The organism is Dickeya sp. CFBP 2040, assembly GCF_012273755.1.
Taxonomy (GTDB): Bacteria; Pseudomonadota; Gammaproteobacteria; order Enterobacterales; family Enterobacteriaceae; genus Dickeya; species Dickeya poaceiphila.
The window spans coordinates 1-57,228 of the sequence record NZ_JAAVXH010000014.1; the positions used below are offsets into that span (position 1 = coordinate 1).

Below are 57,228 nucleotides of genomic sequence, written 5' to 3' on the forward strand. Positions count from 1 at the left end.
TGTTCTTTACACTGGCTTGACAGAAAAAGGAAAAGTTGTAAGTATTTCGCGGGCAATAGGAATCCGGTGCATACGACCAATATGCACCGGTTTATGAGTCTCAACTTCTTCACTGTGTGTACTTGTCAACGGACACAGATCCAAGGTCGGGCCCATTTTACTGCCCGTTATGAGCGGATACTCGTAACGAACAGGCTCTGAAGAATGGTGCCCGGACTCGGAATCGAACCAAGGACACGGGGATTTTCAATCCCCTGCTCTACCGACTGAGCTATCCGGGCAACGGGGCGCATTAAACCGTATATCGCGCAGAGCGTCAACGAGTTTCTGTCACAATCGCTGCGGTTGGTCTATTTTCAGTCAGTTGCCTCTGTTCTCAGTCAGTTTTACGCCGCCATAATGGCAGCAGCAGACCCGATGGCGCGCGGTATTGCGCCGATAAATACTGTCACATTCGTTTTCTTGAATTCGGTGAAAAATAATGCCACCATTGCGCGGTTTTTAGCTTACCTTTCACCTGCGGTTATTTAGAGGATTGCGGATATGTTGGATTCAATGCCCATGGTACAAGCACCGTGCGCCGGATCTCTGCTGTTGTCGCCGCATTCTGAACGCTCTGCGTTAACCCCGTCCCTGTTTTTCCGATTATCCCTTGCCACCATGCGGTGAGGCGTGCTGACGCCCCCTGTTAGGCATGATTAAAAATAGAGCCAGTTGGTCTCTGATTTTACTGATGTCTATCGGACGGTGCTGGTCCCAGATGATGCGATGTTTGCCTGTGCCGCTGGCGTGGGTCATACGCTTGTTGTGGTTAACTGGCACGCTGTTCGTCATTTTGGGCAGTAGTTGATGGGGTACGTTACGCTTAAAACGTAGTGTTATCTCTGCGCGGTGTCTTTCAGGCACGTACACTCATTCTTAACCGTTTGGGTTTGGTTACATGAAACAGTTAAAAATTGCGGCTAATGCGGCGGTTGCCTCCCGTCTAATCACCTTGCGTCCGGTTGTGGCGCTCAATCAGACCGATTTTACCGACATCGCAGCTGTGGTGGTATCGGTTGAGGAGGCGCGCAGCGGCATCCTGTCGGTGATGCATCATTCCGGCTTCGGTATTCCGGCATTCGTGGTGCGCGAGCCGTGGCATAACGGTCAGGAAGTGCTGCCGCCGGGCAGTGAGTGGTTGAGCCTGGATAAGGCCGGAGAACATGCGCTTCAACTGGAAAAAGTGGCGGCGGAGTATCAGGCTCGTTTGTTGCCGCCGTTTTTCGACACGCTGTCTAAGTATGTCGGTATGCGCAATACCACATTTGCCTGCCCAGGACATCAGGGCGGTGCATTTTTCCGCAAGCATCCGGCAGGCCGTCAGTTTTTCGAATTTTATGGCGAAAATATGTTCCGGTCCGACATCTGCAACGCAGATGTAAAGCTGGGTGATTTGTTGATCCATGAAGGTGCCGCCAAAAAGGCGCAGAAATTTGCTGCGACCGTGTTCAATGCCGATAAAACCTACTTTGTGTTGAACGGTACGTCGGCGGCGAACAAAGTGGTGACCAATGCGTTGCTGACGCGCGGCGATCTGGTGTTGTTTGATCGCAACAACCACAAATCTAATCACCATGGCGCGCTGATTCAGGCTGGCGCGACGCCGGTTTATCTGGAAACCGCCCGTAACCCGTTCGGTTTTATCGGTGGGGTGGATGCGCGCTGTTTTGATGAAGCCTATCTGCGTGAGCTGATACGTGAAGTCGCCCCGGAACGTGCTGATGAGGCCAGGCCGTTCCGTCTGGCGGTAATTCAACTGGGGACTTATGACGGCACTATCTACAACGCCCGGCAGGTGGTTGATAGCATCGGCCAGTTGTGCGACTACATTTTGTTTGATTCTGCCTGGGTGGGATATGAGCAGTTCATCCCGATGATGAAGCAGTGCTCGCCGTTGTTGCTGGACTTAAACGAGAACGACCCAGGGATTTTTGTCACTCAGTCGGTGCATAAGCAGCAAGCTGGTTTCTCGCAAACCTCGCAAATTCATAAGAAAGATAACCATATTCGTGGGCAAAAGCGCTTCTGCCCACACAAACGCCTTAACAACGCATTCATGTTGCACGCGTCCACCAGCCCGTTTTACCCGTTGTTTGCGGCGCTGGACGTCAACGCCAAAATGCACGAAGGGCCGAGCGGTCGCCGGCTGTGGATGGAGTGCGTCAGGCTGGGGATTGAAGCGCGCAAGCAACTGCTGGAGCGCTGTACGCTGATCAAGCCGTTTGTGCCGCCGATGGTGGGGGGAAAACGCTGGCAGGATCACGACACCGAGGTGATGGCCCACGATGTGCGCTTTTTCAACTTCGAACCAGGCGATAACTGGCATTCCTTCGAAGGCTACGCGCAGGAGCAGTATTTTGTCGATCCATGCAAACTGTTGCTGACTACACCGGGAATTGATGCGGTAACCGGCGCTTATACCGAATTCGGTATTCCGGCGACCATTCTGGCCAACTACCTGCGCGAACATGGCATCATTCCAGAGAAATGCGATCTGAACTCAATTTTGTTCCTGCTAACGCCAGCGGAAGATAGTGTGAAGATGGAGCAACTGGTAGCGGCGCTGGTTCAGTTTGAACAACTGATTAAGCAGGATGCGCCGTTAAGCGAAGTGTTACCGAGCCTGTATCACAAGTATGAACAGCGTTATACCGGCTATACGTTGCGGCGTTTGTGTCAGGAAATGCATGATTTTTACGTCAGCCACGACGTGAAGCGGCTGCAAAAAGAGATGTTCCGTAAAGCGTCTTTCCCGCAGGCAGTGGTGCTGCCGCAGGATGCGCATACCGCGTATATCCGTGGCGAGGTGGATCTGGTGCCGTTGGCGCAAGCGCAGGGGAGAATCGCTGCTGAAGGCGCATTGCCTTACCCGCCGGGCGTGCTGTGCGTGGTGCCGGGCGAAGTGTGGGGGGGAGCGGTGCTGCATTATTTCCAGGCGTTGGAAGCCGGTATCAACCTGATGCCGGGTTTTGCGCCGGAACTGCAAGGTGTCTACAGTGTAGCGCAGGAAGACGGCAGCAAATGCCTGTGTGCAAATGTGATTGCTTGCTAATGGGTTTGTGCTGAGCCACCAAAGAGAAAACCGGGGATGTCGAAACATCCCCGGTTTTTTTACAGCGTTTCAGTGATCTCAGTCATCAGGCCGCAGTTTTTTCATGCTCTGCTTTTAGCCGGTTAACGTCTTCTTTCTGTTTACGCAACCCATACCAGCCCACAATCAGCAGAACAGCCAGCACCGGGATGGTGGCAATAGTCCAGGTGCCGTTCGGGTAATCCAGCGCCATCAATACCAATACGCTTAGCAGAAACGCCAATGTCAACCAGGAAGAAAACGGCGCCAGCGGCATACGGAAGGCGACCGGGCTGGCTTTGCCCTGACGAATAGCCTGACGCAGTTTCATCTGACAGATGATGATAAAGGCCCAGGAGCTGATAATGCCGAGCGAGGCCACATTCAGTACGATTTCAAACACCTGCGACGGAACGATATAGTTCAGGAATACGCCGATCACATGAATGCAGACGGTGACCAAAATCCCGGCATAAGGCACCGATTGGGCGTTCATGTTGCCAAGAAATTTGGGCGCTGATCCCCCCTGAGACAGTGAGCGCAGGATGCGGCCAGTGGAGTACAGCCCGGAGTTAAGGCTGGAGAGCGCCGCCGACAGCACCACAATATTCATGATAGTGCCGATGTAGGGCACGCCCAGCTTGCTGAAGAAGGTGACGAACGGGCTTTGCCCGGCCTGATACGCATTCCACGGCAGCAGACAAACCAGCAGGATGACGGAACCGACGTAAAACAGACCGATACGCCAGATAACGCTGTTGACCGCTTTGGGCAGCGTCTTTTCCGGGTCTTTGCATTCGCCAGCGGCGGTGCCGATAAGCTCTACCCCGGCAAATGCGAAGATAACCCCTTGTATTAGTACTAACGCCGGCAACAGACCGTGTGGAAACAACCCGCCGTTATCGGTAATCAGGTGTAACCCTGGTATGTTGCCATCCAGCGTTTTGCCCGTGCCGAGAAAAATCGTGCCGACTATCAGGAACAGGGAAATGGCCGCCACTTTGATCAATGCGAACCAGAACTCCATCTCGGCGAACCATTTCACGCCAATCATGTTCATAGTGGTGACGATAGCCAGCGCACCCAGTGCGAACATCCATTGAGGAACATCAGCAAAGGTACCCCAGTAATGCATGTAGAGTGCGACGGCGGTGATATCGACGATGCCAGTCATCGCCCAGTTGAGGAAGTACATCCAGCCCGCGACATAAGAGGCTTTTTCGCCTAAAAACTCGCGGGCATAGGAGACGAAGCTACCGCTGGAGGGACGGTGTACGATCAATTCGCCCAGCGCCCGCAGAATGAAGAAAGAGAAGATGCCGCACACCAGATAAACCAGCGCTAACGCCGGGCCGGCCATTTGCAGGCGTGCGCCGGCACCCAGAAATAAGCCAGTGCCAATCGAACCGCCGATGGCGATCATCTGTACCTGGCGGTTACCCATGCTTTTGTGGTAACCCGCTTCGTGTGAATCGAGCCAGCGTCGTTTGGCGTGGTGTTCGGTCTCGTTTTTATGTTGGTTCATTACCCGTTGGATTCCATTGTCTGTCATTCAGGAGCATGAAATAGCTGTTGTGTCACAGCCTGATTCATCGAGTGGATGGTATTTTTCCGGCCCGGCTATCTGTTGTCGGGCTCAAAAACGCCAGCGATGCTACCGTTTCCTGACCGGAGAGGCAAAAATTCTCTGCGCTGATTCAACGTGAGTGTTTTATTTATCTGCTTTGTTTTTCATTTATATCAGAGCAATAAATTATTTTGTTTTTATTTTTAAGTCTTTTGGTCTGAAAAATGGCTTTTTGAATAGTTTTTGCTTATGACTGTAACCAATCGTTTGCATTGGTGAAAGGTTCATCGTTGTTAATGTCGCGGACGTGGTGGCGGCAGGGGGGCACAGCAAGCAGCGCCGACCACCGTGAGGCAGTGGCCTGTGGTGAAACAGGCCATTGCTTGTTTGGGGCAAACAGCCGGGGCAAACGGCAGTCAGCGGCTATAACCGCGATAGTTTTTCTGCGCGGTGTTGACCTTGTACAGATAATGCCGCGATTCAGCAGATGGATGACGCGTGGTCAGCGTTTGGTAGACCTCGCCGGGCGACATCGTATTGATGATGCCAAACGCCCTGTCTTTATCGCTGGAGAAGACCCGCAACACGCTGCCGGCGCCGCCGTTATAAGCGGTGATCATGGCATAGCGTTGTGATGTCGGGTTTTGAATTCCCGACAGGTAGACGTTTTTCAGCATCGACAAATAGGCGGTGCCGGTATCGATGTTGTTCTCCGGGTCAAACAGGTAGCTGCGGCTTGGTTGTCCCCATTTGCCTTTCATTTTGAACACGTCGCGGCCAGCACTGTGCTGCACCACCTGCATCAGTCCCAGCGCGTCAGAACGGCTGACCGCATACGGGTTAAAACTGGATTCGGTTTGCATGATGGCCAGAATCAGCGACGCATCGATGCCATAGCGCTCAGATGCCTGACGCACCATCGGCAGATATTTGTGCGCGCGTTGATCCAGGTGGTTAGGCACCAGTTGAATGGTCACTGACCAGATCACGCGCATACCGGAGGTACGGCGTTGCAGTTTGTTTTGCAGCAGATAATCGGCGAAGTTGCCGGCACGGCCTTCCCAGCGGATCGGCTGGCCGGTATTGTCCAGTACCTGGCCGTACAGCAACGGTTCGCGGCTGATCTGAATATCGTTGGCGTCAGAATAGAGGTCGGTGTTGCTGGCGTTGTCACCCATCAGCAGGGTGGTGATGATCGCCTGACGCAGGCTGGCCTGATAGTTAGTTGAAGAAATAGTTTCGATAGTGATGGTACCGGCATCAAAGTTGACGTGACTACGCGTCATATATTGATCAGAGTATTTGACGTAGTCTTTGGGACCGGCGATCAGAACCTCGTTCAATCCCCAGATGTTTTCGATGTTGTTGGCAAATTGCCCCATCAAAATGTCGAAGGCGTTGGTGTCTTTAATAAATGCCTCGTCGTTCTCACGTCCTTTTTTGCTGGAGCAGGAGATCAACAATGGGGCGACAAGCAGCAAAACAAGCAGTTTCTTCATTGTATCAAGCCGTACAGGATCAACGATGCGTCAGGGCCTGACGGCCCTTGTCATTCAAGGTTACAGTCAGTGTTCCGGCGGGGTGTAACCGTCGATATGCACGTCTTTGCCTTCAAACAGGAACTGCACCATCTCCTGTTCCAGCAGTTTGCGATGCTCTACATTCATCATGTTGAGTTTTTTCTCGTTGATAAGCATGGTTTGCTTGGCCTGCCATTTGGCCCAGGCTTCTTTTGAAATTTCGTTATAGATACGTTTGCCCAGCTCGCCGGGATAGAGCTGGAAATCGAGTCCTTCGGCATCACGTTGTAAAAAAGTACAGAAAATGGTTCTGCTCATGCTTATTCCTCATCATGTGCGCAGGCGTCCGCGAAGACCGATTGCGGCTGAGCCAGTTGGCGTAGCAGCCGTTCTACCGGGGCTGCAAGCCCTACGGACGGCGGGTGCGCTAAGTTATACCAGAGACCGGCACCTTCATCCATGCAGGAACCGTTGTCGGCGAAATTCAGCCACATCGGCACAATATCCAGGTGGAAATGGCTAAAGGTATGGCGAAAAGCAATGCCCTGACGCAGGCCCTGGCGCTGGATGCCGCGCTTATCGAGCCATTGCGTCAGGTCATCCAGACTGGAGAACTGCGGAAAACAGTACAGACCGCCCCACAAGCCAACCGCCGGACGTTGCTCCAGCCAGACGGTGTGCTGCTGTTGCAACAACAGGAACCAGGCGTTCCTTTCCGGTAATGTCTGTTTGGGTTTTTTGCCGGGGTATTCGGTCCAACTGTGGTTGGCGTAAGCGATACAGCCGTTACTGAGCGGACAAAGTTCGCATTTCGGGCGACTGCGGGTACAGACCATTGCCCCCAGATCCATCATCGCCTGGTTGAATTTTTCAACGCCGCACGCGGGTGTGACGGTTTCACTGAGTGCCCATAGCTGTTTCTCGACCTCTTTTTTCCCCGGCCAGCCGGCTATCGCATAGCAACGTGCCAGCACCCGTTTGACATTGCCGTCAAGAATCGGGTAGTGCTGGCCGAGCGACAGCGAGAGAATCGCGCCCGCAGTGGAGCGGCCCACGCCGGGCAAATCGGCAATGTCGTCAAAACGGTCAGGAAACTCGCCGCCGTGGCGATTAACGATGGTTTGTGCCGCCTTGTGCAGATTGCGGGCGCGGGCATAATAGCCGAGTCCGGTCCACAGATGCAGCACATCATCTAATGGCGCCGCTGCCAGTTCAGCCACGGTGGGAAAGCGCGCCATAAACCGTTCGAAATAGGGAATGACGGTAGTCACCTGAGTCTGCTGTAACATCACCTCTGACAGCCAGACTTTATAAGGAGTTTTTTCGAGTTGCCAGGGCAGGGTTTTACGGCCATAGCGCTCGTACCACTCCAGTACCTGTTGCGCGAACTGTTGCGCTTGCATCATAGAGGCGTCGTCATCCGGCAGGTAAAAATTTGACAGCGATTGCAGCACAGAGTGAATGTACTGTAAACCGGAACTTTCCGCCTCTGACTACTTGCTAAACAACCGTATCCTTGGATAATGCGCGTTTTCCCAACCCAATCAGACTTACAGAAAGCATTATGATCAATAACGTCATCTCTCCGGAATTCGATGAAAACGGGCGTCCGCTGCGTAGAATCCGCAGCTTTGTGCGCCGCCAGGGCCGCCTGACTAAAGGACAGCAACAGGCGCTGGATGATTTGTGGCCGGTGATGGGCGTGGAATATCAGAATGACATGCTGGATTTTGACCGTTTATTCGGACGCAATGCCCCCGTGGTGCTGGAGATAGGGTTTGGGATGGGGGCGTCTCTGGTGACGATGGCGCAGCAGCACCCTGAACAGAATTTTATGGGGATAGAAGTGCACGTACCTGGCGTCGGGGCCTGTCTGGGAACGGCACAGGAAGCGGGCGTCGATAACCTGCGGGTGATGTGTCATGACGCGGTAGAAGTGCTGGAGCGCATGATTCCCGATGGCTCGCTTGCCATGGTGCAGCTGTTTTTCCCTGATCCATGGCACAAAGTGCGTCACAACAAACGCCGTATTGTGCAGGTGCCGTTTGCCGAGCTGGTTCAGCGTAAGCTGGCGGTCGGCGGTGTGTTCCATATGGCGACCGACTGGGAACCTTATGCGCAGCATATGCTCGAAGTGATGAGTTCGGTCGCAGGTTATCGCAATCTGTCAGACCATAATGATTATGTACCGCGTCCGGCGTCACGGCCATTGACCAAATTTGAGGCCCGTGGTCAGCGGTTGGGTCATGGCGTTTGGGATCTGATGTTTGAGAGGAATTAATAATGGCTAAGAATCGGAGTCGTCGTTTACGTAAGAAACTGCACATTGATGAGTTTCAGGAATTTGGTTTCTCGGTCAGTTGGCGTTTCCCGCAGGGAACCAATGTGCAAGAGATTGACCGTACGCTGGATTTGTTCGTTGATGAAGTGATCGAACCGCATGGTCTGGCGTTTGAAGGCAGTGGCTATCTACAGTGGGAAGGTTTGGTCTGTTTGCAAAAATTGGGCAACTGTACCGACGAACAGCGTGAGCTGGTACGTAGCTGGCTGACAGCACATCAACTGACTGATGTGACCGTTAGCGATCTGTTCGATATTTGGTGGGATCTGCCTGCTACCCTCGGTTAAACCGCGCGTTTTGGTCATCACTGTCGGCTATCGCCAGTGATGACGGCTGTTAGCCTTTGCCGCTGAGTGTTCGGCTGGCGGCAGGCGCTGTTTTTTCAGGAGTCTTTATGTTGCGTAAAATAACTTTAGGCGCATTGATGTTACTGGCCTGGCAAGCACAGGCGGCCTATCAGTGCCCGGTTCAACCCCAGGATGACATCATTATCAGCCCACAGAGTGTGAAAGTGGTCGGCACCAGCGGCAATTTACAGATTTCGCCGCAGGGTGATGTACTGAGCAACGGTAGCGCACTGAATCTCAATGCCGCACAGCGCCAGCAGGCTAAGTCGTATCAGGCTGAATTGCGCCAGCAACTACCGTGGATTGATGAAGGCGCAAAACAGCATCTGGAAAAAGCGCGTCAGGCGCTGGACAAGGTCATTGTGCAGCAGTTGGGCAGCGACAGTAATGTGCGTAACCGGCTTGGCACATTGGATGAGCAGCTAAAACAGCAGATGAACCGGATTATCGAGCATCGCAGTGATGGCCTGACCTTTCATCATCAGGCGATTAAGCAGGTTGAGCAGGATGGGCAGCAGATTGTCGAGCGAACGATGGGCGGTGTCTTGCAAGATAGCCTCAATGAAATGGGTGTCAAACAACTGGGTGGCGGCGGTAATCCGTTGCAGGCGATGATGGGTAATCTGGGCGGTTTGCAACAAGCCATTCAGACTGAGTGGAAAAATCAGGAAGCGGATTTTCAGCGTTTTGGTCACGATGTCTGCAATCGGGTGACTTCACTGGAAAATCAGCGTCAGGTGTTATTGCTGTCAATCAAATAACCTTTATTTAAATAGGGTGAATGCATTATTGTGTATTCGCCTTTTTTATTTTTAGGATTTTTCTTGATTTTAATGAGTTACATTTTTTATAAAAATTAATCTTTTAATCTATTTTTGTTTTATTTTAATTCTATATGTTTCATTTTGATTTTGGTTTTATGTAATTCATTAAACTGTAAATTAAAAGGCTTGTTTTGTTCATTTTCATTGTGTAAAGATAACTTCAAGGAATACTGCTTTTCGTATATGAAATAACATCATGGCGTGAAAGTAAAAATAATGTATTCCTGAATCATGGAAGATACCAAAGATAATTCAGGTTACAGGGAGAAATGCATTGCATTTTGAATGTTGCTGGCGACAGCTGGCGCACCTGCAACTTGCAGTATGACGGATATATCGTATATACCCTAAATAATTCGAGTTTCAGGACAAAACGCGTTGCGTTTTGAACAACGCAGCGCGTTGGCCCTTCAGGGCAAGGCTCATTGAGCCTTGTAACGCGGCAAGGGAAGGAATCCCGATGAGCTTACTCAGGTAAGTGATTCGGGTGACTGAGCGCAGCCAACGCACCTGTAACTTGAAGTATGACGGGTATAAAACGGTATTTCCCACGCAGCATATAAAACGCACCCGTAATGCTTAATTATCGGATCGCGCGATCCGCTTATTGAGGTTTTGTTTTTCTTTATATTTTAGGATGTGTCATATGCGCATGACGTTTAATACGTTAAGGTTTTCTTATGTCAAAAAATCGGTGATGTCTCACCGAATAAAAATAGATTTTTATCACAGCAGGCAACGACTGGATAAAGTGCGATTTAAAAGACGGCTGATTGCCGGCTTGCTGCTGGCTCAATTGGGTTCTGTATTACATCCGGCACTGGCTGCTACCGCTGATGATTTTCGCACGCCTGAATATATGCGTGATGGCGCTGCGCTGGATTCCATTCATGCCGCTGAAGCTTATGCCATGGGATATAGCGGCGCAGATGTGACGGTTGGGATTATTAACCGCGTCGGCGATTTATCCAGTAATGATGAGTTTAATGGAAAAGTGGATGCCGGTTCACACTGGATCAGTGATCCCAGCAGCGCCAGCCCACACGGTTATTGGGTAGCAGGGGTGATTGGCGCGGCCAGGAATGGTGTCGGCGTACAGGGCATTGCCTATAATTCCAATCTGTTAACGCTGGGAACGGATAATTCCATCAGTGACTTATTGCAAGGCATGGTGGATATGACCAATCGCCCGGATGTGAAAATCATCAGCAACAGCTGGGGGTTTCTGTTTTATCCTGACCAGATCTCCTCGTATTCTGCCGCCATGCAGGATTTGCTGTTAAATACGGTGGTTCCCGCTTATGTCAGTGCGGCGAATGTGCTGGCCAGCCAGGGGCAGTTAATGGTGATGTCTGCCGGGAACGAAGGGCATTTGACGCCGACATTGTTTTCCGCATTGCCCACCGTGCTGGATAATAACCATCTTCAGGATAATATCGCCAATACCTGGATTAACGTCATGGCGTTCGATCCGTCTCAGCCCACCAGCAGCGCGGCATTTATCGCTACCTTCAGCAATCTGGCACAGGGCGCGACAGATTACAGCCTGTTGGCGCCGGGCGTCAACATCATTACGCCATCCACCAACAATACCTATTTCCGGGTCAGCGGCACCTCATTTGCTTCACCTTATGTCGCCGGCGTTGGTGCGCTGGTCAGTCAGGCGTTTCCCTACATGAGCGGCAAGCAAATTGCGGATGTACTGCTGTCCACCGCGACGCCGCTTACCGGCAACAATTTGCCTAAAGCGGTGGTGCTGGCTAACGAACAGTATGATGAAAATCAGTCGCTGACCGGTACAGCCGTCAAAGTCTATGCAACCCACACCGGTATTACCTTTACCGATGACGAACTGACCACGTTGATAAGCTCGCTGAAAATTAAAAGCCCATATAACAGTATGACGGACGATCAGGTTCGGGCCGCGATTCTGAGCGCCGCCACTGATCAGAATATTAACGTGATGTCGCAGAGCGACTATCAGGCGTTGTTTGGGCAGGGCGTAGTTAATGCGTTTAAAGCGGTACAAGGCCCCGGCTTGCTGAACGCTAAACGTCTGGTAGACAGCGACCTCAGTAGCGGCACATTTGGTGGAAATTATGCTCTCTATGCTATTGATACCAAAGGTGTAGACAGCACCTGGAGCAACGATATCGGTCAGGTGAAAAATACCGCCAGCGGCAGTGTGTTGTCCGGGCTGGATGTTGGCCTGCGTAAGCAAGGCGCTGGCACGCTATACCTGACGGGGAATGACACCTTTGCCGGCCCGACTGTGGTGGAAGGAGGCAAACTGATTGTTGGCAAGGTCGCCGGCGATGCCGGACAGCTGGCGGGTGACGCCTGGGTGCAGTCCGGCGCTGTGCTGGGTGGGCACGGCACCATCAACGGTTCAGTGGTGGTGCAGAATGGCGGCACACTGTCGCCCGGCAATTCAATCGGAACACTCACGGTTGGCAATGTACGCTTTGACCCCGGTTCCATTTATGAAGTTGAGATAGACCAGCAAGGTAATGCCGACCAACTGGTGGTGGTCAATAATGCTCAACTGGCAGGCACGGTGAAGCTGGTTGGGCAGGGCAGCGGGCATTTGGGGGACCGGTTTGCGCTGGTGAAAGCAGGCACGTTAACCGGTGTGTTCGATAAGCTGGAGTCGGCCAATAATTCGCTGTTTTTGACTGATGCACTGACTTATGGCTCGCAAGGCGCGTTTGTCAACGTGGTGCGTAACAACGTGCGCTTTAGCGACGTGGCGCAAACGGCTAACCAGAGTGCGGTTGCGAATGCTATCGACAACCAGTCGGGTACTGCGGTGCTGAGCGCGGTTGCCGACCAGCAGGATGCCGACAGCGCCCGGCGTGCTTTTGATAATCTGAATGGCGAATTCTACGCCACAGCACGCAATGCGCTGATTCGCAACAGCCGCGCGGTGCGCGATACCCTGAACAGCACCATGATGGGGGCGGGCAAAGGTGCAGAGCCTTGGGTGAGTAGCTGGGGATATGATGGTCAACAAGATGGAGACGGCACACGAGCAGGTATGAAATACAACGGCTACGGTTTGCTGCTTGGCAATGGCCGGCATGTTGGTGAGCAAGGGACGCTGGGGGTTGCCGTTGGCGCGGAAAAAGGTCAGATCACGATGGATGATCGTGCATCACGCGGCGATCTTAACGCCTACCATGCCGGCGTTTACCTGTCTGATCGGGCGATGATGCTCGACTTGAGATCGGGACTCAGTTACAGCTATATCACCCTCGATAGCCAACGCGGCATCAATGTCTCCGGGCTGAATGGTCAGGTGACGGGGGATTATCGCGCCAGTCTGGCACAAGGGTTCGTTGAAGCCAGCCACCATTTTGATTTCTTTGAAACCTTCAGTGTGGAGCCTTATGGTAATGCTGCCTGGATCTGGCTGCAAAATCAAAGCGGACAGGAAGAGGGAAATGGTGCGTCGCTGGCGTTTGAGAAAGACACCACCCGCGCCGCTTTTGCGACCGGCGGTTTGCGTCTGAAAGTTCATCCATTGTCACGCCTGCCGGTATCCTTGTATGGGGATTTCGGCTATCAGCACCGCTTAACCCATGATGATAATCAGGTCCGGCTACGCTTTGTTTCCGGCGGAGATACTTTCACTACCGAAGGTCTGCCGCTGGCGGATAATACCCGACTGATGCGGGCTGGCGTCACGGTGGATTTCTCTCACAGTGCTCACCTGTCGTTGGGATATCAGGGGGATCGCGCCAGCCGGGTTAAGGATGATAGTGCGCAGGCGTTGTTTAGCATGGCGTTCTGATCGTGTGACATCGAGCGTATAACATGGTGAGTACTGCGCCTTCCTTTACCGGGAAGGCGCAGTTCGCGAACATCAGGGGGCGGGAATGGTAAACCGACGATGGATGGCTTCCAGCTCTGTCAACACGTCTTCGTCAAGTGTCAGATTCAGGCTATCCAGATTGGTTTTTAGCTGTTCCAGCGTGGTGGCACCGAGCAGGGTACTGGCGACAAACGGTTGCTGGCGCACAAACGCCAGCGCCATTTGAGCCGGGTCTAACCCGTGCTTTTGCGCCAGTGCGACATATTCGGCAATGGCCTGCTGGGTATGGGGCGCAGAGTAGCGCACAAAGCGGCTAAACAGTGTATTGCGTGCGCCTGCTGGTTTCGCGCCGTTCAGGTATTTTCCCGTCAAGGTGCCAAACGCCAGCGGCGAATAGGCTAGCAGTTCCACTCCTTCATGCTGGCTGATTTCCGCCAGACCGATTTCGAAGCTGCGATTGAGCAGGCTATAAGGGTTCTGAATAGAAACCATGCGCGGCAGGTCGTGCTTTTCCGCCAACTGCAGATAGCGCATCACGCCCCATGGGGTTTCGTTTGATACGCCGATATAGCGGATTTTACCGGCTCGCACTTGCTCGTTCAGCGCCTCCAGCGTTTCCAGCAGCGTGACGGCGGGTTTTTCCTGGCTGTACTGATAACTTAGCTTACCGAAGGTGTTGGTCTGACGCTGCGGCCAGTGCAACTGGTACAGGTCAATGTAGTCAGTGTTCAGACGCTTGAGGCTGTCGTCCAGTGCGGCGCGGATATTTTTGCGATCCAACGCCTGTTGCGGACGCAGGCCGCTGTCGTTGAGACGTACCGGTCCGGCGACTTTGCTGGCGATGATCAGCTTTTCGCGCCCACCGCGGCTTTTCAACCATGAACCAATATAGCTTTCCGTCAGTCCCTGCGTTTCCGGGCGTGGTGGAACCGGGTAGAGTTCGGCGGTATCAATCAGGTTAACACCGGCGGCAATGGCGAGATCTAACTGAGCGTGGGCATCCGCCTCACTGTTTTGTTCGCCGAAGGTCATGGTACCCAGACCCAATGTACTGACTTCCAAACTGCTATGGGGAATACGGTGATAGAGCATTGCAGTTTCCTTTTTATTCTTCTGAGTAACGCGGGTGCGACAACGCCGCAAATTTGACTATAACCAAGCTGTGGCGAGGGGGGAAGGCTCTTTGTGCGGGAAGGCCGGGCATCATGCGGGTAAAAATAGTTTCAGCGACTGACAAAGCAACATGAGGATAATGGCGGGGGCAGACAACATGCTTCTGCGTCTGCCCGGCGAGGGAGAATATGAATAACCGGTTTATCGTTCGATCACCTGAGAAATGTTGTCGTTGTTGATCTGGTGCTGCACGCCATCTTCATCAGTATAACTGAGTAGTCCAGTGGACGGGTCCAACACGGGCTTTCCCTTGGTCAGCAGCATCTGGCCGTCTTTGGTGGCAATAACATAATGACTGGCGCAGCCGGAGAGCAGCATGATAACCGTCAGAGCCATGGCGGTTTTTATCCGGAGTCGCATACTGAATGTACCTGTTGTTTAGCAAAAAAACTGAATGTTTCCCAGTCTAGCAAAGCGCCGTGCGGGTGAAGTTAGGATTTATGGTAAAAAAATGAAAAACCTATGTAAGTATGGTGCGGAAAATGGCGCATTGACCATTTCCCGCACAAGAATTAGTGGCTTTTAGTGGATTTCTTGCCGCGCATCAGGTTCAGTGCTTCCACTGCCATCGAGAAGAACATGGCGAAGTAGATGTAGCCTTTAGGTACATGAATATCAACGCTTTCCAGGATTAGCGTAAAGCCCACCAGAATCAGGAATGACAACGCCAGCATTTTCACCGATGGGTGGCGATCAACAAATTCGCCGATAGGACGGGCTGAAAACATCATAATGCCGACGGCAATGACGACGGCTGCCATCATGATGAACAGGTGGTCAGACAGACCCACGGCGGTGATCACCGAATCCAGGCTGAAGATGATGTCCAGCAGCATGATCTGCACAATAGCGCCAAAGAAGGAATGTACCTGCGAGGTGTGGTCTTCTGCTTCGCCTTCAATCGTTTCGTGGATTTCTTTGCTGGATTTCCAGATCAGGAACAGGCCGCCGAGGAACAGAATCAGGTCACGGGCGGAAATTTCCTGACCGAATACGCTAAACAGCGGATTGGTGAGTTTTATAACCCAGGCGATGGACGCCAGCAGGCCAAGGCGCATCAGCATCGCGCCCATCAGGCCGATACGGCGAGCTTTGTTCTGTTGCTGTTTGGGAAGCTTGGCGACGACCAGCGACAAAAAGATGATGTTGTCGATGCCAAGTACGATTTCCAGTATGGTGAGTGTCCCCAGCGCCAGCCAGGCATTAGGGTCTGCGATCCAATTGAGCATTATCTCAGTGCATCCTTAAACGAAATGTAAATGACTATTATCTACGGCCTGCAGTTGTACAGGCAAGAGGAATTAGGTTGTGCTTGTCCCGGAAGGAATTACAGCAGAAAATGCCTGGCCAGTAGCGGTGTAGTGAAGGTTTTTTTCAGATAAAAACCGCGTGGTAGCGTCAAAATCGGCTGCCCATGTTCGCCAATCGCTTCGGTCAGCGCCCGGCTGTTGGCGGCTTTGGGGCGCAATTGCAACACTTCGCCGTGACGTGCGGTGATGCTTTCTACTTTGCCAAGCACGATCAAATCCATCAGCTCTTCCCAGTCTTGCCGTAACTGCTGCTCTTCTTCCTGGCTGGGACTCCATAACAATGGTGCTCCGATACGGCGTTCCCCCAACGGGATGGGGCGCGAACCTTCCACCGGAATCCACAGTACTCTGGTCAGCTTATGACGTACATGGCTGCTTTCCCAGGTTACGCCGCTGTTTCCGGTGAGCGGCGCTACACAGACGAAGGTCGTTTCCAATGGTCGCCCTTGTTCATCCACTGGAATGGTTTTCAACTCAACCCCGATATTGGGAAAGTCCTGCTCCGGCTTGCTGCCGGCACTGGCACCCAGGAAACGCTCCAGTAGTACGCCGATCCACCCTTTATCTCGCTTAAGGTTGGCGGGCAGCGGTAGTTGGGCGATTCGCGCCAACTCTGCCAGCGAATAACCAGCCAGCGCCTGTGCCCGCAACAGCAAAGCCTGTTCACTGTCCGGCGGCGTCTGATGAGGGGTGGGTGGTTGCGTCTGCATGTATTGCGTATCCGTTACTGATAATCAAGGTGATTAAAAAAAACACAGCCATGGCGGAGGATAACATCAGGCATTCAGTTATTCAGGCAGGAAATAATAATAGCATGATTTTTTTATGATTTTTATCTCGCTCTGCATGGTGAGAAAAACCTCGCCGGTTTTTGTTCATGACAAGACACCGACAATGAACAGGATTTTACACTATGTTATCCACAGTTTTTTGGGATAACAGGGATAACTCAGGATTACTGTTTTGATTTACAGCCTTGACGGACGGTGCTTTTGCTGGTTTTGCTGTTTTTTTGGCTGGTTTTTCGTTATCGCCTGTGGATAAAACCGACGTAGTGCGATCTTTCGCCATCCTGAGAACCCCTGCGGATGTTGTTCATAGAGGGGGTGAGAAAACACGCTGGAAAGTGAGGTAATTAATTGAAATTAAATGGTTATTTTGTTCTTGTCATCACAATTACATAAAAATTGAAATGAGTTTTGCGCACTTTTTCATGATGTTCTTCACAAAGATGTCCACAGAAAAAGTGAATAAACCGGTAAAATTATCAGGTGAATGTTTATAACTTCGCTTTTATCTGTGGGTTAACGACATTTTATCAGCGATAGTCGGGATGACGGAACGATTAACACGTGATGCAATCGTCAGAAACGGTATCAATAAAAAGGGATGTAAAGCGGGAGTTTACCGTCTGTCAGGAGTGTGAAACAATCGAGTCATCTTTGCATTCTAGTTTATCGAGGTAGTCCGGTGATCGATGATGATGGCTACCGCCCGAATGTTGGTATTGTAATTTGTAATCGGCAGGGTCAGGTGTTATGGGCCCGTCGCTACGGCCAGCACTCCTGGCAGTTTCCTCAGGGGGGAATTAATCCCGGAGAAAGCGCGGAACAGGCAATGTACCGCGAACTGTTCGAAGAGGTGGGGCTGCGGAAAAAGGACGTTCGTATCCTGGCTTCCACCCGAAGCTGGTTACGCTATAAATTGCCAAAACGTTTGGTGCGTTGGGATACAAAACCGGTATGTATCGGCCAAAAGCAGAAATGGTTTCTGCTACAGTTAATGTGTAATGAATCTGACATCAACATGCAAAGCAGCGGCACCCCGGAATTCGACGGATGGCGCTGGGTGAGCTACTGGTATCCGGTACGCCAGGTCGTGTCTTTCAAACGTGATGTTTACCGAAAGGTGATGAAGGAGTTTGTCATCGCCGTGATGCAGCTACAGGAGAATTCGGCTACCCGAATGTCATCAGGAATCAGACGAAAACGAGGATAATCCGACACATCATGATGCTCACGCGACTGCGGGAAATTATTGAAAAGGTTGCGACCGCGGCCCGGCTGAGTGATGCGTTGGACATTCTGGTGAATGAAACCTGTCTGGCGATGGATACGGAAGTCTGTTCTATCTATCTGGCGGATCATGATCGTCAATGTTATTACCTGATGGCGACGCGCGGGTTGAAAAAACCACGTGGTCGTACCATTACGCTGGCATTCGGTCAGGGGATTGTCGGCCTGGTAGGCGAACGGGCTGAGCCTATTAATCTGGCGGATGCGCAAAGTCATCCTAGTTTCAAATTCATTCCCGCCGTACGCGAACAACACTTTCGTTCCTTTCTGGGCGTGCCGTTAATCTATAGGCGCCAACTGCTGGGCGTGTTGGTGGTACAGCAACGCGAGCACCGACAGTTCGACAAAAACGAAGAATCGTTCATGGTGACGCTGGCTACCCAGATGGCGGCCATTCTGTCTCAATCACAGATGAAGGCGCTGTTCGGGCAATATCGACAGACGCGTATCAAGGCGATGGCAGCGTCTTCCGGTGTAGCCATTGCTCCCGGCTGGCAGGACCGTAGTCAGCCGTCGCTGGAACTGGTGTTTCCGGCTTCCAGTCTGAACAGTGATAGTGAGCGATCCCGGCTGCTGGTGGCGATGGAAGAAGCTGGCTCGGAGTTTCGCCGTTTCAGCAAGCGTTTCAGCGCCAGTGCCCAGAAAGAAAGCGCGGCGATATTCGATTTTTACTCCCACCTGCTCAATGACGCTCGCCTCAAACGCGAGTTGTTTCAGGAGGTGGATACCGGCAGTGTGGCCGAATGGGCAGTCAAAGTGGTGATCGAACGGTTTGCCGCCCAGTTCGCCAGCCTGCAGGACCCCTACCTGCGTGATCGCTCCAGCGACTTGCGGGCGCTGGGGCAGCGTTTGCTGTTTCATCTTGATGACAATGCTCAAAGCAACGGCCAGTGGCCGGAGCGTTTTATTCTGGTCGCGGACGAATTGACCGCCACGCTGCTGGCGGAGGTGCCGCAAGAGCGTCTGGCGGGTGTCGTTGCCTATGACGGCGCGGCCAATTCCCACGCCGCTATTCTGGTGCGGGCGATGGGCATTCCCACGCTGATGGGCGCTGATATCCAACCTGATCTGTTGCACCAGCGACTGCTGATATTGGACGGCTATCGCGGTGAGCTGCTGGTAGACCCGGAACCCGTGCTGGTGCAGGAGTATCAGCGTCTGCTGAGTGAGGAACACGAGCTTACCCGGCTGGCGGAAGATGACATGGAACGCCCGGCGGTGCTGAAAAGTGGTGAGCGGGTGGATGTGATGCTCAATGCCGGTCTAAGCGCCGAGCATGAGAAACGTTTCATTAATCAGGTAGACGGCGTCGGGCTGTATCGCACTGAAATTCCATTCATGCTGCAAAGCGGTTTCCCCTCGGAAGAGGAACAGATGACGCAATATGAAAGCATGTTGCGGCTTTACCCCACCCGCCCGGTAATGTTGCGTACGCTGGATATCGGTGCGGACAAACAGTTGCCTTATCTGCCGATCAGTGAGGAGAATCCTTGCCTGGGCTGGCGCGGCATTCGCGTCACGCTCGATCAGCCGGAAATCTTCATGATTCAGGTTCGTGCCATGCTGCGCGCCAACGCACATATCGGGAACCTGAGTATTTTATTACCGATGATCAACAGCCTGGATGAGATCGATGAGGCAAAGCGGTTGATCGCACGTGCTACGGTGGAAGTATCGGAAATGCTGGGCTTTGCGCTGCCATGGCCACGCATTGGTATTATGATAGAAGTGCCGTCGGTGTTGTTCCTGTTATCGCATCTGGCTTCTCGCATCGATTTTGTCTCCGTCGGTACCAATGACCTGACCCAGTATCTGCTGGCGGTGGATCGCAATAATCCACATGTTGGAAGCCTTTACGATAACCTGCATCCATCAATGCTACAGGCGCTGAATATGATTATTACTCAGTGCCGTCATTACCAACTGCCGGTTTCGGTGTGCGGCGAAATGGCGGGCGAGCCAATCGGCGCATTGTTGCTCATCGGCTTGGGATACCGCACGCTGAGCATGAATGGACGCAGTGTCGCCCGCATCAAATATTTGTTGCGCCGGATAGGCGAAGAGGAAGCGCGCCAACTGGCGGACAAGGTGCTTAAAGCGCAAACCGCCAGCGAAGTGCGTCAATGGGCGTCGATTTTCATTGAAGAGCGTGGATTAGGCGGCTTGATTCGGGGTGGGCGCTAAACGCAGCGTCGGCCCATTTTCACATACCGGAAATGTTTACAGTTCTTTTATTCCCTCACCGCCAACTGTTTCTGCTGGCTATGCTATCATGCGCAACCGCGGACGGCTGACGGAGTTCCTGCCTTTCTCAGCCCTTTGAATCGCCCTGAATTCAGGGACAAAGCAACGACAATGTGGTGATCGATGACGACGAGCTATCTGGTGTTTCCCCAATTTGATCCGGTGATTTTTTCAATAGGGCCGGTTTCCCTGCACTGGTATGGGTTGATGTATTTAGTCGGGTTTGTGTTTGCCATGTGGCTGGCGGTGCGGCGGGCGAGTAAACCGGGTAGCGGATGGCATAAAGACGAAGTGGAAAACCTGCTTTATTTCGGATTCCTCGGCGTGTTTGTGGGGGGGCGTTTGGGGTACGTGCTGTTTTATGCGTTCCCTCTGTTTCTGGATAACCCGCTCTACCTGTTCCGGGTGTGGGATGGCGGCATGTCCTTCCACGGCGGGTTATTGGGTGTTATTACAGTTATGCTGTGGTTTTCCCATCGCACCAAACGTCATTTCTTCCAGGTATCTGATTTCATTGCTCCGCTGATTCCGTTTGGCCTGGGTGCCGGGCGTCTTGGGAACTTTATCAATGGTGAACTGTGGGGCCGCGTTACGACTGATACGCCATGGGCGATGCTGTTCCCTGGCTCACGCAGCGAAGATATGACGCTGGTCGCCACCAACCCGCAGTGGCAGGCGATTTTCAATCAATACGGCGTGCTGCCTCGTCATCCCTCGCAGTTATATGAACTGGCGCTGGAAGGGGTGGTGCTGTTCATTATTCTGAATGTGTTCATTCGCAAACCGCGCCCGATGGGCAGTGTGTCCGGCCTGTTTTTGATAGGCTACGGTTCGTTCCGCATTATTGTGGAATTCTTCCGTCAGCCGGATGCGCAATTGGGGCTGTTTAGCGGTGTCAGCATGGGGCAAATTCTGTCGATACCAATGGTGTTGGCCGGCATTTTGATGATGGTCTGGGCCTATCGCCGCCAGTCTGCCCGGCAGTGATTGTTGATAAAATTACGTAGATAGAGGTGGTATGAAACAGTATCTGGAACTGATGAAAAAAGTGCTCGAAGAAGGAACTCCCAAGAATGACCGCACGGGCACGGGAACGTTATCGATTTTCGGTCATCAGATGCGTTTCAACCTGCAGGATGGTTTTCCGTTGGTAACGACCAAACGCTGCCATCTGCGTTCCATCATTCATGAACTGCTGTGGTTTCTAAACGGCGACACCAACATCGGTTACCTGCATGACAATAAGGTTTCCATTTGGGATGAATGGGCGGATGAACATGGCGACCTTGGGCCGGTTTACGGCAAACAGTGGCGTGCCTGGGGAGCGGCGGATGGTCGTCAGATAGATCAGTTGCAAACGGTGCTGCAACAATTGAAGCAAGATCCGGATTCCCGCCGCATCATTGTTTCTGCCTGGAATGTGGGCGAGCTGGATAAAATGGCGCTGGCGCCCTGTCACGCTTTTTTCCAGTTTTACGTTGCGAACGGTAAATTGTCCTGCCAGTTGTACCAGCGCTCCTGCGATATTTTCCTTGGTCTGCCGTTTAACATTGCCAGTTATGCACTGCTGGTGCATATGATGGCGCAGCAGTGCGATCTGGATGTCGGAGATTTTGTCTGGACGGGTGGCGATACTCACCTCTACAACAACCATCTTGAACAGACGCGCCAGCAGCTCAGCCGTGAGCCACGTCCTTTGCCCCAGTTGGTGATCAAACGCCGTCCTGAATCGCTGTTTGATTACCGGTTTGAAGATTTCGAGATTGAGGGATATGACCCGCACCCTGCCATCAAGGCTCCGGTAGCCGTCTAAGCCTGTCTTCCTGTTCTGATATCACCGCCCAAAGGCGGATGCCGCGGACAATGGAAATAATCGTTTCCTGTTGCGTCGGGGCCTCCTGCCGATGGGCGGTTTTTCTTATCTCCTGATTTGCGAGCCACCGTGCAATTTGTTTGTAGGTTGCTGTTGCCCGGCATCTTGCCTGCGAGACGTCTCGCAACCGCGCTCTTCAATACTATTCATACTGATACCGCGCTCTAGAATGGCCGTCATGAACATAACTAACGGGCGGCAACAGGGTTTTTCCCTGCTGGAGTTAATCGTGGTGATCGCTATTGTGGCATTGCTGACAGGCGGTGGGTTTTACAACTGGCTGGCTTATCGTCAGGCGCTGATGCTGGAACAACACGCCCGGCATTTGCTGGCGTTCATGGGGCGCATTCAGGCTGGCGTCTACTGGCGCAATCAGACGGAAAGTCTGTGGTTAACGTCGTCAGGCGGCAACTGGTGTATTGGGAGCGGTCCCGAACCGGCTTCCTGTCCACCAGAAAACGCGTTCGTTTTTACCCGCGCTTCGCAGGATGTCGCGCTCGTCGAAACTACCAGCGAGCAGGTGGTGTTTTACGGCTTGCGTAATGCAGCACAGGCCGGGCATCTCACATTGAGTAATTCGGCTGGACGGGTGAGGCTGGTGATATCGGCGCGTGGGCGCTTGCGCCTTTGCAGCGAATCCCGGCCTGTGCAGGGCATCCCGTTATGCTGAACAGAGTAACCGGGAAGGCCATGGGTGGATTTACCCTGCCGGAAGTAATACTGGCGATGGGAATGGGGAGCCTGATTATGCTGGCGGTAGCGCAGCTGCTGCCATTGTTGCGAACTCAGACGCAGGATAGCGCCAGCCTGATACGGTTGGAACATTTGCTGAGTCAGGCGCTGTTCGGCATAGAAAAAGATATTCGGCGCGCCGGTTTTTGTGCTGGCCGCTGTCCCGGCGCGGCGTTGACGCTGGAGACGAGTGCCATGCAACAAGTGAGTTGTCTGTCGGTCGCCTACGACGTTAACCGCAATGGTCGCTGGGAAACTGGGGAGCAGTCGGAGCCGGAGTTTTTCAGCTACCGCTTGCGCGATGGCGCGCTGGAAGTACAAACGGGTGGCCCACGTTGTCAGGGAAATCGTTGGGAAAAGTGGCTGGATCCCAGTGAGGTAACCATTGCCCGTTTTGAAGTCACAAAGCAAACTGCTGGCGCCCAACCACGTTATCGGGTGTTGTTGGAGGGATACTGGACTGCATATCCGACACGTCGGCAACAGGTTGATAGTCTGGTGACAGGGAGAAACCATGCAGGATAGGCAGCAGCAGGGCAGCATACTGATAATAGTCATGCTGATCATGATGACAGGCGTGCTGATGCTGGGTGGATTGCAACGCCAGTTGGATATTCAGGTGCAACAGGGTATTGACGAGCAACGCTTTTGGCAGGCATTTAATCAGGGGCTGTCGGCGCTGAACTGGGGAATGGGGCTGCGATGGCACGTCACCGCCGAGTGGCAGTGTCAGATTCAGCCTTCGGCGCAACTCCGCGCCTGCCTGCGGGTGACTGGGGAGAACAGGGCAGACCAGATAGGGCTGCTGCGTGCCGAAGGGAAGATCAACGGTGATCCGCAACCGCTGGTGTTTTATCACCGGGTCATGGTTGATGCTGTGGCGACTGATGGTGTGATTCGACCCATCGCGGGCGGGTGGCTGGATTTTTGCCCCGATACGGCGGAGCTGGCTTGTGACCCGGTGTAAAAAAATGCCGCTTTATGGATTTTGCGCCGGTTTCAGTCTGCCGGAAACACTGGTCGCCGCACTATTATTCGCGGTTTCGCTGGCAGGTTTATTGCAATATCATCAGATACTTCAACAATCGCTGCTGCATCAGGTACAGCAGCGTCAGGCATGGCGGTTAGCACATCAGCAACTGGAAGAGGAAAACGCGGGCAGCGTTTCCGCGCCGCAGAACATTCCGGCAGGATGGGGAATGAACCGGACCGAGCAACCCTATCCTCCGGGTTGTCGTCGCGTAACGGTGACTGTGGTAACGCCCTATCGCTATCGTGCGGTTCTTAGTCGCTGGTTTTGTGATGCGTTGGATGCTGTTGAACAACGCCGCACCCTTTAGTCTGTAATATTTTAGCCTGAATAACGCCTCTGGAGATGTTGATGCGGAAATCTTGTGTTTGGTTAAGCGTACTGCTGCTGTTTTTCTGGTTTCCGAACAGTCAGGCATCGGATGGCTGGCAGCCACTGTCACAGACAATACGAAAGAGTGAGAATGATATTCGGCAGTATCAGGCGATACAGCTTGATAACGGTATGACGGTTCTGCTGGTGTCTGATGCGCAGGCCACGCGTTCGCTGGCGGCGCTGGCGTTACCGGTTGGTTCGCTGGACAACCCGCCACAGCAGCCGGGGCTGGCTCACTATCTGGAGCACATGTTGCTGATGGGGTCGAAACGTTACCCACAGGCGGATGGGTTAGCCGAATTTCTGAAAATGCACGGCGGCAGCCACAATGCCAGCACGGCATCTTACCGTACCGCGTTCTACCTTGAAGTGGAAAATGATGCATTGCAATCTGCGGTTGACCGGCTGGCCGATGCGATTGCCGAACCGCTGCTCGACCCGATCAATGCTGATCGTGAACGTCACGCGGTAAATGCGGAGTTGACTATGGCCCGCGCCCGTGACGGCTTGCGTATGGCGCAGGTAGAGGCTGAAACCATCAACCCAGCGCACCCTGGTTCCCGCTTTGCCGGTGGCAACCTGGAAACCCTCAGCGATAAGCCCGGCAGCAAGCTGCACGATGAACTGGTGAACTTCTACCAGCGCTACTACTCCGCCAACCTGATGAAAGGCGTGATTTACGGTAAATCGACGTTACTGGAGCTGGCTACTATTGCTGCCGCGACCTTTGGGCGAATCGCTAATCGTCAGGCCAGCGTACCGCCGATTACCGCACCGGTAGTGACGGATGAGCAGCGCGGGCTATTCATTCATTACGTTCCGGCGCAACCGCGAAAGCAGTTGAAGATTGAATTCCGGATCGATGACAACAGCCAGGCGTTTCGCAGTAAAACAGATACCTACATCAGCTATCTGATCGGTAATCGTAGCCAGAACACGCTTTCTGACTGGTTGCAGAAGCAGGGGCTGGCCGAGTCGGTGAGCGCCAGCGCTGACCCGATGTCTGAGCGTAATAGCGGCGTATTCAATATCAGCGTCGATTTGACCGACAAGGGGCTGGATCAGCAGGATAACGTGATTGCTGGTGTGTTTAGTTATCTGGAAAAACTGCGCCAGGAGGGAGTTCAGCCGCGTTACTTCGATGAAATCTCACGAGTGCTGGATATTGATTTTCGTTACCCCTCTCTTAACCGCGACATGCGATATGTGGAGTGGCTGGCGGATACTATGCTGCGATTACCGGTGGAATATACCCTTGAAGGTCCCTATCTGGCGGATCAATTTGATCCTGAGGCGATAAACGCCCGGTTGTCAGCTATGACGCCGCAAAATGCGCGCATTTGGGTGATAAGCCCGGAACAGCCTCATAATAAAGAAGCCTACTTTGTCAGTGCCCCTTATCAGGTGGACAAGATTAGCGATGCACAGATGATGCAGTGGCGGAAAACGGCACAACCGCTGTCGCTCAGCTTGCCGACGCCTAATCCCTATATTCCGGATAATTTCTCGCTGATTGCTGCGGATGCCGCCATCACACATCCAAAGAAAGTTGTCGAAGAACCGGGTTTGCGTGTGTTTTACATGCCCAGCCGTTATTTCGCCAGTGAACCCAAAGCTGAGATTACGCTGATGTTGCGTAACCGCATGGCGAGCGATTCTGCTCGCCATCAGGTGTTATTTGCCCTGAATGATTATCTGGCTGGCGTCGCGTTGGATGCGTTGAGCTATCAGGCATCGGTGGGGGGAATCAGTTTTTCCACCGGCAGTAATGACGGGTTGGTGATGACGGCCAGTGGCTATACCCAGCATTTGCCTGAGTTATTACTGACGCTGGTGGAGCAGTATGCCAGTTTCACCCCGACGCAAGAGCAACTGGAGCAGGCGAAATCCTGGTATATCGAACAACTGGAGGCGGCTGAGAAGGCCAAAGCTTATGAGCAGGCGATGTTCCCGATTCAAGGGCTGTCGAACGTGCCGTATAGCGAGCGAGACGAGCGGCGTAATTTACTGAAAGACATTACGTTGCAGGAACTGATGGAATACCGCAAGGCCTTGTTGCAGCAGGCTGCACCGGAAATGCTGGTGGTCGGCAATCTGGAGCAGGATAAGGTGGTCAGCTTATCGCACAGCCTGCATGTGCGTCTTGGCTGCGGCGGCACCGAATGGTGGCGTGGGCCATCTCTCAATATCAGCCAGTCACAGCGCGCCATATTGCAGCGCAGCGGCAGCAGTACTGATTCTGCGCTGGCGGCGGTATACATTCCTGCGGGATATAGCGAGATACAGAGCGCCGCTTACAGCAAGCTGCTGGGGCAGATCATTCATCCCTGGTTCTTTAATCAATTGCGTACTGATGAACAGCTGGGGTATGCCGTATTTGCTACTCCTGTCTCTATCGATCACCAGTGGGGGATCGGTTTCCTGCTGCAAAGCAACAGTAAGCAACCGGCTTACCTCTATCAACGTTATCAGGACTTTTTTGGCAAGGCGGAACAGCGCCTGAATAGCATGAGTGCAGAAACGTTCGCTCAAAACAAGCAAGGACTTATCAATTCGCTCAGCCAGCCACCTCAAACGTTGAGCGAAGAGGCAGCCCGTTTGCGTGGCGATTTGCAGCGAGAGAATTTTGCTTTCGATACCCGCCAGCAGTTGATCGGGCAGTTGGCGTCCATTTCGTCCGCACAGTTAACGGACTTTTTCCGGCAGGCGATACATCCACAGGGGCTGGCGATTTTGTCTCAGATTTCTGGTCGTGCCAGCGGCCAGGCGGCGGATTATGCCCGACCACCAGAATGGCAATTCTATGCATCAACTTCCGCGCTGCAACGGACGCTGACACTAAAACCGATGGAGCAAAAAAAGACGGAAAACCAGTAAGAATGGGTGAGAGATAATAGGCCTGTGTCGGGAGACATGTGCCAGAGAGAGACAAAAGCGAGAATCAAGACGGGAAGAAGTGAGTAACGCGTGGCGATGAGCCACGCGTTGTTACTGAGGTTACAATTGACGTTACAGGTCGGTGACCAGAATCTTGGAACGGCGCTGGTAGTTGTACAGCTCCTGCTTGCGTTTCGGCAACACAGCCACTTCCGCTGGCTGGAACCCACGTTCCTGAAACCAGTGAATGCTGTGGGTAGTCAGCACAAACAGGCGTTTTAGCCCCTGCTGGCGCGCCTGTACGGCGATGTGATGCAACAGCTGATCGCCACGCGATGAGTTGCGGTATTCCGGGTGGACCGCTACACAAGCCATTTCACCGATACTCTCCTCCGTAAATGGATAGAGCGCGGCACAGGCGATAGTCAGGTTATCGCGCACCACCACAGTGAATTTGTCGATCTCCATTTCCAATTGCTCGCGTGAACGACGTACCAGAATACCCTGTTGTTCCAGCGGACGAATCAGTTCCAGAATGCCGCCGATATCATTAATGGTCGCCCGGCGTATTTGCTCAGCGCTTTCCATCACGATTTGGGTACCGATGCCGTCGCGGGAGAACAGTTCCTGCAATAAGGCACCATCTTCCTGATAGCTAATCAGGTGACTGCGACGTACTCCGCTGCGGCAGGCTTTCACTGCACCACGCAGGAAACGTACGATTTCGGAATTGTAGTCGCCGGCGTCTTCCAGTGACTGAATACGTTGTTGTGCTTCATCCGGCAGCAGTTCTGACACAATTCTGCCTTCGGCATTCGTAACCCCCTGAGAAGCACAAAAGCCAATCATCTTCTCGGCTTTGAGCTTGATAGCCAGTTGAGTGGCAACTTCTTCGGAGGTCAGGTTGAAGCTTTCGCCAGTCACGGAAACCGCCACCGGACCCAGCAGCACAATCGCGCCGCTGTCCAACTGGCGATGCAGCGCTTCTTCATCAATACGGCGGATGCGGCCACTGTGGCAGTAATCGACGCCATCATCAACGCCCAGCGGCTGGGCAATGATAAAGTTGCCGCTGACTACATTGATGTGTGCGCCTTGTAGCGGCGTGTTCAGCAGACTCATCGACAGCCGGGCGGTGATATCCAACTGCAACATGCCTGCGGCCTGTTTCACCAGTTCCAGCGTGGTGCTATCTGTCACGCGGGTATGTTTGTGGTAGCGAGGTTCATAGTGATGGGCCATCAGATTCGCATCGATTTGGGGGCGAGCACCATAAACCACCACCAGCTTGATACCCAGGCTGTGTAACAGCCCGATATCATTGACGATTTTGGTAAAGTTTTCATGTTCGATAGCTTCGCCGCCGAGCATGATGACAAACGTTTTACCGCGATGTGCGTTAATGTAAGGAACTGAGTGGCGGAAGCCTTGAACCAGTTCTGTACTACGTTCCTTCACTGCGAGCCCTCTTTGCATTTTTATTCGATATTTTCGTATTTTTATTCCTCGTAAACCAAAAGGCAAGCGATAACTTTTTAGTCTGGTCCGATAGTTTAGAGAAATCTGTCTATCACAGTAGAAAACATAAAAATGATTTTTGCATGACAGCCCGATGTGTATTGGTTAAAGTTTTTTACGTTTTCATCAATCTATATGATTTCTCTAGCCATTAATGGAGTGACATGTCTGAGCCGAAGCACCATCTGACCCGTCGCCATTTATTACAGGGCGCCGCCGCCACCTGGTTACTGAGTGTCAGTGGCATTGGGCTAGCTGCCGCCTCGCAGGTGATTGCTGTGCGGGTATGGCCTTCTTCCGCTTATAGCCGTGTGATGCTGGAGTCGAGTCAACCGCTTAAATACCGCCAGTTCATGCTGGAACATCCTGATCGACTGGTCGTCGATATTGAAAACGTTTCGTTAAACAGTGTGCTGAAAAATGCAGGCCAGCAATTCGAGCGACCAGATCCCGTCATCAGGACGGCGCGTGCCGGGCAGTTCGACAAAAATACCGTGCGGCTGGTGCTGGAGTTAAGACAAAAGGTTAATCCCAGATTGTTTACGCTGGCACCGGTCGCTGGCTTTCGAAACCGTCTGGTGATGGATTTGTATCCCGCAGCCAGCCGTTACGATGATGCTGATGACCCGCTGCTGGCGTTGCTGGAGGATTACAATAAAGGCGAGCTGGAGCGGACGCTTGTGCCGGAAAGGCCCAAAGACGGCAAAGCGGGGCGAGACAGGCCGCTGGTTATCATGCTGGATCCGGGACACGGCGGCGAAGACCCCGGCGCTATCGGCAAAAACCGAACCCGCGAAAAAGATGTGGTGCTGCAAATTGCCCGACGCCTGAAAGCGCTTATTGAGCGTGAGCACAACATGAAGGTCTACATGACCCGTCATGAAGATGTGTTCATTCCGCTCAACGTGCGGGTGGCTAAAGCGCGCAAGCAGCGTGCCGATTTGTTTGTTTCCATTCATGCCGATGCGTTTAGTAACCGGGCTGCCCGTGGTTCTTCGGTGTTTGCGTTATCCAAAAAAGGCGCGACCAGTTCGGCGGCACGTTATCTGGCACAAACCCAGAATGAATCTGATTTGATAGGGGGCGTCAGCCTGAGCGGTGACCACTATCTGGACAGCACCATGTTTGACATGGTGCAAACCGTGACCATCAACGATAGCCTGAAATTTGGTAAGGAAATTTTGCATCGGTTGGGTAAGGTCAATCATCTGCACAAAAACAGCGTCGATCAGGCTGGATTTGCGGTGTTGAAAGCGCCGGATATTCCCTCGGTGCTGGTGGAAACGGCATTTATCAGCAATCCTGAAGAGGAGCGTAAACTGCGTACCAGCCATTTTCAGCAGCAGGTCGCGCAATCCATTCTGGAGGGGATCAAGTCCTATTTTGCGGCTCAGGCGCGCTGATTGTCGTGCTGGCACTGGCTGAACGACAGGCATAAAAAAACACCCGTTCGGGTGTCTGATTATTGGTTGCGGGGGCCGGATTTGAACCGACGACCTTCGGGTTATGAGCCCGACGAGCTACCAGGCTGCTCCACCCCGCGTCCGTCTTCTTTCTTTATATGATGCTGGTACATCAATTGGTTGCGGGGGCCGGATTTGAACCGACGACCTTCGGGTTATGAGCCCGACGAGCTACCAGGCTGCTCCACCCCGCGTCCGTGGATGCGCACTATACTCCGCGTTTGCGTTGATGCAACCTCTTTTTTTAAATAGTTTACGTTTTTATCTACAGGTGGTGCATTTATCGCCATTGTGTTGGTTTTTTAGACTGCTGTGACCCGTTTGGGCGCGATACGTTTTATTCCCCCCGTCTGTTTGCTATCGTTTTGCGTGGTTTCACAATCATGTAAAAGAGAGCACGGAAATGAAAGGATGGTGGGGGAAATACGTGTTGACCGGGGTCGTCATCGCTATATTGGCAGGCTGTCAGACCCGCCCCAGTGATCGCGGCCAGCAATACAAAGATGGCCGTCTCGATCAGCCGCTGGAGTGGGTGAATGCACCGAACGCTAATGGTAAACCGGTGAATGCAGTCGATTTTTCTCAGCAAGTTAGCCAGATTCAGGCGTCCTCTCCCGGCCTTTATTCCCGTAACCGCGATATTTTTCAGGCCATCCAGAACTGGATTCAGGCGGGTGGCGACACGCGTCATCTGGCGCAATTCGGTCTTAACGCCTGGCAGATGGAAGGCGTCGATAGCTTCGGCAATGTGCAGTTTACCGGTTACTACACCCCGGTGGTGCAGGCGCGTCGCTATCGTCAGGGCGAATTCCGCTTCCCGTTGTATGCCATGCCCAGAATGCGTAAAAACGGTCGCCTGCCGGATCGCGCCGCCATTTATTCCGGCGCACTGAGCAACGAACTGGCCATCGCCTGGAGCAACTCGCTGATGGATAATTTCATGATGGAAGTGCAGGGCAGCGGTTATGTGGATTTCGGCGATGGCAGCCCGTTAACCTTTTTTGGCTATGCCGGCAAAAATGGCCATGCCTATCGCAGTATCGGCAAGGTACTGATTGATCGTGGCGAAGTGCCAAAAGAAGAGATGTCGATGCAGGCAATTCTGAAGTGGGCTGATCGGCATACCGAGGCGGAGGTACGGGAACTGCTGGTGCAGAATCCTTCTTTTGTGTTCTTTAAACCGATGGCGTCAATGCCTGTGAAAGGGGCCAGCGCGGTGCCGCTGGTAGCGCGCGCTTCTGTTGCCTCTGACCGTTCGCTGATACCGGCAGGCACTACCTTGTTGGCGGAAGTTCCCCTGCTGGATAGTCAGGGCAAATTTACCGGCAAATATGAGATGCGCCTGATGGTCGCGTTGGATGTGGGCGGCGCGATTAAAGGGCAACATTTCGATATCTATCAGGGAATTGGCCCGGAAGCCGGACACGCCGCCGGGTTCTACAACCATTATGGCCGGGTGTGGGTGTTGAGAAACGCACAGTCTGCTTCTGCTATGCCGCTGATTAGCGCAGGCAACAGCAACGGTACGGGTGGACTGAGCAGTAACTCTAATTAATGACTAGCATCCCGCCCTGCTACTGATAGGTTGCGGCGGGAGCTTGTCAGCCGATAACTTTGACCATCGGGATACAAGGCAGTGAAAAGCCGTTCGGCGAATGGTAGAGGCTGACGTCGTCGCCTGAGAACCCCAGAACGCGATAAAACGGCGCGGCGTTCAGGCTGGCATCAAGCTGGATCTCTGCCAGACCTGCTGCGTTCGCCAGCGCTTCCAGATGCTGCATCATCCGTTTTCCTACACCTTTACCCATCGCCTCTTGCTCGACAAATACCGCATCGATCATGCCGGTGTGGAGAGTGATCATCCCCGTTCCGACCACCTGAGCGGCTATCTCTGCCAGATGAAAGTGGTGGGTGACGGTGTTTTCAAACTTTTCGCTGAAGGCGCCGCTGGTCCAGCGTTGGAGTTGTTCAGCCGTGTAGTCATGACGACAACCATGCAGAATGGCGCGATTACGGAGATTAAATGCCGCCGATGCATCAGCCCGGCGTGCTTTACGCAGCGTGATCACGGCAACTTGCATTAATCGACTCCGGTTGCTGCATCGTGATCGTGGCGGCGAGTGGTACTCAGCGCCGCGCTGTTGACCAGATTGGTGGGATGACCAGCGGCAAATGCCAGCACATTCTCAAACGCGGCTTTGAAATAAAGCTCGTAGCTATTGCGTTCGACATAGCCGATATGCGGCGTTGCCAGTACATTCGGCAGATTCAGCAATGGTTCGCTGTCCAATGTCGCGGGTTCGTTGTCAAAGACATCCAACGCTGCGCGCTTGCCGGCATGAGAGGACAATTCGCGCCATAGTGCACCCGGCTCTACCAGGTCGGCGCGGCTGATATTGACGAACAGTGAGTCTGGTTTCATCAATGCCAAATCCTGCTGAGTGACGCAGTGGCGGGTGGCATCGTTTAAACGCAAATGCAGCGACAACACATCAGCATTGCTAAAAAACGCGGCCTTGTTGTCGGCAGCGGTAAAGCCGTGCTGGCGCGCCAGTTCGCGTGACGTCTCACTGCCCCACACCAGCACTGTCATACCAAATGCGGCACCGTACCGGGCGATACGTTGCCCGATTTTGCCGTATCCCCAAATACCCAGCGTCAGGCCATGCAGTGTTCTTCCCAGACCCAACGAGCCGTTCTGTTGCCAGTGGCCCTGTAGCAACTGTGTTGCGTACTGCGGCATATGGCGCGACGCTGCCATGATCAGGCTCCAGCATAATTCAGCTGGCGCAACGGGTGAACCTGTGCCTTCCGCTACTGCGACACCATGCCGGGTGCAGGCGTCAACACTGAGGTGCTGGCTTACTTTGCCGGTCTGGCTGACGAGTTTCAGCGCGGGCAGTTGGCTCAACAGCGCGTCGGTGATGCGGGTGCGTTCACGAATCAGCACCAGCGCTTCAACATCTTGCAGGTGCGCCGCCAGTTGGGCGACATCGGTATAGGTTTTATTCAGAATTTGTACCTGATGGCCGTTCAGCAGCGAAAAGCACTCCAGGTGTCTGACGGTATCCTGATAATCATCCAAGATGGCAATGTTCATGCTGGTCCTTAATCCTGTTTTATGGTGTTGGGAAAGCGGGTCATGATGAACTCCTGATCATTCTGATCGGTTACCTGGAATCCCAGACGATGATACAGATGGCGTGCCGGGTTATTTTTCAGCACGCTCAGCACCACTGAGTGATTCTGCGTTGATGCCTGAGCAATCAGGCTCTCAATAAGTTGTTTGCCAAGGCCGCGGTTTTGGAAACTGGGGTGGATTTGAATCTGAATCAGATACCAGTGCTGTTCCTGCGTCATAAAACGATATTTAAATAACCCGGCTGGTTGCCCGTTCACCTGCACGATATGCGCGTGCTCGAATTCGTAGCGAACGCGGCTCATCAGGCTATCGCTGTCTGTCGGTGCGCCACTGTCCGCCAGATATTTTCCCATGGTCAGACTGCGTAGTTGCAGCAGAAAATCGATATCGGATTCGGTGGCGCGGATTAGCACAACATGCATGGTTTTCTCCAGCAGTACACAACGTAGTGAGAGTTATTAATTAAAGTGCCACAGCACACCCGACGTCGTCACCTGTCAAAATGGTAAATCCTGCAGGCAGGAGGCAAACACTGCCTACAGATAAAAACGGCGTGCAGGATTGGTTAGCGTTATCCGCTGCGTAAACCGCCTGACTGGGGTATCATCGCTGCCGTTTGTGATTAAGCGAAGGTGGGCAATGAGTACGCAATTATCCGAAAGTTATCTGCAGCGTTTTGGCGGTACGGCGAGATTGTACGGCCAGCGGGCGTTGTCGCTGTTTGCCGGGGCACATGTCTGTGTTATCGGCATTGGCGGGGTTGGTTCCTGGGCGGCGGAAGCGCTGGCTCGCACCGGCATCGGCGCGATTACCCTGATTGATATGGATGATGTGTGCGTCAGCAACACCAACCGTCAGATTCATGCGTTGCGCCAGCACACTGGGCAGTTGAAAACTGAAGTCATGGCGGAGCGAATTCTGGCGATCAACCCGGAATGCAAGGTGACCTGCATTGATGATTTCATTAGTGCCGATAATGTGGCGGAGTTACTGGATAATCACTTCAGTTATGTGATTGACGCCATTGACAGTGTGCGGCCTAAAGCGGCGCTGCTGGCTTGGTGCCGCCGCCACAAAATTCCGGTGGTAACCACCGGCGGAGCGGGGGGGCAAATTGATCCAACCCGTATTGAGGTCGCTGACCTGGCGAAAACTATTCAGGACCCATTGGCAGCCAAGCTGCGTGAACGGCTGAAGCACGATTTCAATATCGTTAAAAACAGTAAAGGTAAGCTGGGTATCGACTGTGTGTTTTCCAGTGAGCCGTTGATGTACCCTCAGCCGGATGGCTCAGTTTGCGCATCGCGCAGCACTGCTGACGGTGTGAAACGCATGGACTGTGCTTCCGGTTTTGGCGCTGCCACGATGGTGACCGCCACTTTTGGTTTTGTGGCGGTGTCTCATGCATTGAAAAAAATGATGGCGCGTGATACCCGGCAAGCACAGGCTGCTGGATTGAATCAGGGTTCGTGACAGGCAATATCGTGGATGCGGCTAGCCAAAGCGGCCAGCCCACCGGCGCGTGATGCGCTAAGTTCGGCACGCAACCCCAGCCGATCGAACAGTGCCAACGGATCGTTTTGCCGCAGTGTTTGCGCGGTTTTGCCTTCCACCGCCGTCAATACAATCGCCAGCAGTCCGCGCACGATACGGCCATCACTGTCGCCGTAAAAATGTAAGGTGCCGTCCGCCTGTCGTTGATATCCCAGCCAGACGCGGTTTTCGCAACCGGACAGTTCAATATGTTGCTGACGATAGGCTTCCGGCAGCGGCGGCAGCGATTTACTCAGCAGAATCAACTGTCGATAGCGCTCTTCCCAGGAGCGACAGGCATTGAAACGTGCTGTCAGCGCTGCTTCATCAATGTTGGCGCCAAACGGGTGATGTGTGGAGTCGGTCGTCATCAATCAATCCATCAGTAATTCAAACGCTTTTCGAGTAGCGTGGACCAGATGGTCCACGTCCTGTTGCTGGTTGTAAGGCGCAAACGAGGCCCGCAGCGTGCCGGGCACCCCCAGTGCCGCCATCAGCGGCTGCGCGCAGTGGTGACCGGCTCGTAGAGCGATGCCGTCTTCTGCCAGCAACGTCACCAGATCGTGGTGGTGTACGCCGTCGATGGTGAATGATAATAGGCTGGATTCGGGAGCGCGGAAACTGCGAAAACCGGGTAATGTGTTCAGTTGCTGTTCCGCATTCAGAGCCAGTGCGACACTGTGCCGATCCGCTGCCGCACGGTCCTGCTGCTGCCACCAGTCGATGGCGGCAGCCAGACCAATTACGCCGGCAATATGCGGTGTGCCGGCTTCAAAACGCTGAGGAATCGCCTGAGGGGTGAAGCCGTCAAACGAGACTGACGTCATCATTTTCCCCCCTCCTTGCCAGGGGGGCATGGCTTCCAGCAAATCCGGTTTGCCGTACAGCGCACCAATACCGGTAGGGCCATACAATTTGTGGCCGGAGAACGCATAAAAATCAGCATCCAGCGCCGCCACATCCGTCGCGGTGTGCACAATACCTTGCGCACCATCGACCATGACTACCGCACCTGCCTGATGCGCCAGTGTTATCGCCCGTTTAAGGTCCGGCATACCGCCCGTGACATTCGACATTTGCCCAATAGCCAGCAGGCGGGTCCGGGGAGTGAGCAGTGAAGGCAGCAGGTCAAGATCAGGCTGATAATCCGCTCCAATCGGCAGTTTTACCACCTGAGCCCCCGTTTGTTGTGCCACCATCAGCCATGGAATTAGGTTGGCGTGGTGTTCTGATTCGCTGACCAGAATCTCATCGCCGGGTTGTAGCCGCGGGCGGGCGTAACAGTGCGCCACCAGGTTGACTGCTTCCGTCGTACCTTTAGTCCAGACGATGCTGCGCGCTTGCACAGCGCCAATGAAATCCGCCACTTTTTGGCGCGCCAGCTCGAACGATTCCGATAGCTGTCGGGCGGCACGGTGCTGACTGCGATGCACATTCCCTGTTTCACTGGCGTAGCAATGCTGCACCGCAGCGATCACCCTTTCGGGTTTTAGCGCGGTGGCGGCGTTGTCAAGATAGGTGCCTTGCTGGCGAAGTGCGGGAAATTGCTGGCGAAAATACGCGGGGTTGAACGGTTTCATGTCGATCCTCTATTGAACGACGGATACTGTCCCATTTTTGCCATTGAAACAAGATTAGGACGATCCTGAACGAAAACCTCACATAGTTTGCTACTATTAACTTTGTTTTATTTAGAATTTTATAATGACATGCAACTTAATTTAAGTATTAATTATAATTTAGAATTAATTTAAAAGGATAAAACTTCAAAGTTGATTAATTGTAATGAACTAAAGTCTGATGGCGAAGAGCAAGTGACCGATATCTTCTGGAAGATAACGTACAGACGAAAAAAAAGCACCGCAAAATGCGGTGCTATGCAAAAATCACTTAGACAGACAGGGTAAATGTATAGGAAATAACGGTAGCATTGCTACCATGTCTGAAATGCAGACAGTAAACAAATAGCAAACACAACATCACAACCACAAGCCAAAAGCACACCAGTTACATGTTGCGCTTTTCGTTCCGGCTCAAGGAAGTGGCGGTACTATAGGTATTTGCTGGTGCATCCTCAACGGACAATTTATAATGCATCGGATTACAAAAACTAATGGCAAATCGCGGTCACCTACCGGGATAGGCCGCATATTGAAGAACCCGGTTTATGTCGAAACGATTGCCTCCCCTTAATGCTCTGCGTGTCTTTGATGCTGCTGCCCGCCATCTTAGTTTTACCCGTGCGGCTGAAGAGTTATTTGTTACTCAGGCCGCTGTCAGCCATCAGATCAAATCGCTGGAGGATTTTCTCGGCCTCAAACTGTTTCGCCGCCGTAACCGTTCCTTGTTGCTGACGGAAGAAGGGCAGAGCTATTTTCTGGATATCAAGGAAATCTTTTCCGCGCTCAATGAGGCAACCCGTAAGTTACAGGCTCGCAGCGCCAAAGGTGCGTTGACGGTAAGCCTGCTGCCTAGTTTTGCCATCCACTGGCTGGTGCCGCGCCTGTCGAGTTTTAATACGGAGTATCCCGGTATTGATGTGCGAATTCAGGCGGTGGACCGTGAAGAGGAACGCTTGTCGGACGATGTGGATGTGGCGATTTTTTACGGGCGTGGTAACTGGCCGGGGCTGCGGGTAGAAAAACTGTATACAGAGTATCTGTTGCCGGTCTGTGCGCCACAATTGTTGACAGGAGAGCACCCGCTGAAAACGCCGGGAGACCTGGTATGGCACACGTTACTGCATGACGTCTCTCGGCGCGATTGGTTGGCTTATACTCGTCAGTTGGGTATAGCGCAGATTAATGTGCAACAAGGGCCGATTTTCAGCCATAGCGCAATGGTGTTGCAGGCGGCGATTCACGGTCAGGGGGTGGCGCTGGCTAACAATGTGATGGCGCAGACGGAGATTGAGGCCGGCAGGTTGGTGTGCCCGTTCAACGATGTGCTGGTCAGCAAGAATGCGTTTTATCTGGTTTGCCATGACAGCCAGGCAGAACTGGGTAAAATAGCCGCCTTTCGCCAATGGATTCTGGCTCGTGCGGCCAGCGAACAGGAAAAGTTTCGCTTCCGTTACGACAGCAGTTCCCGCTGAACCTTATCAGGTTTAGTTTCGTTTTCTTGATAATGGAATACATTCGAACAATGAACAACCGTTTTATGCTGATATTCGCCGCTATCAGCGGGTTTGTTTACGTGGCATTAGGGGCGTTTGGCGCCCATGTGCTGAGTAAATCGTTGGGCGACATGGAAATGTCCTGGCTGCATACCGGACTCCAGTATCAGGCGTTTCATACGCTGGTGATTCTGGTGTTGTCGGTGGCGATGTATCAACGGGCAAGTGTCTGGTTTTACTGGAGTGCGGCATTTCTGGCGCTGGGTACGTTGCTGTTTAGCGGCAGCCTGTACTGTCTGGCGTTGTCGCACCTCAAACTATGGGTATTTGTCACTCCGGTGGGGGGCGTATGCTTCCTGACGGGCTGGCTGTTACTGTTAATTGGAGCCTTACGCTTAAAGAAAAAGGCTGAGTAGCATGAATAAAGTGATTTTGTACTGTCGTGCCGGGTTTGAGAAAGAATGCGCGGCGGAAATTACCGACAAAGCGGCGCGTCATAGCGTCTATGGTTTTGTACGGGTAAAAGATAACAGCGGATTTGTGGTGTTTGAGTGTTACCAGCATGAAGACGCTGACCGGTTGGTTAAGGAATTATCGTTTCAGGAGCTGGTGTTCGCACGCCAGATGATGGTGTGCGGCGAATTGCTGCGTGATTTACCGCCGGAAGATCGCATCACACCGATCGTCGGGATGCTGACCGGGGTGCTGGAGCGTGCCGGCGAGTTGCGGGTTGAAGTACCAGATACCAATGAAAGCAAAGAGCTGATGAAGTTCTGCCGCAAGTTCACGGTGCCGCTGCGTGCCGCGCTACGTGAGAGCCGTATTTTATTGGCGCAGGAAAAGGCCAACCGACCGGTTATCCATGTGTTGTTCATCGCACCAGGTTGCTGTTACGTCGGTTACTCATACAGCAATAACAATTCGCCGTTCTATATGGGGATTCCGCGGCTGAAATTTCCCGCAGATGCGCCCAGCCGTTCGACACTGAAACTGGAAGAAGCATTCCATGTGTTCGTTCCGGCTGACGAGTGGGATGAGCGACTTGCCAGCGGTATGTTTGCGGTGGATCTGGGCGCTTGTCCTGGCGGATGGACCTACCAACTGGTGAAACGCAGTATGATGGTGCACGCCGTCGATAACGGCATGATGGCGCCAAGCCTGATGGATACCGGGCAGGTGATTCATCATCAGGCCGATGGTTTCCGCTTTGAGCCGCCGCGTAACAACATCTACTGGCTGGTGTGCGATATGGTGGAAAAACCGGCCAAAGTCACCAGCCGCATGGCTGACTGGCTGGTCAATGGCTGGTGTCGTGAGGTGATCTTCAACCTTAAGTTGCCAATGAAAAAGCGCTATGAGGAAGTGACTCAGAATTTAGCGTTGCTGGCGCAGCGACTAGAAGAGAACGGTATTAATTTTGAGATTCATGCCAAACAGCTCTATCACGACCGTGAAGAGGTTACCGTTCATGCACGGCGTATTTGGGGCGCGATTCCTGGCCGCCGCGACGAGCGCTGATTTTCCTGCTGTGTCGCAGTCGGGCATGAGTGCACAGGTGCGCCAGGAGGGTTAACCCCGCCTAACCCGATATGGACAGGCGTAACTGCTGCAGGTTGCCATTCAGCACCAAATCGGTTTTGAGTGTAGCGACCTGACGGCAGCGGTAAGCCATATCCTGTTGGGATTCCAGCTTGCGGCGCCATTTCTCCGGTATCTGTTCCAACTGTTGGTACAACGTTTCCAGCGACCCCGCTTGTTGCAATAACTGTGCGGCGGTTTTCGGTCCGATACCGCTCACACCGGGGACCTTGCTGCTGTTGATGCCTGCGAGGCCCCAGTAATCCGGTAACTGCCCCGGTTGCACGCCAAACTCCTTTTCGATGAACGGTACATCCAGCCAGCGTTTTTGAAAGTAATCCCGGATACGGATGGTAGGTGCCAGTAACTGGCAGTAGCCTTTGTCCGTTGAGACAATGGTGGCCTGATGTCCTTGTGCGGCGACTTTGCTGGCCAACGTAGCTGCCAGATCGTCAGCTTCGTTGCCCGGTGAATGCCAGCTGTCCACGCCTAATGCCAAAAAGGCATCTTTGATTTGTGGCAGTTCCCGCGACAAGTTTTCCGGCATCGGGGCACGACCGGCTTTGTATTCGGGTAGTAACTGGTGACGCCAGCTATGGTCACGTTGTTCGTCGTCAAAGACAGCAACGGCATGGGTTGGGCGGCTGTGCTGTATCAACTGATTTAATGCGTGCTGACAGGCAGTCAGGCAAGGAGAGCCTTGTACTGCGTGAATGCGTCGAATCAGGTTGAGGGCGTCGATAATGAGCAGATGTACGGCCATAAGCGGTGATCATATGAGTGATCGCCACCGGCCAGATGCCAGTGGCGAAATAAGGTTCAGGAACAGATTTCGTAGCATGGGACGTAGGCGCTGCCAGGCAGCTTCATTCGTTGCTGGGACACGAAGTCCTGCAACAGCCGGTCCATGCTCTTCATGATGTCAGCATTACCATGCAATTTATAGGGACCGAACTCTTCGATGAGCCGAATGCCCGCTTCTTTGACGTTACCTGCCACGATACCGGAAAATGCCCGGCGTAATGTAGCAGCCAGCTGTTCGGCGGGTTGGTCGGGATGCAGGTTGAGGTTCGCCATATTCTCATGCGTCGGTTCAAATGGTAGTTGCAGGTCCGGCGCGATACGCAACGACCAGTTAAAGCTGTAGGCATCACCGGTGTGGCGGCGGTGCTCTTTTACCTGTGGCATGGTTTTTTTCATCTGCCGGGCTACTTCGGCAGCATCATTAATAATAATCGAGTAATAACGACGCGCCTGACGGCCCAATGTACTGACGATGAATTCATCAAGAACCCGGAAGTAGTCTGCGCTTTCCTTAGGACCGGTGAGAATAATCGGCAGCACCTGCTCGCTGTTGGCCGGGTCCATCATAATACCGAGCAAATAAAGGAACTCTTCTGCGGTGCCAACGCCGCCTGGGAAAATCACGATACCGTGACCAATACGCACAAACGCTTCCAGACGCTTTTCAATATCCGGCATGATGATGAGTTCATTCACCAGCGGGTTGGGCGGCTCAGCCGCGATGATGGAAGGCTCAGTCATACCGATGAAACGTCCGTCCCGGTAACGCTGCTGGGCATGACCCACTGCCGCGCCTTTCATTGGGGCTTCCATCGCGCCCGGTCCGCAGCCGGTACAGATGTTCAGTTCGCGTAAGCCAAGCTGGCTACCGACTTTACGGGCATACAGGTATTCGTTTTCATTGATGGAATGACCGCCCCAGCACACCACCAGATTTGGCTCTTCGCCCACATGCAGTGCTCTGGCGTTACGCAGAATGGAAAATACCAGATTGGTGATGTGAGTGGAGTCTTCAAGATTCAGATTTTGATAACGGCCAGCGTTAGCTATCTGACCGTTTACAAACAGGATATCGCGTAACACGGCGAACAGGTTAGCTTGCAGCGAGCGGATAATCTGACCATCAACAAACGCCTCTTCCGGCGGATTGACCAGTTCCAGCTTTACGCCACGTTCACGGCGCAGCACGTTGATGTCGAAATCCTCGTAGCGGGAGAGTAGCTCCTTGCTGTTATCCGTCTGGCTACCTGAGTTCAGGACGGCGAGGGAACAGTTGCGGAATAACCGGTAAAGATCGCTGCTGGCTGTGCTTTTCAGCATATCCACTTCCAACTGCGACAGTAAATCCATGGACCCTAACGGGCTGATATGTGTAATCATACTACTCCCTGAAACACAGTGTGCGGTGACAGTTGTCCAAGACGTTTTAAAAAAACGTTTATACAACACGCGGTTCAATGCGGTTGTGCAAGACGTTGCTTTGTGGTCTCACCTTAACGTGTTGATCGGCCTTTTGCCAAGGCATGGTAACGTCCCGACAATAAAGTTGCGCGGCGTTACGCACTTTAATGCGCATTCTGTCGCCGGCAGGCACTACGGTAAGGATAAAATGTGTATTCAGTGGCATTCGATAGGCACAGATTTGAGAGGCAAGATGGAACAGCAGGTATCACAGGCGCTGGGTGTATTCACCCGGAATTATATCGAGTTGTGGCGGCGCGAGACAGGACATCCTCCAGCCAGCGATGAGTTATATGGCGTTGCGTCGCCTTGTATTGTCGCCACACAAGATTGCAAGGTTCATTGGTTGCCGCAGACACCTGCCGTGCCTGTGACGCTGGATGGTGTTGAACGGGCGCTGGAGATTCAGTTGCACCCGGATATTCATTCATTCTTCACCAGTCAGTTCGCAGGCGACATGACTGCACGCTTTGAGGAACTGGAGTGCACGCTGCTTCAGGCATGGAGCGAAGATGATTTTGTTCGCTTGCAGGAGAACCTGATTTGTCATCTTTTGACACAAAAACGACTGAAATTACCACCCACATTATTTCTTGCAACAACGAATTCTGAAATGTCGCTAATCTCTTTATGCAATTTGAGTGGTGAAGTCGTGTTGGAAGAGTTTGGTACACGTCAGCGTCGGGTATTGGCATCAGGTCTGGTTGATTTTCTACATAAACTATTGCCATTGATTCCATAATGCTGAATCGCGTTTCGCTTTCCGGCGTGTGAGAGATCTCTTACATTGCGTGTAAGCGATCTCTTATCTTTAATATTAAACTAAGATTTCCATTTAATTTTTGTATTATTAATTAATGAATTAATGAAGTTCTTCATTCAACCATGCCTTTTATATGTCTATTGTGCCGTTTAGGTGGCTTGCTGATTTCGTTCAATTAATACATCTTATTATTCAGTTCAGTAACACGGTAACAGGTTATGTCGGCCATGCCAGGAAGGCAGGAAGCATATCTTCGTTACAACCTGACTCTTTTTTCAGGATGAAATAAGGGACACCTCCAGGAAGGAGAATGAGAGCCGGTCTGGGAATGCCGGTGGGGCAGGAGCCTAAAGGAATGCGATCACGGATGATTATGAAGGATCGATTGTCACGGATGAAAGAGGGATCGCCAGCAAGGATTGTGGGTTAGGAAGACCATCAAGGACAAGTTTTCAAGGACGAGCAGGGAAGCAACAAGGTAGCGGGATTGCTGCAAACGAACTAAGAGGGAACCGAGAAATCGGTTCCCTCTTTTCGTTTTTGTCTTACCAGAGGCTTCTCGATAGCGCCGTCTGTATTCGGGTGTCAGAACACGGCAACGATGCTATGCTCTGCCGCCACTGTTATTGAGACTGATGAGAACCTGGCCCCATGAATGCAGAGATGCTGATCCGACAATCGTTGTTTGCTATTGAGCGCGCACTGAAGTCAAGCTCGTTATGGCAGCCTTCTGCGCCGGATGAGGCGGCGTTTGCCAGCCAGGAGCCGTTTTGTATCGATACGATGGTAGCCGAGCAGTGGCTGCAATGGGTCTTCCTGCCACGAATGCACGCATTGCTGGATGGTGGTGCGCCATTGCCTGCGCAGCTCGCCATTCTGCCTTATTTTGAAGTGGCATTTGACGGACGTTCAGATGATGTGGGCGAGTTGTTGATGCAGTTACGTGCGCTTGATGCATTATTTGAGGGATGAGAATGCTTGAGATTGTTTATCAGGATGAGCATCTGATCGCAGTGAATAAGCCTGCTGGCTGGTTGGTGCACCGTAGCTGGTTGGATCGTAAAGAGAAAGTGGTGGTGATGCAAACTGTGCGCGACCAGATTGGTCAGCACGTTTTTACAGTACACCGTCTGGATCGCCCTACCTCCGGCGTATTATTGATGGCGTTATCCCCAGACGTGGCACGTCTGCTGGCGCAGCAGTTCGAACTGCATCAGATGGAAAAAACGTATCATGCAGTGGTGCGTGGTTATGTGCTGGAGGACGGCGTGGTGGATTATGCGTTAACAGAGGAGCTGGATCGCATCGCCGATAAGTATGCTGATCCGGATAAGGCGCCTCAGCCTGCCGTCAGTCACTACCGGGCACTGGCGCGTGTCGAAATGCCGGTGGCTATCGGGCGTTATGGCACTGCGCGTTATAGCCTGCTGGAACTGACCCCCAAAACCGGGCGCAAGCATCAGTTGAGACGCCATATGGCGCATTTGCGTCACCCTATTATTGGGGATACCACCCATGGCGATCTGCGCCAGAATCGTGGCATGGCGGCACATTTCGCCTGTGCTCGCCTGATGTTGCACGCCAGCCGTCTGTCGCTGACTCATCCGATCACTGGCGAGCGTCTGGTCATCTCTGCGCGCTGGGATGAGCCTTGGCAGAGGGTCATGACACAGTTTGGCTGGCAGGGTGGTTTTCCTGATATAGAAAGGGTTGAGTTTCCTTTGGCATCGGGTCAGGATAGCAACCTGACGTCAGCGTAAAAAAGGAGAATCAGCGTTATGGCGCAAATTGGTATTTTTGTTGGCACAGTGTACGGTAATGCGTTACTGGTAGCGGAAAAAGCGGAAAGCATTCTCAAAGCTCATGGACATGAGATTAAGATTTTCGAGGATGCTTCAGTGGATGACTGGCTGGCTTACAGTCAGCAGACGGTACTGGTGGTGACCTCTACTACCGGGCAAGGGCAATTGCCGGAATCTATCGTGCTGCTGTATGAAGCGTTGCGCGAAAAGGTCGGTCATCAGCCGGATCTGCGTTATGGGCTAATTGCGTTGGGAGACAGCAGTTACGATACCTTCTGTGGCGGTGGTCATCAGTTTGATGCTTTGCTACAAGAAATGGGCGCGAAGCGCGTGGGTGACGTGCTGGAGATTGATGCCGCTGAACATCCGGAACCGGAAGTCGTTTCCTCTCCGTGGGTGGAGTCCTGGGCAGCGATGCTGACCGCATAAATACGGTTGTGAGTCAGTATTGGTGTCAGACGGGGCAACTGGGCCCCGTTTCTTATGTATTGGCTACTTTCGTGGTTATAGCGCACGTGTTGAGTGGCGGTCTGTCTGCGACCTTTATTCAACGTTGGGTCAGTTTTTCCAGATCGGCTTCGATCTCGCTTATCTTATTGGTGACCACGCTTTCCAGATGACGCAGGTCTGACAGAATCTTGCGTTTCAAATCCACCTCAGCCTGATCATGCTGGCAAATTTCGTCAAGTTCGTCCACCACGTAGCGCAGATTGGGGCTGATCTCGTTGATCTCCTTGTAACCTTGCCCGGCGTTGTCCGCAACGATGGTTTTGCGCTGGCGAGGATATTTGAATTTGACGCTTTTAGCGAAAAATTCCCCTTTGTCCTTGCGAAAATAGATCTTAAGAATATCGTTGTTGGCCTCCTGACGGAGACTGTAGCGGTCGATATCTTCCGGGTTGGAAATCCCAAGACTTTTCAGATTGTCGTACATAACACCACCTTTCTTGTTTTACGTCGGCCTGAAATACTGGGCCAGTGTTGTTGGTCGTGACGGCTTGATGCCATAAAAAATGGCGGGTTATCACCCGCCATTCAGTTTAGTCGATAGTGGTATTAGTCGATAGTGCGCAATAACTCATTAATACCCACTTTACCACGGGTTTTTGCATCCACTTTTTTCACGATTACGGCGCAATATAGGCTGTAGCTGCCGTCTTTTGATGGCAGATTGCCGGATACCACCACAGAACCTGCCGGTACGCGGCCATAATGCACTTCGCCGGTTTCACGATCATAAATTTTGGTGCTTTGGCCGATGAACACGCCCATAGAGATAACAGAACCTTCTTCCACGATCACGCCTTCCACGACTTCAGAACGTGCGCCGATAAAGCAGTTGTCTTCGATAATGGTCGGATTTGCCTGCAGCGGTTCCAGCACGCCGCCGATGCCAACACCACCAGACAGGTGGACATTTTTACCAATCTGCGCGCAGGAGCCGACAGTTGCCCAGGTGTCCACCATGGTGCCTTCGTCAACATAAGCGCCGATGTTGACATAAGACGGCATCAGTACGGTATTGCGGGCGATGAATGCGCCCTGACGTACGCTGGCTGGTGGTACGACGCGGAACCCTTCGCGCTGGAAGCGCGCTTCGTCGTAGCCGGCGAATTTCATCGGGACCTTGTCGTAGTAACGGGTTTCGGCCCCTTCCATCAGTTGGTTGTCATTGATGCGGAAAGAGAGCAGCACCGCTTTCTTCAGCCACTGATGCGTCACCCACTGGCCGTTGATTTTCTCCGCTACACGCAGTACGCCGCTGTCCAACTGGCTGATAACTTGATTCACCGCTTCGCGTGTCACCGTGTCCACATTGGCCGGGGTAATCTCTGCGCGACGCTCAAATGCGGTTTCGATGATGTTCTGTAATTGCTGCATCCTGTTTCTCTTTCGTGATTAATCAAACCAGACCGCATCTCGCCATGCCAGATGGCGGGATGCGGCTTAATATTTAAGAAGCTACTTTATCGTTTGGGGCGAGGGCTTCTGTCAACCGTTGTTGCAACTTAAGCCGTAATTGGTGGCTTAATGCCCGTCTTTCGCTATCTGCCAGAATAAACAGGTCTTCAACCCGCTCACCGATGGTGGAAATGCGAGCGCCGTGCAGCGACAGATTGAGGTCGGCAAACACTTCACCCACCCGCGCCAGCAGGCCGGGTTGGTCGAGAGCGGTAAGCTCCATATAGCTGCGTCGGTCGGTATGTGTTGGCAGAAAGCTGACTTCCGTCTGTACACTGAAGTGGCGTAGCCGGGAAGATGGCTTGCGCACTCTTGGGTGTTGATACTCTCGCTGGTTGAGCGCTTGTTCGATAGCGTGGCGGATCATGTCGTGGCGGTCTGGCGCCAGTGGGCTACCGTCGGGTTCCAGCACGATGAAGGTGTCCATCGCCATGCCATCACGACTGGTGAAAATCTGAGCATCGTGTACGCTCAGGTTACGCCTGTCCAGTTCGCCGGCAACTGCAGCAAACAGATACGGGCGATCCGGACTCCAGATAAAAATTTCGGTGCCGCCGCGACTGGCTTGATGGCTAATCAACACCATCGGCTTGCTGGCGTCATGCTCCAGCAGGTGGCGGGCGTGCCAGGCCAGTTGATTAGGCGAATGGCGCAGGAAATAGTCGGCGCGACAGCGGCTCCAGATATGATGCAGCGCTGCCTCATCGATATTGTCCATACGCAGCAATGCCAGCGCCTGTAAACGATGATGACGTACGCGTTCGCGCAGGTCCGGTGAGTTTTGCATACCACGGCGCAACTGTCTCTCAGTGGCGAAATAGAGTTCGCGCAACAGGCTTTGTTTCCAACTGTTCCACAACGTCTCGTTAGTCGCGCAGATGTCTGCCACAGTCAGGTTCAGCAGGTAACGTAGCCGGGTTTCGCTCTGCACTTGTTCGGCAAATTGCTGGATTACCGTCGGGTCCTGAATATCACGTCGTTGCGCGGTGACCGACATTAACAGATGACAGCGTACCAGCCAGGCTACCAGCTGCGCTTCCCGTGAGTTCAATCCATGCAGGGCGGCGAATTCCAGTGCATCCTTGGCGCCCAGTTCAGAGTGATCGCCGGCGCGCCCTTTGGCAATGTCGTGGAACAGGGCGGCCAGCAGCAGCAATTCCGGTTGTGGTAGTCGGGGATACAGCTCCACGCACAGCGGGTGTGACGCACGGGTCGCCTCTTCGGTAAAACTTTCCAGTTTCAACAGCACCCGGATGGTATGTTCATCGACAGTGTAGGCGTGGAATAGATCAAATTGCATTTGCCCGACGATGTTACCCCACAACGGCATATACGCCCACAGTACGCTGTGAGTATGCATTGGCAATAATGCCCGACTGACGGCGCGTGGGTGACGCAATATATTCATGAAGAGGTTGCGAGCTTCCGGTATGGTGCAGAGCGGCTGGCTCAGGTGGCGACGTGCATGGCGCAAATGTCGCAGGGTGGTCGAGTAAATACCGGTGATTTCCTGATTGCGCACCATCAGGTAGAACATGCGAATAATAGCTTCAGGTTTGCGCTCGAACAACGTTGCATCACGCAGGTCAATAAGCTGACCACGTAACTGGAACTCGTCATCCAGCGGGCGCAGTTTCTCGCTGGTATCCAGCGCCAGAATGGCTTCGTCGAACAGTTGCAGCAGCATTTGGTTCAGTTCCCCCACCCGACGCGTCATTCGGTAGAAGTCCTTCATCATTCGTTCCACCGGTGCGTTGCCTTCTCCTTGATATTGCAGCAGTTGTGCCACATTGAGCTGGCGGTCGAACAGCAAACGGTTATCGTAACGTGGCAGAAGCAAATGTAGGGCAAAACGAATGCGCCACAAAAAGCTCTGGCACTCATTCAGTTCACTGCGTTCTGCTTCCGTCAGAAAACCGAATCCCACCATTTCGTTGAGCGAAGTAGCGCCAAAGTGGCGACGGGCAACCCACAATAGGGTATGAATATCCCGTAGTCCGCCGGGGCTACTCTTAATATCCGGCTCAAGATTGTAGCTGGTGCTGTGGTAACGCTGGTGGCGTTCCCGCTGTTCGGCAATCTTGGCGGGGAAGAAGGTTTCTGAAGGCCAGAACGCGTCGCTGAAAATGTGTTTTTGCAGCATGAGAAACAGCGCTACATCCCCGCAAATCATGCGGGATTCAATCAGGTTGGTCGCGACGGAAATATCCGCCCGACCTTCCTCCAGACACTCATCCAACGTGCGTACGCTGTGACCGACTTCTAATCGCAGATCCCACAATAGGGTGATAAACGTGCCGATAGTCTGTGACTGTGACTCTGTCAGCGTATTCTGGCTCAGCACCAATAGATCAATGTCAGACAACGGGTGCAATTCTCCGCGCCCATAGCCGCCTACGGCTACCAGTGCAGTCTGCGGCGTGCTGTCGAACCCGTAGAAGCGCCATAGCCGTTGCATCAGGTGATCGATAAATAGCGTACGAGCATCAATCAGCGCTTCCGCGCTGACGCCAGCCTTAAATTCTTCCGCCAGCCAACTACGGAATTGTTCCAGATGATTTTTCAGCGTTTGACATTCCAGCATGTTGTCTGTGAATGTCAGGGGAGACGCCGGTGCCGAACGAGGCTTGGTGGTGGAACCGGGGATATCGTGCGGGAGGTTTCTATCGATCATGTTGCGCCACCGTAAACATAAAAAAGCCGGCAGTAGCCGGCTTATGCTCAATTATTCCTGATGCGTGATGATGTTGGGGATAGTGTCATCCTTACGCAACGTCATTATTTCGCAGCCGTTTTCCGTCACCACAATAGTATGCTCGTATTGTGCCGACAAGCTGCGGTCTTTGGTTTTTACCGTCCAGCCGTCTTTCATGGTGCGAATACGGTAATCACCAGCGTTGACCATCGGTTCCACGGTAAACACCATGCCCGGCTGCAACACCACGCCGCCGTCGTCGGCGTCATAATGCAATACTTGTGGTTCTTCATGGAAACCACGACCGATGCCATGGCCACAATATTCGCGCACCACGGAAAAATCCTGTGCCTCTACGTACTTCTGAATTTCGCGGCCAAGCGTGCGTAACCGGATGCCTGGTTTAATCATCCGCAGTGCCAGATACAGGCTTTCCTGGGCTACTTTGCACAGACGCTCTCCTTGAATGGTCGGCTTGCCGACGATGAACATTTTGGAGGTATCGCCGTGAAAATCGTCTTTGATCACCGTGACATCAATGTTGACGATGTCGCCCTCTTTGAGGATTTTCTCATCGCTTGGAATACCATGGCATACCACTTCGTTGACTGAAATGCAGACGGATTTAGGGAAGCCGTGGTAGCCGAGGCAGGCGGAAATCGCGTTTTGCTTGTTAGTGATGTGGTCATGGCAGATTCGGTCTAGCTCGCCGGTACTCACACCCGGCACCACGTATGGTTCGATGATTTCCAGCACTTCAGCCGCCAGACGACCAGCCACACGCATTTTTTCGATATCTTCAGAGGTTTTGATTGAGATTGCCATTGATTTCAGTCCACAGGTATCGCCGCATCCGACGAAAGAGGGTCAATAAATAGTGATTTATGGTATCAGCCCAGCCTGACACTGCCAAATCATCATTCCGTCACGGCATTGTCATCCCCGGTTCAGGCCGTTGCAGTAGAATGCAACAAAAGTTGGTGTCCATGGGCGGTTTATGGTATAAAGCGCGCCGGTGTTCCGGCTGGTATTCGGGCAACTGGGTATTGGTTGGTTCAAACTGAACTCATATGTGTATAACACACACGTGTCGACACATTCGCCGGGGTGCCGGAGTGGTTTCCATTCTGGTCGGCGCAATGGGGCACGTGGAGGCATAACCCCATACTTAATCTATAGAGGTAATCATGGCAACTGTTTCCATGCGCGATTTGCTCAAGGCTGGCGCACACTTTGGTCACCAGAAACGTTTCAGAAATCCGAAAACTAAAGCGTTCGTTTTCGGCACTCGTAACAAAGTTGATATCATCAACCTTGAGAAAACGGTACCGATGTTCAATGAAGCTCTGGCTGAATTGAGCAAAATTTCTTCCCGTAAGGGCAAGATTCTGTTTGTTGGTACCAAACGCGCAGCAAGCGAAGCGGTAAAAGAAGCTGCTATCAACTGCGACCAGTTCTTTGTGAACCATCGTTGGTTGGGCGGTATGCTGACTAACTGGAAAACCGTTCGTCAGTCTATCAAACGTTTGAAAGACCTGGAAACTCAGGCTCAAGACGGCACATTCGACAAGCTGACCAAAAAAGAAGCGCTGTTGCGCACCCGTGAACTGGACAAGCTGGAAAACAGCCTGGGCGGTATCAAAGACATGGGCGGCCTGCCTGATGCGCTGTTCGTTATCGACGCCGATCACGAACACATTGCTATCAAAGAAGCAAACAACCTGGGTATTCCGGTATTTGCAATTGTTGATACCAACTCTGATCCGGATGGTGTTGATTACATCATCCCTGGTAACGATGACGCCATCCGTGCAATCAGCCTGTACCTGAGTGCTGTTGCCGCCGCTGTCCGTGAAGGCCGTTCTCAGGATCTGGCTATTCAGGCAGAAGAGAGCTTCGTCGAAGCTGAATAATAAGGCCAGCTCTGTTGAGCCCTTATTAACCAGGTATTGACATATGTTGGTTAGGGGGGCCTTGTCAGGCCCCTTTTTTACTTATCTCTTACTTATCTCTGCCACGAGATAACCGAGGAAAAGATAATGGCTGAAATTACCGCTGCCCTGGTAAAAGAACTGCGCGAACGTACCGGCGCAGGCATGATGGAATGTAAAAAAGCTCTGGTTGAAGCTAACGGCGACATCGAGCTGGCAATCGACAACATGCGTAAATCTGGCCAGGCTAAAGCTGCGAAAAAAGCAGGTCGCGTTGCCGCTGAAGGCGTGATCCTGACCAAAATTGCTGCCGATGGCAAATACGGCGTCATCGTTGAACTGAACTGCGAAACCGACTTCGTAGCAAAAGACGCTGGCTTCAAAGCATTTGGCGAAGAAGTTGCTAACGCGGCGCTGAACGAGCGCATCACCGATGTTGAAGTTTTGAAAGCGAAATTCGAAGAGCAGCGTACCGCGCTGGTAGCGAAAATCGGTGAAAACATCAATATTCGTCGCATCGCTGTGCTGACTGGCGATGCACTGGGTTCCTATATGCACGGTGCCCGTATTGGTGTGATGGTATCTGCTAGCGGCGCTGATGAAGAGCTGATCAAGCACATCGCTATGCACATTGCTGCCAGCAAACCGGAATATGTCAATGCCGAAGACGTACCGGCTGACGTGGTTGCTCGTGAGCATCAGATCCAGTTGGACATTGCCATGCAATCTGGCAAGCCGCGCGAAATCGCAGAGAAAATGGTTGAAGGCCGTATGCGCAAATTCACTGGCGAGATCTCTCTCACCGGCCAGAATTTTGTGATGGACCCGAACAAAACCGTTGGTCAACTGCTGAAAGAGCACAATGCTTCCGTCAGCAGCTTCATTCGCTATGAAGTGGGTGAAGGTATTGAGAAAGCTGAAGTTGACTTTGCTGCTGAAGTCGCAGCAATGAGCAAGCAGTCTTAATAAAAAAAAGGAACCGCCACTTGGCGGTTCCTTTATTATCCGGCCAAACTATTCGCGATATCCGTAATTCGTGATACAAGCAATTTCATGGCATCTGGCAACACCGTCTGCGGTGCGCCGGGTGTGGCAGTAATAACCCCCAGTACGATGACAGCCTGTTAGGACAAGAACACCATGGCAACCAACGCAAAACCCGTATATCAACGTATTCTGCTGAAGCTGAGTGGCGAAGCACTTCAGGGAGCTGAAGGTTTCGGTATCGATGCGAGTATCCTTGATCGTATGGCCCAGGAAATAAAAGAGTTGGTTGAACTGGGTATTCAGGTCGGTGTGGTTATTGGCGGCGGCAACCTGTTCCGCGGTGCTGGTTTGGCTAAAGCAGGCATGAACCGTGTGGTGGGTGACCATATGGGGATGTTGGCAACCGTGATGAACGGTCTGGCGATGCGTGATTCGCTGCATCGTGCTTATGTTAACGCCCGTCTGATGTCGGCCATTCCGCTTAATGGCGTGTGTGACAACTACAGCTGGGCTGAAGCCATCAGCCTGTTGCGTAACAACCGCGTTGTGATTTTCTCGGCAGGCACCGGCAACCCTTTCTTTACCACCGACTCTGCTGCCTGCCTGCGCGGGATTGAAATCGAAGCAGATGTAGTGCTGAAAGCGACCAAAGTCGATGGGGTATTCTCTGCTGATCCGGTCAAAGATCCCAATGCAACGCTCTACGAATCGCTGACTTATCATGAAGTGCTTGAGCGCGAACTCAAAGTCATGGATCTGGCTGCCTTTACGCTGGCACGCGACCATAACCTGCCGATTCGTGTATTTAATATGAACAAGCCAGGGGCGCTGCGTCGTGTTGTTATGGGTGAAAAAGAAGGCACGTTGATCAGTAATAACAGCTGACGCCTAATTTAAGGTAATATCTTGTTTTGGTGACACAAGATTGCGCCATATATCGCCAGCTTGCTGCTGGTAATCGATGATTCGCTGGGTCATGCAAGGCGAGCGTGACCTGACTGGCAACCAGTTTTCAAGGGTTCACAACGTGATTAATGAAATCAGAAAAGACGCTGAAACACGCATGGATAAATGCGTAGACGCTTTCAAGAATCAGATCAGCAAAGTGCGTACCGGTCGTGCGTCCCCCTCGCTTCTGGACGGTATTAATGTGGAGTATTACGGTAGCGCAACCCCGTTACGCCAGTTAGCCAATATCGTGGTGGAAGATTCGCGTACGCTGGCTGTCACTGTATTTGACCGGACAATGGGACCGGCGGTGGAAAAAGCCATCATGGCATCTGATCTGGGGCTGAATCCGATGTCTGCCGGTACGGTTATCCGTGTTCCTCTGCCTCCGTTGACGGAAGAGCGCCGTAAAGACCTGATCAAGGTGGTACGTGGTGAAGCAGAACAGGGGCGTGTGGCTGTGCGTAACGTTCGTCGTGATGCGAATGACAAGCTAAAAGCGCAACTGAAAGATAAAACTATCAGTGAAGATGAAGAACGCCGTGCTCAGGACGACGTCCAGAAGTTGACTGACGGCTTTATCAAAAAAATTGACGCCGCTCTGGCGGAGAAAGAAAAAGAGCTGATGGATTTCTGATTCGTCAATTCGATGAAGCGCCGCTGGCAGGTGTGCTGGGTTTGTCCCGCCCTTATCCGCGGCGTTTTGCTTTTTTCACTTCAGCTTTTTGATGTGGGATGTTTTGCGTAACGTCACGCATTTTCATACTAGCCTTATCGACAGGTCGACGCTGACGTTACAGACTGGCACCTCGCCTGTAATCAAACCCGTTTTATCAGGTCATATTCATGAAGCAACTGACAATCCTCGGCTCCACCGGCTCTATTGGCGTTAGCTCCCTTGCTGTAGTCAGAGCCAATCCAGACAAGTTTTCAATAATGGCACTGGTCGCTGGACGCAACGTTTCCATGATGGTAGAGCAGTGCCTGGAGTTCTGTCCGGCGTACGCCTCCATGGCTGATGAGAATTCGGCACGAGAACTCCGCATCCGTCTACGTGATGCCGGCAGTCAGACGACCGTGCTGTCAGGCGCTCATGCTGCCTGCGAACTGGCTGCGTTGGATGAGGTTGATCAAGTGATGGCGGCGATTGTTGGAGCAGCCGGTTTGCTGCCGGCATTGTCCGCGATTCGTGCCGGCAAACAAGTTCTGTTGGCCAATAAAGAATCGTTGGTGACCTGTGGCCGTCTGTTTATGGAAGAGGTGTCGAAAAACGGGGCGCAGTTGTTGCCGGTCGATAGTGAACATAGTGCGATTTTTCAGAGTTTACCTGAGCCAATCCAGCGGCAACTGGGATATGCTTCCTTAGCGCAATACGGAGTTGAGCGGGTGGTTCTGACCGGTTCGGGTGGGCCATTTCGTGAAATTCCGTTTGCCGCGTTGGATTGTGTCACTCCTGAGCAGGCGTGTGCCCATCCAAACTGGTCAATGGGGCGAAAGATTTCGGTGGATTCCGCCACCATGATGAATAAGGGACTGGAGTATATCGAGGCGCGCTGGCTGTTTAATGCCTCGGAAGCACAGATGGAAGTGGTTATCCATCCTCAATCAGTCATCCATTCCATGGTGCGTTACCGGGATGGCAGTGTCTTGGCGCAATTGGGTACGCCCGATATGCGGACCCCAATAGCCTTTGCAATGGCTTACCCTGAGCGTGTCTTTTCCGGTGCGCCGGCACTTGATTTTTGCCAGTTAGGGGCGTTGACCTTTTCTGCGCCGGATTTCCAGCGGTATCCTTGTCTGCGTCTGGCTATGGATGCATGTAATCAGGGACAAGCCGCCACAACGGCGCTCAATGCGGCAAATGAAATTGCGGTTGCGGCATTTTTACAATCCGGTATCCGTTTTACCGATATCGCCGTAGTCAATCAGAGCGTGATGGAACAGTTGACATTACCTGAGCCGCAAAGCGTTGATGATGTATTGTCTATCGATACCTGGGCAAGACAAGCCGCGGAAAATATGCTGCGGCGTTATCAGTAACCTTACGCTGGTGTGTTTGTTCACATGCGCCTGAAATGGTATAGTCTGCGCCGCTTGATGCTGATGGTTATTAATAAAAGCCACAGTGATGAAAAGTTGTGTGTGCACAGCTTTTTTTATGCTGTCAGGTTCGGCTGTGACTGGAATAATCCTTTTCTTGCTCGAGGAAATCAATACACGCTATGCCCTCAGAAAATCAACACGGTAGTCAGCAGTCGTTAGCTAACGGCCCACGCCATGTAGCGATAATTATGGATGGTAATGGCCGCTGGGCTAAGCAGAGGGGAAAGCTGCGGATCTTCGGTCATCAGGCAGGAGTGAAGTCAGTGCGCCGGGCGATTAGTTACGCGGTCGACAAGAACCTTGAAGCCTTGACGCTATACGCATTCAGTAGTGAAAACTGGAACCGTCCGGCACAGGAAGTCTCTGCGCTGATGGAACTGTTTGTGCGCGTATTGAATAACGAAGTCAAAAACCTGCACAAGCACAATGTCCGTTTGAGAGTTATCGGTGATATTAGCCGATTCAGTAGCCGATTACAGGGACTGATTCAACGCTCCGAAGCGATGACAGAAAATAATACGGGCCTTACTCTGAATATTGCCGCGAATTATGGCGGACGTTGGGATATTATCCACGGGGTCAGGAAAATCGCCGAACAGGTTCAGGAAGGATTACTGCGTCCTGATACTATTGATGAATCGACTTTGAGTCGTTACATGAGCCTGAACGATCTGGCCCCGGTTGATTTGCTAATAAGAACGAGTGGAGAACATCGCATTAGTAATTTCCTGCTGTGGCAGATTGCGTATGCAGAACTTTATTTTACCGATGTTCTCTGGCCGGATTTTGACGAACAAACCTTTGAAGGTGCTATTCATGCCTTTGCTCAACGTGAGCGTCGCTTTGGGGGAACCACGCCTGACGATGCAGATGCATCGTAGGGGGTATTTTTGCTGAAGTATCGCCTGATTACTGCGCTGATTCTGATTCCTTTAGTTATTGCGGCGCTTTTTTTTCTGCCGCCGTTGGGGTTTTCTCTGGTGACGCTGGTGGTCTGTATGCTGGCAGCTTGGGAATGGGGCCAACTGGCTGGTATGGTTTCTTACACACAACGGATCTGGCTTGCCGTCGCCTGCGGTTTTCTGTTGGCGGCGATGATGCTGACTCTGCCTGACTATCACTACTCTGTTGCGTTTATACCGGTTTGCCTGTCTCTATGGCTCTCTCTGTTCTGGTGGGGAGTAGCGTTGTTGATGGTGTTGTTCTATCCGTCGTCTGCTGCAATCTGGCGCCATTCCCAGGTACTGCGTCTATGCTTTGGCCTGTTAACTATTGTGCCTTTTTTTTGGGGCATGGTGTCGCTTCGACAGCTCGATTATGAAAACAATCCTTTCAGTGGTGCTTGGTGGTTACTGTATGTCATGGTGCTGGTGTGGGGAGCGGATAGTGGTGCCTACCTGTTTGGCAAGCTGTTTGGACGGCGTAAGCTGGCGCCGAAGGTATCGCCAGGAAAAACCTGGGAGGGCGCTATCGGCGGGCTGGCAACATCAGCAATGATTGCGTTACTGTTTAGTCACTATGCACCGTTGTCTGTTTCAACCGTTGCCCTGCTGGTTTGCTCTGTTGTAGCTACGTTGGCTTCAGTATTGGGCGATCTGACCGAAAGCATGTTCAAGCGTGAAGCGGGCATCAAGGACAGCAGTCACCTTATTCCGGGGCATGGTGGGGTACTGGATCGTATTGACAGTCTGACTGCTGCTATACCGGTATTTGCCTGCCTGATGCTGCTGCTGTTCAAAGCTGTTTAGGAGTACAACGTAGAGTCGGTTTATGCTGAATATTCTCTGGAACCTGGCTGCATTTGTCGTCGCACTTGGTGTGCTTATTACCGTGCATGAATTTGGGCATTTCTGGGTTGCCCGCCGTTGTGGTGTTCGTGTCGAGCGTTTTTCCATCGGCTTTGGTAAGTCAGTGTGGCGTCGTCATGATCGGCAGGGTACCGAGTATGTCATCGCACTGATCCCACTAGGCGGTTATGTGAAAATGCTTGATGGCCGCGTTGATGATGTGCCTACAGAGCTTCAGCATCAGGCATTCAATCATAAAACAGTCTGGCAACGTGCTGCGATTATTAGTGCCGGGCCGATTGCTAATTTCGTATTCGCTGTCATTGCCTACTGGCTGGTGTTCATCATTGGTGTACCTGGGGTACGCCCTGTGGTTGGCGAGATTTTGCCCGGTTCGATTGCTGCTCAGGCTCAAATTTCGC

General features: G+C 52.6%; 53 protein-coding genes and 3 tRNA genes (1 of these 56 only partly in view). 32 read left to right on the forward strand and 24 right to left on the reverse strand.

Features of this window, described 5'->3' with window-relative positions; translation table 11 throughout:
* Window positions 1–205 precede the first annotated feature (205 nt).
* A tRNA-Phe gene (locus tag Dpoa2040_RS01630) sits at window positions 206–281 on the reverse strand.
* Between the two features lie 659 nt (window positions 282–940).
* On the opposite strand from Dpoa2040_RS01630, the gene Dpoa2040_RS01635 reads away from it, so the two are divergent.
* Window positions 941–3,094: an ornithine decarboxylase gene (locus Dpoa2040_RS01635; protein WP_168640061.1), complete on the forward strand. Its 2,154-nt coding sequence runs from the start codon at window positions 941–943 to the stop codon at window positions 3,092–3,094.
* 85 nt (window positions 3,095–3,179) lie between these two features.
* Here Dpoa2040_RS01635 and ansP read toward each other — a convergent pair whose 3' ends face one another.
* The 4 genes from ansP to mutY form a co-directional block, all read right to left on the reverse strand.
* Complete coding sequence (ansP, locus tag Dpoa2040_RS01640; RefSeq protein ID WP_168640062.1) at window positions 3,180–4,637, reverse strand: L-asparagine permease; 1,458 nt, start codon at window positions 4,635–4,637, stop codon at window positions 3,180–3,182.
* 458 nt (window positions 4,638–5,095) lie between these two features.
* Window positions 5,096–6,178, reverse strand: a complete 1,083-nt coding sequence (gene mltC, locus Dpoa2040_RS01645) for a membrane-bound lytic murein transglycosylase MltC (protein WP_042869074.1) — start codon at window positions 6,176–6,178, stop codon at window positions 5,096–5,098.
* Window positions 6,179–6,244: 66 nt separating this feature from the next.
* Window positions 6,245–6,517, reverse strand: a complete 273-nt coding sequence (locus Dpoa2040_RS01650) for an oxidative damage protection protein (protein ID WP_168640063.1) — start codon at window positions 6,515–6,517, stop codon at window positions 6,245–6,247.
* A gap of 2 nt (window positions 6,518–6,519) precedes the next feature.
* Window positions 6,520–7,605 (reverse strand): A/G-specific adenine glycosylase, encoded by a 1,086-nt coding sequence (gene mutY / locus Dpoa2040_RS01655; RefSeq protein ID WP_168640064.1) that lies wholly within the window; start codon window positions 7,603–7,605, stop codon window positions 6,520–6,522.
* Window positions 7,606–7,763: 158 nt separating this feature from the next.
* Here mutY and trmB point away from each other — a divergent pair, with 158 nt between their 5' ends.
* From trmB to Dpoa2040_RS01675, 4 genes are all read left to right on the forward strand, one after another.
* Window positions 7,764–8,480, forward strand: a complete 717-nt coding sequence (gene trmB / locus Dpoa2040_RS01660; RefSeq protein WP_042869077.1) for a tRNA (guanosine(46)-N7)-methyltransferase TrmB — start codon at window positions 7,764–7,766, stop codon at window positions 8,478–8,480.
* Between the two features lie 2 nt (window positions 8,481–8,482).
* Window positions 8,483–8,827, forward strand: a complete 345-nt coding sequence (locus tag Dpoa2040_RS01665) for a YggL family protein (RefSeq protein ID WP_042869079.1) — start codon at window positions 8,483–8,485, stop codon at window positions 8,825–8,827.
* Window positions 8,828–8,934: 107 nt separating this feature from the next.
* On the forward strand, window positions 8,935–9,648 hold the full coding sequence (locus Dpoa2040_RS01670) for a DUF2884 domain-containing protein (protein ID WP_168640065.1): 714 nt from the start codon (window positions 8,935–8,937) through the stop codon (window positions 9,646–9,648).
* An 814-nt stretch (window positions 9,649–10,462) separates the two neighbouring features.
* Window positions 10,463–13,504, forward strand: a complete 3,042-nt coding sequence (locus Dpoa2040_RS01675) for an autotransporter domain-containing protein (protein WP_371810563.1) — start codon at window positions 10,463–10,465, stop codon at window positions 13,502–13,504.
* Window positions 13,505–13,576: 72 nt separating this feature from the next.
* Here the strand turns inward: Dpoa2040_RS01675 and Dpoa2040_RS01680 are convergent, their stop codons facing one another.
* From Dpoa2040_RS01680 to Dpoa2040_RS01700, 5 genes are all read right to left on the reverse strand, one after another.
* Window positions 13,577–14,617 carry an NADP(H)-dependent aldo-keto reductase gene (locus Dpoa2040_RS01680; RefSeq protein ID WP_168640067.1) on the reverse strand — a complete coding sequence of 347 codons (1,041 nt, stop codon included), beginning with the start codon at window positions 14,615–14,617 and terminating at the stop codon, window positions 13,577–13,579.
* Window positions 14,618–14,839: 222 nt separating this feature from the next.
* Window positions 14,840–15,058, reverse strand: coding sequence for a YgdI/YgdR family lipoprotein (locus Dpoa2040_RS01685; protein WP_042869088.1), 219 nt, complete (start codon window positions 15,056–15,058; stop codon window positions 14,840–14,842).
* A gap of 152 nt (window positions 15,059–15,210) precedes the next feature.
* Complete coding sequence (locus Dpoa2040_RS01690; protein WP_168640068.1) at window positions 15,211–15,927, reverse strand: TerC family protein; 717 nt, start codon at window positions 15,925–15,927, stop codon at window positions 15,211–15,213.
* Between the two features lie 98 nt (window positions 15,928–16,025).
* Window positions 16,026–16,718 carry a DNA mismatch repair endonuclease MutH gene (mutH, locus tag Dpoa2040_RS01695; protein ID WP_168640069.1) on the reverse strand — a complete coding sequence of 231 codons (693 nt, stop codon included), beginning with the start codon at window positions 16,716–16,718 and terminating at the stop codon, window positions 16,026–16,028.
* Between the two features lie 196 nt (window positions 16,719–16,914).
* Window positions 16,915–17,079, reverse strand: a complete 165-nt coding sequence (locus Dpoa2040_RS01700; protein WP_155683840.1) for a hypothetical protein — start codon at window positions 17,077–17,079, stop codon at window positions 16,915–16,917.
* Between the two features lie 399 nt (window positions 17,080–17,478).
* Between Dpoa2040_RS01700 and rppH the strand changes: the two genes are divergently transcribed.
* The 9 genes from rppH to ptrA all read left to right on the forward strand — a co-directional run bounded on the left by rppH (window position 17,479) and on the right by ptrA (window position 27,214).
* Window positions 17,479–18,006 carry an RNA pyrophosphohydrolase gene (rppH, locus tag Dpoa2040_RS01705; RefSeq protein ID WP_042869094.1) on the forward strand — a complete coding sequence of 176 codons (528 nt, stop codon included), beginning with the start codon at window positions 17,479–17,481 and terminating at the stop codon, window positions 18,004–18,006.
* 14 nt (window positions 18,007–18,020) lie between these two features.
* Window positions 18,021–20,267 carry a phosphoenolpyruvate--protein phosphotransferase gene (ptsP, locus tag Dpoa2040_RS01710; RefSeq protein WP_168640110.1) on the forward strand — a complete coding sequence of 749 codons (2,247 nt, stop codon included), beginning with the start codon at window positions 18,021–18,023 and terminating at the stop codon, window positions 20,265–20,267.
* A gap of 183 nt (window positions 20,268–20,450) precedes the next feature.
* Window positions 20,451–21,314, forward strand: a complete 864-nt coding sequence (gene lgt, locus Dpoa2040_RS01715) for a prolipoprotein diacylglyceryl transferase (protein ID WP_168640070.1) — start codon at window positions 20,451–20,453, stop codon at window positions 21,312–21,314.
* A gap of 31 nt (window positions 21,315–21,345) precedes the next feature.
* Window positions 21,346–22,140, forward strand: a complete 795-nt coding sequence (gene thyA, locus Dpoa2040_RS01720) for a thymidylate synthase (protein WP_168640071.1) — start codon at window positions 21,346–21,348, stop codon at window positions 22,138–22,140.
* A 238-nt stretch (window positions 22,141–22,378) separates the two neighbouring features.
* Window positions 22,379–22,870, forward strand: coding sequence for a prepilin peptidase-dependent protein (locus tag Dpoa2040_RS01725; protein ID WP_042873825.1), 492 nt, complete (start codon window positions 22,379–22,381; stop codon window positions 22,868–22,870).
* Window positions 22,864–23,457 (forward strand): prepilin peptidase-dependent protein, encoded by a 594-nt coding sequence (locus tag Dpoa2040_RS01730; RefSeq protein WP_042869098.1) that lies wholly within the window; start codon window positions 22,864–22,866, stop codon window positions 23,455–23,457. The genes Dpoa2040_RS01725 and Dpoa2040_RS01730 overlap by 7 nt, the downstream gene beginning before the upstream one ends.
* A complete protein-coding gene (locus Dpoa2040_RS01735; RefSeq protein ID WP_246867224.1) occupies window positions 23,447–23,899 on the forward strand; it encodes a YgdB family protein in 453 nt (150 codons plus the stop codon). Before Dpoa2040_RS01730 ends, Dpoa2040_RS01735 begins: the two co-directional genes overlap by 11 nt.
* Window positions 23,900–23,903: 4 nt before the next feature.
* A complete protein-coding gene (locus Dpoa2040_RS01740; protein ID WP_168640112.1) occupies window positions 23,904–24,272 on the forward strand; it encodes a prepilin-type N-terminal cleavage/methylation domain-containing protein in 369 nt (122 codons plus the stop codon).
* Window positions 24,273–24,313: 41 nt separating this feature from the next.
* The gene (gene ptrA, locus Dpoa2040_RS01745) at window positions 24,314–27,214 is read left to right on the forward strand and encodes a pitrilysin (RefSeq protein WP_168640072.1); all 2,901 of its coding nucleotides are present in this window, start codon (window positions 24,314–24,316) and stop codon (window positions 27,212–27,214) included.
* A 132-nt stretch (window positions 27,215–27,346) separates the two neighbouring features.
* Here ptrA and argA read toward each other — a convergent pair whose 3' ends face one another.
* Window positions 27,347–28,672 carry an amino-acid N-acetyltransferase gene (argA, locus tag Dpoa2040_RS01750; protein WP_042873827.1) on the reverse strand — a complete coding sequence of 442 codons (1,326 nt, stop codon included), beginning with the start codon at window positions 28,670–28,672 and terminating at the stop codon, window positions 27,347–27,349.
* Window positions 28,673–28,896: 224 nt separating this feature from the next.
* Here argA and amiC point away from each other — a divergent pair, with 224 nt between their 5' ends.
* Entirely contained in the window at window positions 28,897–30,135 is a 1,239-nt protein-coding gene (gene amiC, locus Dpoa2040_RS01755) for an N-acetylmuramoyl-L-alanine amidase AmiC (RefSeq protein WP_168640073.1), read from the forward strand.
* A gap of 63 nt (window positions 30,136–30,198) precedes the next feature.
* Here amiC and Dpoa2040_RS01760 read toward each other — a convergent pair.
* Window positions 30,199–30,275 (reverse strand) — tRNA-Met (locus Dpoa2040_RS01760).
* Window positions 30,276–30,312: 37 nt separating this feature from the next.
* Window positions 30,313–30,389: transfer RNA gene (locus tag Dpoa2040_RS01765), tRNA-Met, on the reverse strand.
* A 209-nt stretch (window positions 30,390–30,598) separates the two neighbouring features.
* On the opposite strand from Dpoa2040_RS01765, the gene mltA reads away from it, so the two are divergent.
* On the forward strand, window positions 30,599–31,750 hold the full coding sequence (gene mltA / locus Dpoa2040_RS01770) for a murein transglycosylase A (protein ID WP_168640074.1): 1,152 nt from the start codon (window positions 30,599–30,601) through the stop codon (window positions 31,748–31,750).
* A gap of 46 nt (window positions 31,751–31,796) precedes the next feature.
* Here mltA and Dpoa2040_RS01775 read toward each other — a convergent pair whose 3' ends face one another.
* From Dpoa2040_RS01775 to Dpoa2040_RS01785, 3 genes are read right to left on the reverse strand one after another with little or no spacing between them, the layout of a single operon-like run.
* Entirely contained in the window at window positions 31,797–32,276 is a 480-nt protein-coding gene (locus Dpoa2040_RS01775) for a GNAT family N-acetyltransferase (RefSeq protein WP_168640075.1), read from the reverse strand.
* The gene (locus Dpoa2040_RS01780) at window positions 32,276–33,295 is read right to left on the reverse strand and encodes a D-2-hydroxyacid dehydrogenase family protein (protein WP_168640076.1); all 1,020 of its coding nucleotides are present in this window, start codon (window positions 33,293–33,295) and stop codon (window positions 32,276–32,278) included. Before Dpoa2040_RS01780 ends, Dpoa2040_RS01775 begins: the two co-directional genes overlap by 1 nt.
* A gap of 8 nt (window positions 33,296–33,303) precedes the next feature.
* Window positions 33,304–33,759 carry a GNAT family N-acetyltransferase gene (locus tag Dpoa2040_RS01785; protein ID WP_168640077.1) on the reverse strand — a complete coding sequence of 152 codons (456 nt, stop codon included), beginning with the start codon at window positions 33,757–33,759 and terminating at the stop codon, window positions 33,304–33,306.
* Window positions 33,760–33,976: 217 nt separating this feature from the next.
* On the opposite strand from Dpoa2040_RS01785, the gene tcdA reads away from it, so the two are divergent.
* A complete protein-coding gene (gene tcdA / locus Dpoa2040_RS01790) occupies window positions 33,977–34,810 on the forward strand; it encodes a tRNA cyclic N6-threonylcarbamoyladenosine(37) synthase TcdA (RefSeq protein ID WP_168640078.1) in 834 nt (277 codons plus the stop codon).
* Here tcdA and csdE read toward each other — a convergent pair.
* On the reverse strand, window positions 34,798–35,241 hold the full coding sequence (csdE, locus tag Dpoa2040_RS01795) for a cysteine desulfurase sulfur acceptor subunit CsdE (RefSeq protein ID WP_168640079.1): 444 nt from the start codon (window positions 35,239–35,241) through the stop codon (window positions 34,798–34,800). The two genes, tcdA and csdE, sit on opposite strands and share 13 nt — an antisense overlap.
* 3 nt (window positions 35,242–35,244) lie before the next feature.
* Window positions 35,245–36,450 (reverse strand): cysteine desulfurase CsdA, encoded by a 1,206-nt coding sequence (gene csdA / locus Dpoa2040_RS01800; protein ID WP_168640080.1) that lies wholly within the window; start codon window positions 36,448–36,450, stop codon window positions 35,245–35,247.
* A 587-nt stretch (window positions 36,451–37,037) separates the two neighbouring features.
* Here csdA and Dpoa2040_RS01805 point away from each other — a divergent pair.
* From Dpoa2040_RS01805 to rlmM, 3 genes are read left to right on the forward strand one after another with little or no spacing between them, the layout of a single operon-like run.
* Complete coding sequence (locus Dpoa2040_RS01805; RefSeq protein WP_168640081.1) at window positions 37,038–37,964, forward strand: transcriptional regulator GcvA; 927 nt, start codon at window positions 37,038–37,040, stop codon at window positions 37,962–37,964.
* A gap of 50 nt (window positions 37,965–38,014) precedes the next feature.
* Complete coding sequence (locus Dpoa2040_RS01810; RefSeq protein WP_168640082.1) at window positions 38,015–38,401, forward strand: DUF423 domain-containing protein; 387 nt, start codon at window positions 38,015–38,017, stop codon at window positions 38,399–38,401.
* A gap of 1 nt (window position 38,402) precedes the next feature.
* Entirely contained in the window at window positions 38,403–39,503 is a 1,101-nt protein-coding gene (gene rlmM / locus Dpoa2040_RS01815) for a 23S rRNA (cytidine(2498)-2'-O)-methyltransferase RlmM (RefSeq protein ID WP_168640083.1), read from the forward strand.
* 61 nt (window positions 39,504–39,564) lie between these two features.
* On the opposite strand, the gene xni is transcribed toward rlmM, so the two are convergent.
* Both xni and ppnN read right to left on the reverse strand, forming a co-directional pair.
* Window positions 39,565–40,326: a flap endonuclease Xni gene (gene xni / locus Dpoa2040_RS01820; protein ID WP_042869125.1), complete on the reverse strand. Its 762-nt coding sequence runs from the start codon at window positions 40,324–40,326 to the stop codon at window positions 39,565–39,567.
* 56 nt (window positions 40,327–40,382) lie between these two features.
* Window positions 40,383–41,747 (reverse strand): nucleotide 5'-monophosphate nucleosidase PpnN, encoded by a 1,365-nt coding sequence (ppnN, locus tag Dpoa2040_RS01825; protein ID WP_042869127.1) that lies wholly within the window; start codon window positions 41,745–41,747, stop codon window positions 40,383–40,385.
* 274 nt (window positions 41,748–42,021) lie between these two features.
* Here ppnN and syd point away from each other — a divergent pair, with 274 nt between their 5' ends.
* The 4 genes from syd to Dpoa2040_RS01845 all read left to right on the forward strand — a co-directional run bounded on the left by syd (window position 42,022) and on the right by Dpoa2040_RS01845 (window position 44,822).
* Entirely contained in the window at window positions 42,022–42,570 is a 549-nt protein-coding gene (gene syd, locus Dpoa2040_RS01830; protein ID WP_168640113.1) for a SecY-interacting protein, read from the forward strand.
* A gap of 672 nt (window positions 42,571–43,242) precedes the next feature.
* Entirely contained in the window at window positions 43,243–43,563 is a 321-nt protein-coding gene (locus Dpoa2040_RS01835) for a YqcC family protein (protein WP_168640084.1), read from the forward strand.
* Between the two features lie 2 nt (window positions 43,564–43,565).
* Entirely contained in the window at window positions 43,566–44,351 is a 786-nt protein-coding gene (truC, locus tag Dpoa2040_RS01840; RefSeq protein ID WP_042869133.1) for a tRNA pseudouridine(65) synthase TruC, read from the forward strand.
* 18 nt (window positions 44,352–44,369) lie between these two features.
* Window positions 44,370–44,822: a flavodoxin gene (locus tag Dpoa2040_RS01845; protein ID WP_042869136.1), complete on the forward strand. Its 453-nt coding sequence runs from the start codon at window positions 44,370–44,372 to the stop codon at window positions 44,820–44,822.
* Window positions 44,823–44,940: 118 nt separating this feature from the next.
* Here the strand turns inward: Dpoa2040_RS01845 and Dpoa2040_RS01850 are convergent, their stop codons facing one another.
* From Dpoa2040_RS01850 to map, 4 genes are all read right to left on the reverse strand, one after another.
* Window positions 44,941–45,327: a DUF3461 family protein gene (locus Dpoa2040_RS01850; RefSeq protein WP_042869138.1), complete on the reverse strand. Its 387-nt coding sequence runs from the start codon at window positions 45,325–45,327 to the stop codon at window positions 44,941–44,943.
* A 122-nt stretch (window positions 45,328–45,449) separates the two neighbouring features.
* Window positions 45,450–46,274, reverse strand: a complete 825-nt coding sequence (gene dapD / locus Dpoa2040_RS01855) for a 2,3,4,5-tetrahydropyridine-2,6-dicarboxylate N-succinyltransferase (RefSeq protein WP_042869140.1) — start codon at window positions 46,272–46,274, stop codon at window positions 45,450–45,452.
* 73 nt (window positions 46,275–46,347) lie between these two features.
* The gene (glnD, locus tag Dpoa2040_RS01860; protein ID WP_168640085.1) at window positions 46,348–49,029 is read right to left on the reverse strand and encodes a bifunctional uridylyltransferase/uridylyl-removing protein GlnD; all 2,682 of its coding nucleotides are present in this window, start codon (window positions 49,027–49,029) and stop codon (window positions 46,348–46,350) included.
* A 51-nt stretch (window positions 49,030–49,080) separates the two neighbouring features.
* Window positions 49,081–49,875, reverse strand: a complete 795-nt coding sequence (gene map / locus Dpoa2040_RS01865) for a type I methionyl aminopeptidase (protein WP_042869141.1) — start codon at window positions 49,873–49,875, stop codon at window positions 49,081–49,083.
* Between the two features lie 362 nt (window positions 49,876–50,237).
* Between map and rpsB the strand changes: the two genes are divergently transcribed.
* The 8 genes from rpsB to rseP form a co-directional block, all read left to right on the forward strand.
* Window positions 50,238–50,963 carry a 30S ribosomal protein S2 gene (gene rpsB, locus Dpoa2040_RS01870; protein ID WP_168640086.1) on the forward strand — a complete coding sequence of 242 codons (726 nt, stop codon included), beginning with the start codon at window positions 50,238–50,240 and terminating at the stop codon, window positions 50,961–50,963.
* Window positions 50,964–51,089: 126 nt separating this feature from the next.
* The gene (gene tsf / locus Dpoa2040_RS01875) at window positions 51,090–51,947 is read left to right on the forward strand and encodes a translation elongation factor Ts (protein WP_042869146.1); all 858 of its coding nucleotides are present in this window, start codon (window positions 51,090–51,092) and stop codon (window positions 51,945–51,947) included.
* Between the two features lie 174 nt (window positions 51,948–52,121).
* The gene (gene pyrH, locus Dpoa2040_RS01880) at window positions 52,122–52,853 is read left to right on the forward strand and encodes a UMP kinase (protein WP_042869147.1); all 732 of its coding nucleotides are present in this window, start codon (window positions 52,122–52,124) and stop codon (window positions 52,851–52,853) included.
* Window positions 52,854–52,995: 142 nt separating this feature from the next.
* Complete coding sequence (frr, locus tag Dpoa2040_RS01885; protein ID WP_042873828.1) at window positions 52,996–53,553, forward strand: ribosome recycling factor; 558 nt, start codon at window positions 52,996–52,998, stop codon at window positions 53,551–53,553.
* A gap of 209 nt (window positions 53,554–53,762) precedes the next feature.
* Window positions 53,763–54,956, forward strand: coding sequence for a 1-deoxy-D-xylulose-5-phosphate reductoisomerase (gene ispC, locus Dpoa2040_RS01890; protein ID WP_042869149.1), 1,194 nt, complete (start codon window positions 53,763–53,765; stop codon window positions 54,954–54,956).
* Window positions 54,957–55,138: 182 nt separating this feature from the next.
* Complete coding sequence (gene ispU, locus Dpoa2040_RS01895) at window positions 55,139–55,900, forward strand: (2E,6E)-farnesyl-diphosphate-specific ditrans,polycis-undecaprenyl-diphosphate synthase (protein ID WP_042869151.1); 762 nt, start codon at window positions 55,139–55,141, stop codon at window positions 55,898–55,900.
* A 9-nt stretch (window positions 55,901–55,909) separates the two neighbouring features.
* Window positions 55,910–56,767: a phosphatidate cytidylyltransferase gene (cdsA, locus tag Dpoa2040_RS01900; protein ID WP_168640087.1), complete on the forward strand. Its 858-nt coding sequence runs from the start codon at window positions 55,910–55,912 to the stop codon at window positions 56,765–56,767.
* Between the two features lie 22 nt (window positions 56,768–56,789).
* On the forward strand, window positions 56,790–57,228 hold the beginning of the coding sequence (gene rseP, locus Dpoa2040_RS01905) for a sigma E protease regulator RseP (protein WP_168640088.1). 917 nt of this gene lie beyond the right edge of the window; only the first 439 of its 1,356 coding nucleotides appear in the window; its start codon is at window positions 56,790–56,792; its stop codon lies off the right edge, out of view.

Excerpts from the sequence above, each read along its gene's own strand:
- Dpoa2040_RS01635 (WP_168640061.1), top strand. The coding sequence starts at position 941 with ATGAAACAGTTAAAAATTGCGGCTAATGCGGCGGTTGCCTCCCGTCTA.
- ansP (WP_168640062.1), bottom strand. The coding sequence starts at position 4,637 with ATGAACCAACATAAAAACGAGACCGAACACCACGCCAAACGACGCTGG.
- mltC (WP_042869074.1), bottom strand. The coding sequence starts at position 6,178 with ATGAAGAAACTGCTTGTTTTGCTGCTTGTCGCCCCATTGTTGATCTCC.
- Dpoa2040_RS01650 (WP_168640063.1), bottom strand. The coding sequence starts at position 6,517 with ATGAGCAGAACCATTTTCTGTACTTTTTTACAACGTGATGCCGAAGGA.
- mutY (WP_168640064.1), bottom strand. The coding sequence starts at position 7,605 with ATGATGCAAGCGCAACAGTTCGCGCAACAGGTACTGGAGTGGTACGAG.
- trmB (WP_042869077.1), top strand. The coding sequence starts at position 7,764 with ATGATCAATAACGTCATCTCTCCGGAATTCGATGAAAACGGGCGTCCG.
- Dpoa2040_RS01665 (WP_042869079.1), top strand. The coding sequence starts at position 8,483 with ATGGCTAAGAATCGGAGTCGTCGTTTACGTAAGAAACTGCACATTGAT.
- Dpoa2040_RS01670 (WP_168640065.1), top strand. The coding sequence starts at position 8,935 with ATGTTGCGTAAAATAACTTTAGGCGCATTGATGTTACTGGCCTGGCAA.
- Dpoa2040_RS01680 (WP_168640067.1), bottom strand. The coding sequence starts at position 14,617 with ATGCTCTATCACCGTATTCCCCATAGCAGTTTGGAAGTCAGTACATTG.
- Dpoa2040_RS01685 (WP_042869088.1), bottom strand. The coding sequence starts at position 15,058 with ATGCGACTCCGGATAAAAACCGCCATGGCTCTGACGGTTATCATGCTG.
- Dpoa2040_RS01690 (WP_168640068.1), bottom strand. The coding sequence starts at position 15,927 with ATGCTCAATTGGATCGCAGACCCTAATGCCTGGCTGGCGCTGGGGACA.
- mutH (WP_168640069.1), bottom strand. The coding sequence starts at position 16,718 with ATGCAGACGCAACCACCCACCCCTCATCAGACGCCGCCGGACAGTGAA.
- Dpoa2040_RS01700 (WP_155683840.1), bottom strand. The coding sequence starts at position 17,079 with ATGGCGAAAGATCGCACTACGTCGGTTTTATCCACAGGCGATAACGAA.
- ptsP (WP_168640110.1), top strand. The coding sequence starts at position 18,021 with ATGCTCACGCGACTGCGGGAAATTATTGAAAAGGTTGCGACCGCGGCC.
- lgt (WP_168640070.1), top strand. The coding sequence starts at position 20,451 with ATGACGACGAGCTATCTGGTGTTTCCCCAATTTGATCCGGTGATTTTT.
- thyA (WP_168640071.1), top strand. The coding sequence starts at position 21,346 with ATGAAACAGTATCTGGAACTGATGAAAAAAGTGCTCGAAGAAGGAACT.
- Dpoa2040_RS01725 (WP_042873825.1), top strand. The coding sequence starts at position 22,379 with ATGAACATAACTAACGGGCGGCAACAGGGTTTTTCCCTGCTGGAGTTA.
- Dpoa2040_RS01730 (WP_042869098.1), top strand. The coding sequence starts at position 22,864 with ATGCTGAACAGAGTAACCGGGAAGGCCATGGGTGGATTTACCCTGCCG.
- Dpoa2040_RS01735 (WP_246867224.1), top strand. The coding sequence starts at position 23,447 with ATGCAGGATAGGCAGCAGCAGGGCAGCATACTGATAATAGTCATGCTG.
- Dpoa2040_RS01740 (WP_168640112.1), top strand. The coding sequence starts at position 23,904 with ATGCCGCTTTATGGATTTTGCGCCGGTTTCAGTCTGCCGGAAACACTG.
- ptrA (WP_168640072.1), top strand. The coding sequence starts at position 24,314 with ATGCGGAAATCTTGTGTTTGGTTAAGCGTACTGCTGCTGTTTTTCTGG.
- amiC (WP_168640073.1), top strand. The coding sequence starts at position 28,897 with ATGTCTGAGCCGAAGCACCATCTGACCCGTCGCCATTTATTACAGGGC.
- mltA (WP_168640074.1), top strand. The coding sequence starts at position 30,599 with ATGAAAGGATGGTGGGGGAAATACGTGTTGACCGGGGTCGTCATCGCT.
- Dpoa2040_RS01775 (WP_168640075.1), bottom strand. The coding sequence starts at position 32,276 with ATGCAAGTTGCCGTGATCACGCTGCGTAAAGCACGCCGGGCTGATGCA.
- Dpoa2040_RS01780 (WP_168640076.1), bottom strand. The coding sequence starts at position 33,295 with ATGAACATTGCCATCTTGGATGATTATCAGGATACCGTCAGACACCTG.
- Dpoa2040_RS01785 (WP_168640077.1), bottom strand. The coding sequence starts at position 33,759 with ATGCATGTTGTGCTAATCCGCGCCACCGAATCCGATATCGATTTTCTG.
- tcdA (WP_168640078.1), top strand. The coding sequence starts at position 33,977 with ATGAGTACGCAATTATCCGAAAGTTATCTGCAGCGTTTTGGCGGTACG.
- csdE (WP_168640079.1), bottom strand. The coding sequence starts at position 35,241 with ATGACGACCGACTCCACACATCACCCGTTTGGCGCCAACATTGATGAA.
- csdA (WP_168640080.1), bottom strand. The coding sequence starts at position 36,450 with ATGAAACCGTTCAACCCCGCGTATTTTCGCCAGCAATTTCCCGCACTT.
- Dpoa2040_RS01805 (WP_168640081.1), top strand. The coding sequence starts at position 37,038 with ATGTCGAAACGATTGCCTCCCCTTAATGCTCTGCGTGTCTTTGATGCT.
- Dpoa2040_RS01810 (WP_168640082.1), top strand. The coding sequence starts at position 38,015 with ATGAACAACCGTTTTATGCTGATATTCGCCGCTATCAGCGGGTTTGTT.
- rlmM (WP_168640083.1), top strand. The coding sequence starts at position 38,403 with ATGAATAAAGTGATTTTGTACTGTCGTGCCGGGTTTGAGAAAGAATGC.
- xni (WP_042869125.1), bottom strand. The coding sequence starts at position 40,326 with ATGGCCGTACATCTGCTCATTATCGACGCCCTCAACCTGATTCGACGC.
- ppnN (WP_042869127.1), bottom strand. The coding sequence starts at position 41,747 with ATGATTACACATATCAGCCCGTTAGGGTCCATGGATTTACTGTCGCAG.
- syd (WP_168640113.1), top strand. The coding sequence starts at position 42,022 with ATGGAACAGCAGGTATCACAGGCGCTGGGTGTATTCACCCGGAATTAT.
- Dpoa2040_RS01835 (WP_168640084.1), top strand. The coding sequence starts at position 43,243 with ATGAATGCAGAGATGCTGATCCGACAATCGTTGTTTGCTATTGAGCGC.
- truC (WP_042869133.1), top strand. The coding sequence starts at position 43,566 with ATGCTTGAGATTGTTTATCAGGATGAGCATCTGATCGCAGTGAATAAG.
- Dpoa2040_RS01845 (WP_042869136.1), top strand. The coding sequence starts at position 44,370 with ATGGCGCAAATTGGTATTTTTGTTGGCACAGTGTACGGTAATGCGTTA.
- Dpoa2040_RS01850 (WP_042869138.1), bottom strand. The coding sequence starts at position 45,327 with ATGTACGACAATCTGAAAAGTCTTGGGATTTCCAACCCGGAAGATATC.
- dapD (WP_042869140.1), bottom strand. The coding sequence starts at position 46,274 with ATGCAGCAATTACAGAACATCATCGAAACCGCATTTGAGCGTCGCGCA.
- glnD (WP_168640085.1), bottom strand. The coding sequence starts at position 49,029 with ATGATCGATAGAAACCTCCCGCACGATATCCCCGGTTCCACCACCAAG.
- map (WP_042869141.1), bottom strand. The coding sequence starts at position 49,875 with ATGGCAATCTCAATCAAAACCTCTGAAGATATCGAAAAAATGCGTGTG.
- rpsB (WP_168640086.1), top strand. The coding sequence starts at position 50,238 with ATGGCAACTGTTTCCATGCGCGATTTGCTCAAGGCTGGCGCACACTTT.
- tsf (WP_042869146.1), top strand. The coding sequence starts at position 51,090 with ATGGCTGAAATTACCGCTGCCCTGGTAAAAGAACTGCGCGAACGTACC.
- pyrH (WP_042869147.1), top strand. The coding sequence starts at position 52,122 with ATGGCAACCAACGCAAAACCCGTATATCAACGTATTCTGCTGAAGCTG.
- ispC (WP_042869149.1), top strand. The coding sequence starts at position 53,763 with ATGAAGCAACTGACAATCCTCGGCTCCACCGGCTCTATTGGCGTTAGC.
- ispU (WP_042869151.1), top strand. The coding sequence starts at position 55,139 with ATGCCCTCAGAAAATCAACACGGTAGTCAGCAGTCGTTAGCTAACGGC.